The sequence below is a fragment of the Catenulispora sp. MAP12-49 genome (assembly GCF_041262705.1).
GTDB lineage: Bacteria > Actinomycetota > Actinomycetes > Streptomycetales > Catenulisporaceae > Catenulispora.
This window is the reverse complement of record NZ_JBGCCP010000032.1, coordinates 1-55,888: the sequence shown is the minus strand read 5'-3', so window position 1 is coordinate 55,888 and position 55,888 is coordinate 1. Positions and strand designations below refer to the sequence as shown.

Annotated in this window: 54 protein-coding genes, 2 tRNA genes and 1 pseudogene (1 of these 57 cut by a window edge); 35 read left to right on the top strand and 22 right to left on the bottom strand. The window is 68.9% G+C overall.

Features of this window, described 5'->3' with window-relative positions:
• Positions 1-832, top strand: partial view of a hypothetical protein gene (locus ABIA35_RS38300; RefSeq protein WP_370361210.1) — the 3' portion only. It extends 125 nt beyond the left edge of the window; only the last 832 of its 957 coding nucleotides appear in the window; its start codon lies beyond the left edge, outside the window; the stop codon is at positions 830-832.
• 145 nt (positions 833-977) lie between these two features.
• Here the strand turns inward: ABIA35_RS38300 and coaA are convergent, their stop codons facing one another.
• Positions 978-1,964, bottom strand: coding sequence for a type I pantothenate kinase (gene coaA / locus ABIA35_RS38295; protein ID WP_370337397.1), 987 nt, complete (start codon positions 1,962-1,964; stop codon positions 978-980).
• Positions 1,965-2,049: 85 nt separating this feature from the next.
• Between coaA and glmS the strand changes: the two genes are divergently transcribed.
• Together glmS and ABIA35_RS38285 are read left to right on the top strand one after the other, a co-directional pair.
• Positions 2,050-3,939, top strand: coding sequence for a glutamine--fructose-6-phosphate transaminase (isomerizing) (glmS, locus tag ABIA35_RS38290; protein WP_370337399.1), 1,890 nt, complete (start codon positions 2,050-2,052; stop codon positions 3,937-3,939).
• 26 nt (positions 3,940-3,965) lie between these two features.
• The gene (locus tag ABIA35_RS38285; RefSeq protein ID WP_370337401.1) at positions 3,966-4,316 is read left to right on the top strand and encodes a holo-ACP synthase; all 351 of its coding nucleotides are present in this window, start codon (positions 3,966-3,968) and stop codon (positions 4,314-4,316) included.
• 148 nt (positions 4,317-4,464) lie between these two features.
• On the opposite strand, the gene ABIA35_RS38280 is transcribed toward ABIA35_RS38285, so the two are convergent.
• On the bottom strand, positions 4,465-5,106 hold the full coding sequence (locus tag ABIA35_RS38280) for a DUF1707 domain-containing protein (RefSeq protein WP_370337403.1): 642 nt from the start codon (positions 5,104-5,106) through the stop codon (positions 4,465-4,467).
• 46 nt (positions 5,107-5,152) lie between these two features.
• Between ABIA35_RS38280 and ABIA35_RS38275 the strand changes: the two genes are divergently transcribed.
• Positions 5,153-6,688 (top strand): NAD(P)H-hydrate dehydratase, encoded by a 1,536-nt coding sequence (locus tag ABIA35_RS38275; protein WP_370361209.1) that lies wholly within the window; start codon positions 5,153-5,155, stop codon positions 6,686-6,688.
• Here the strand turns inward: ABIA35_RS38275 and ABIA35_RS38270 are convergent.
• The 3 genes from ABIA35_RS38270 to ABIA35_RS38260 form a co-directional block, all read right to left on the bottom strand.
• Positions 6,600-7,865: an MFS transporter gene (locus tag ABIA35_RS38270; RefSeq protein WP_370361208.1), complete on the bottom strand. Its 1,266-nt coding sequence runs from the start codon at positions 7,863-7,865 to the stop codon at positions 6,600-6,602. The two genes, ABIA35_RS38275 and ABIA35_RS38270, sit on opposite strands and share 89 nt — an antisense overlap.
• 29 nt (positions 7,866-7,894) lie before the next feature.
• The gene (locus ABIA35_RS38265) at positions 7,895-8,488 is read right to left on the bottom strand and encodes a helix-turn-helix domain-containing protein (protein WP_370361207.1); all 594 of its coding nucleotides are present in this window, start codon (positions 8,486-8,488) and stop codon (positions 7,895-7,897) included.
• Positions 8,489-8,607: 119 nt separating this feature from the next.
• A complete protein-coding gene (locus tag ABIA35_RS38260; RefSeq protein WP_370337411.1) occupies positions 8,608-9,414 on the bottom strand; it encodes a GNAT family N-acetyltransferase in 807 nt (268 codons plus the stop codon).
• A gap of 104 nt (positions 9,415-9,518) precedes the next feature.
• Between ABIA35_RS38260 and alr the strand changes: the two genes are divergently transcribed.
• The 6 genes from alr (at position 9,519) to ABIA35_RS38230 (ending at position 16,646) form a co-directional block, all read left to right on the top strand.
• Positions 9,519-10,700: an alanine racemase gene (alr, locus tag ABIA35_RS38255; RefSeq protein WP_370337413.1), complete on the top strand. Its 1,182-nt coding sequence runs from the start codon at positions 9,519-9,521 to the stop codon at positions 10,698-10,700.
• Positions 10,701-10,752: 52 nt separating this feature from the next.
• Positions 10,753-11,910, top strand: coding sequence for an alpha/beta fold hydrolase (locus tag ABIA35_RS38250; RefSeq protein ID WP_370337415.1), 1,158 nt, complete (start codon positions 10,753-10,755; stop codon positions 11,908-11,910).
• Positions 11,911-11,984: 74 nt separating this feature from the next.
• Complete coding sequence (locus ABIA35_RS38245) at positions 11,985-12,707, top strand: glycosyltransferase family 2 protein (protein WP_370337417.1); 723 nt, start codon at positions 11,985-11,987, stop codon at positions 12,705-12,707.
• Positions 12,704-13,078, top strand: coding sequence for a DUF2304 domain-containing protein (locus ABIA35_RS38240; RefSeq protein ID WP_370337419.1), 375 nt, complete (start codon positions 12,704-12,706; stop codon positions 13,076-13,078). The genes ABIA35_RS38245 and ABIA35_RS38240 overlap by 4 nt, the downstream gene beginning before the upstream one ends.
• Entirely contained in the window at positions 13,075-14,970 is a 1,896-nt protein-coding gene (locus tag ABIA35_RS38235) for an NAD-dependent epimerase/dehydratase family protein (protein ID WP_370361206.1), read from the top strand. Before ABIA35_RS38240 ends, ABIA35_RS38235 begins: the two co-directional genes overlap by 4 nt.
• Positions 14,971-15,116: 146 nt before the next feature.
• Complete coding sequence (locus tag ABIA35_RS38230; RefSeq protein WP_370337423.1) at positions 15,117-16,646, top strand: DUF2142 domain-containing protein; 1,530 nt, start codon at positions 15,117-15,119, stop codon at positions 16,644-16,646.
• A 62-nt stretch (positions 16,647-16,708) separates the two neighbouring features.
• Here ABIA35_RS38230 and ABIA35_RS38225 read toward each other — a convergent pair whose 3' ends face one another.
• A complete protein-coding gene (locus tag ABIA35_RS38225) occupies positions 16,709-18,304 on the bottom strand; it encodes a hypothetical protein (RefSeq protein WP_370361205.1) in 1,596 nt (531 codons plus the stop codon).
• A 187-nt stretch (positions 18,305-18,491) separates the two neighbouring features.
• Positions 18,492-19,874: a lipopolysaccharide biosynthesis protein gene (locus tag ABIA35_RS38220; RefSeq protein ID WP_370361204.1), complete on the bottom strand. Its 1,383-nt coding sequence runs from the start codon at positions 19,872-19,874 to the stop codon at positions 18,492-18,494.
• A 163-nt stretch (positions 19,875-20,037) separates the two neighbouring features.
• Between ABIA35_RS38220 and tsaE the strand changes: the two genes are divergently transcribed.
• Entirely contained in the window at positions 20,038-20,586 is a 549-nt protein-coding gene (gene tsaE / locus ABIA35_RS38215; RefSeq protein WP_370337429.1) for a tRNA (adenosine(37)-N6)-threonylcarbamoyltransferase complex ATPase subunit type 1 TsaE, read from the top strand.
• 54 nt (positions 20,587-20,640) lie between these two features.
• Here tsaE and ABIA35_RS38210 read toward each other — a convergent pair whose 3' ends face one another.
• The gene (locus ABIA35_RS38210; protein ID WP_370337431.1) at positions 20,641-21,270 is read right to left on the bottom strand and encodes a hypothetical protein; all 630 of its coding nucleotides are present in this window, start codon (positions 21,268-21,270) and stop codon (positions 20,641-20,643) included.
• Positions 21,271-21,304: 34 nt separating this feature from the next.
• Between ABIA35_RS38210 and tsaB the strand changes: the two genes are divergently transcribed.
• From tsaB to groL, 7 genes are all read left to right on the top strand, one after another.
• A complete protein-coding gene (tsaB, locus tag ABIA35_RS38205; RefSeq protein WP_370337433.1) occupies positions 21,305-21,961 on the top strand; it encodes a tRNA (adenosine(37)-N6)-threonylcarbamoyltransferase complex dimerization subunit type 1 TsaB in 657 nt (218 codons plus the stop codon).
• Between the two features lie 16 nt (positions 21,962-21,977).
• Positions 21,978-22,448: a ribosomal protein S18-alanine N-acetyltransferase gene (gene rimI / locus ABIA35_RS38200; RefSeq protein ID WP_370337435.1), complete on the top strand. Its 471-nt coding sequence runs from the start codon at positions 21,978-21,980 to the stop codon at positions 22,446-22,448.
• On the top strand, positions 22,445-23,512 hold the full coding sequence (gene tsaD, locus ABIA35_RS38195; protein WP_370361203.1) for a tRNA (adenosine(37)-N6)-threonylcarbamoyltransferase complex transferase subunit TsaD: 1,068 nt from the start codon (positions 22,445-22,447) through the stop codon (positions 23,510-23,512). Before rimI ends, tsaD begins: the two co-directional genes overlap by 4 nt.
• Complete coding sequence (locus ABIA35_RS38190; RefSeq protein WP_370337439.1) at positions 23,509-23,808, top strand: hypothetical protein; 300 nt, start codon at positions 23,509-23,511, stop codon at positions 23,806-23,808. Before tsaD ends, ABIA35_RS38190 begins: the two co-directional genes overlap by 4 nt.
• A 106-nt stretch (positions 23,809-23,914) precedes the next feature.
• The gene (locus ABIA35_RS38185) at positions 23,915-24,934 is read left to right on the top strand and encodes a polysaccharide deacetylase family protein (RefSeq protein WP_370337441.1); all 1,020 of its coding nucleotides are present in this window, start codon (positions 23,915-23,917) and stop codon (positions 24,932-24,934) included.
• 196 nt (positions 24,935-25,130) lie between these two features.
• Positions 25,131-25,427, top strand: a complete 297-nt coding sequence (gene groES / locus ABIA35_RS38180) for a co-chaperone GroES (protein WP_012785229.1) — start codon at positions 25,131-25,133, stop codon at positions 25,425-25,427.
• Between the two features lie 94 nt (positions 25,428-25,521).
• Positions 25,522-27,150, top strand: coding sequence for a chaperonin GroEL (gene groL / locus ABIA35_RS38175; protein ID WP_370361202.1), 1,629 nt, complete (start codon positions 25,522-25,524; stop codon positions 27,148-27,150).
• Positions 27,151-27,495: 345 nt separating this feature from the next.
• On the opposite strand, the pseudogene ABIA35_RS38170 reads toward groL, so the two are convergent.
• Positions 27,496-27,757: pseudogene (locus ABIA35_RS38170) on the bottom strand (WhiB family transcriptional regulator); the annotation flags it as partial.
• 916 nt (positions 27,758-28,673) lie between these two features.
• On the opposite strand from ABIA35_RS38170, the gene ABIA35_RS38165 reads away from it, so the two are divergent.
• The 11 genes from ABIA35_RS38165 (at position 28,674) to ABIA35_RS38115 (ending at position 39,597) form a co-directional block, all read left to right on the top strand.
• Positions 28,674-29,285 (top strand): response regulator transcription factor, encoded by a 612-nt coding sequence (locus tag ABIA35_RS38165; protein ID WP_012785233.1) that lies wholly within the window; start codon positions 28,674-28,676, stop codon positions 29,283-29,285.
• 167 nt (positions 29,286-29,452) lie between these two features.
• Positions 29,453-30,949, top strand: a complete 1,497-nt coding sequence (gene guaB, locus ABIA35_RS38160) for an IMP dehydrogenase (protein ID WP_370337446.1) — start codon at positions 29,453-29,455, stop codon at positions 30,947-30,949.
• 90 nt (positions 30,950-31,039) lie between these two features.
• Entirely contained in the window at positions 31,040-32,149 is a 1,110-nt protein-coding gene (locus ABIA35_RS38155; protein WP_370337448.1) for a GuaB3 family IMP dehydrogenase-related protein, read from the top strand.
• Positions 32,150-32,235: 86 nt separating this feature from the next.
• Positions 32,236-33,945, top strand: coding sequence for a glycerol-3-phosphate dehydrogenase/oxidase (locus ABIA35_RS38150; RefSeq protein WP_370337450.1), 1,710 nt, complete (start codon positions 32,236-32,238; stop codon positions 33,943-33,945).
• 51 nt (positions 33,946-33,996) lie between these two features.
• Positions 33,997-34,485 (top strand): glutathione peroxidase, encoded by a 489-nt coding sequence (locus ABIA35_RS38145; RefSeq protein ID WP_370337452.1) that lies wholly within the window; start codon positions 33,997-33,999, stop codon positions 34,483-34,485.
• Between the two features lie 44 nt (positions 34,486-34,529).
• Positions 34,530-35,504: an oxidoreductase gene (locus ABIA35_RS38140; protein WP_370337454.1), complete on the top strand. Its 975-nt coding sequence runs from the start codon at positions 34,530-34,532 to the stop codon at positions 35,502-35,504.
• A gap of 97 nt (positions 35,505-35,601) precedes the next feature.
• On the top strand, positions 35,602-36,147 hold the full coding sequence (locus tag ABIA35_RS38135) for a hypothetical protein (RefSeq protein WP_370337456.1): 546 nt from the start codon (positions 35,602-35,604) through the stop codon (positions 36,145-36,147).
• Between the two features lie 130 nt (positions 36,148-36,277).
• Positions 36,278-37,930, top strand: coding sequence for a succinic semialdehyde dehydrogenase (locus ABIA35_RS38130; RefSeq protein WP_370361201.1), 1,653 nt, complete (start codon positions 36,278-36,280; stop codon positions 37,928-37,930).
• Between the two features lie 394 nt (positions 37,931-38,324).
• A complete protein-coding gene (locus ABIA35_RS38125) occupies positions 38,325-38,693 on the top strand; it encodes a WXG100 family type VII secretion target (RefSeq protein ID WP_370337460.1) in 369 nt (122 codons plus the stop codon).
• Positions 38,694-38,707: 14 nt separating this feature from the next.
• Complete coding sequence (locus ABIA35_RS38120) at positions 38,708-39,004, top strand: WXG100 family type VII secretion target (protein WP_370337462.1); 297 nt, start codon at positions 38,708-38,710, stop codon at positions 39,002-39,004.
• Positions 39,005-39,246: 242 nt separating this feature from the next.
• Positions 39,247-39,597 (top strand): chorismate mutase, encoded by a 351-nt coding sequence (locus tag ABIA35_RS38115; protein ID WP_370337464.1) that lies wholly within the window; start codon positions 39,247-39,249, stop codon positions 39,595-39,597.
• A gap of 336 nt (positions 39,598-39,933) precedes the next feature.
• Here the strand turns inward: ABIA35_RS38115 and ABIA35_RS38110 are convergent, their stop codons facing one another.
• Positions 39,934-40,368: a hypothetical protein gene (locus ABIA35_RS38110; RefSeq protein WP_370337466.1), complete on the bottom strand. Its 435-nt coding sequence runs from the start codon at positions 40,366-40,368 to the stop codon at positions 39,934-39,936.
• A 247-nt stretch (positions 40,369-40,615) separates the two neighbouring features.
• Between ABIA35_RS38110 and ABIA35_RS38105 the strand changes: the two genes are divergently transcribed.
• Both ABIA35_RS38105 and ABIA35_RS38100 read left to right on the top strand, forming a co-directional pair.
• Complete coding sequence (locus ABIA35_RS38105) at positions 40,616-41,095, top strand: PaaI family thioesterase (RefSeq protein WP_370337468.1); 480 nt, start codon at positions 40,616-40,618, stop codon at positions 41,093-41,095.
• A 76-nt stretch (positions 41,096-41,171) separates the two neighbouring features.
• Positions 41,172-41,243 (top strand) — tRNA-Arg (locus ABIA35_RS38100).
• 206 nt (positions 41,244-41,449) lie between these two features.
• Here ABIA35_RS38100 and ABIA35_RS38095 read toward each other — a convergent pair.
• The 6 genes from ABIA35_RS38095 to ABIA35_RS38070 form a co-directional block, all read right to left on the bottom strand.
• Positions 41,450-42,865: a tyrosine-type recombinase/integrase gene (locus ABIA35_RS38095; protein ID WP_370361200.1), complete on the bottom strand. Its 1,416-nt coding sequence runs from the start codon at positions 42,863-42,865 to the stop codon at positions 41,450-41,452.
• Complete coding sequence (locus ABIA35_RS38090; RefSeq protein WP_370361199.1) at positions 42,862-43,059, bottom strand: helix-turn-helix transcriptional regulator; 198 nt, start codon at positions 43,057-43,059, stop codon at positions 42,862-42,864. The genes ABIA35_RS38095 and ABIA35_RS38090 overlap by 4 nt, the downstream gene beginning before the upstream one ends.
• Entirely contained in the window at positions 43,056-44,684 is a 1,629-nt protein-coding gene (locus ABIA35_RS38085) for a replication initiator (protein WP_370361198.1), read from the bottom strand. The genes ABIA35_RS38090 and ABIA35_RS38085 overlap by 4 nt, the downstream gene beginning before the upstream one ends.
• Entirely contained in the window at positions 44,681-46,180 is a 1,500-nt protein-coding gene (locus tag ABIA35_RS38080) for an FtsK/SpoIIIE domain-containing protein (RefSeq protein ID WP_370361197.1), read from the bottom strand. Before ABIA35_RS38080 ends, ABIA35_RS38085 begins: the two co-directional genes overlap by 4 nt.
• Positions 46,180-46,455: a hypothetical protein gene (locus ABIA35_RS38075; protein ID WP_370361196.1), complete on the bottom strand. Its 276-nt coding sequence runs from the start codon at positions 46,453-46,455 to the stop codon at positions 46,180-46,182. Before ABIA35_RS38075 ends, ABIA35_RS38080 begins: the two co-directional genes overlap by 1 nt.
• Before the next feature lie 112 nt (positions 46,456-46,567).
• Complete coding sequence (locus tag ABIA35_RS38070; protein ID WP_370361195.1) at positions 46,568-46,987, bottom strand: plasmid replication, integration and excision activator; 420 nt, start codon at positions 46,985-46,987, stop codon at positions 46,568-46,570.
• A gap of 143 nt (positions 46,988-47,130) precedes the next feature.
• Between ABIA35_RS38070 and ABIA35_RS38065 the strand changes: the two genes are divergently transcribed.
• A complete protein-coding gene (locus tag ABIA35_RS38065; RefSeq protein ID WP_370361194.1) occupies positions 47,131-47,418 on the top strand; it encodes a hypothetical protein in 288 nt (95 codons plus the stop codon).
• Between the two features lie 13 nt (positions 47,419-47,431).
• Here the strand turns inward: ABIA35_RS38065 and ABIA35_RS38060 are convergent, their stop codons facing one another.
• The 4 genes from ABIA35_RS38060 to ABIA35_RS38045 all read right to left on the bottom strand — a co-directional run bounded on the left by ABIA35_RS38060 (position 47,432) and on the right by ABIA35_RS38045 (position 49,351).
• Positions 47,432-48,160, bottom strand: coding sequence for a GntR family transcriptional regulator (locus ABIA35_RS38060; protein WP_370361193.1), 729 nt, complete (start codon positions 48,158-48,160; stop codon positions 47,432-47,434).
• Between the two features lie 84 nt (positions 48,161-48,244).
• The gene (locus ABIA35_RS38055; RefSeq protein WP_370361221.1) at positions 48,245-48,790 is read right to left on the bottom strand and encodes a helix-turn-helix domain-containing protein; all 546 of its coding nucleotides are present in this window, start codon (positions 48,788-48,790) and stop codon (positions 48,245-48,247) included.
• Positions 48,791-48,812: 22 nt separating this feature from the next.
• On the bottom strand, positions 48,813-49,073 hold the full coding sequence (locus tag ABIA35_RS38050; protein ID WP_370361192.1) for a hypothetical protein: 261 nt from the start codon (positions 49,071-49,073) through the stop codon (positions 48,813-48,815).
• Complete coding sequence (locus ABIA35_RS38045; RefSeq protein WP_370361191.1) at positions 49,070-49,351, bottom strand: hypothetical protein; 282 nt, start codon at positions 49,349-49,351, stop codon at positions 49,070-49,072. The genes ABIA35_RS38050 and ABIA35_RS38045 overlap by 4 nt, the downstream gene beginning before the upstream one ends.
• A gap of 338 nt (positions 49,352-49,689) precedes the next feature.
• On the opposite strand from ABIA35_RS38045, the gene ABIA35_RS38040 reads away from it, so the two are divergent.
• Positions 49,690-50,913 carry a helix-turn-helix domain-containing protein gene (locus ABIA35_RS38040; protein WP_370361190.1) on the top strand — a complete coding sequence of 408 codons (1,224 nt, stop codon included), beginning with the start codon at positions 49,690-49,692 and terminating at the stop codon, positions 50,911-50,913.
• 30 nt (positions 50,914-50,943) lie between these two features.
• Complete coding sequence (locus ABIA35_RS38035) at positions 50,944-51,432, top strand: NUDIX domain-containing protein (protein WP_370361189.1); 489 nt, start codon at positions 50,944-50,946, stop codon at positions 51,430-51,432.
• Positions 51,433-51,757: 325 nt separating this feature from the next.
• Here the strand turns inward: ABIA35_RS38035 and ABIA35_RS38030 are convergent, their stop codons facing one another.
• Complete coding sequence (locus ABIA35_RS38030; RefSeq protein ID WP_370361188.1) at positions 51,758-53,317, bottom strand: DUF6119 family protein; 1,560 nt, start codon at positions 53,315-53,317, stop codon at positions 51,758-51,760.
• Between the two features lie 626 nt (positions 53,318-53,943).
• Between ABIA35_RS38030 and ABIA35_RS38025 the strand changes: the two genes are divergently transcribed.
• A tRNA-Arg gene (locus ABIA35_RS38025) sits at positions 53,944-54,071 on the top strand.
• 26 nt (positions 54,072-54,097) lie between these two features.
• On the opposite strand, the gene ABIA35_RS38020 is transcribed toward ABIA35_RS38025, so the two are convergent.
• Complete coding sequence (locus ABIA35_RS38020) at positions 54,098-55,165, bottom strand: hypothetical protein (protein ID WP_370361187.1); 1,068 nt, start codon at positions 55,163-55,165, stop codon at positions 54,098-54,100.
• Positions 55,166-55,888 lie beyond the last annotated feature (723 nt).

The window sequence follows — 55,888 nt, the reverse complement described above, 5'->3', positions numbered from 1 at the left end:
CCGGTGGGCGGCTGCCGGGGTGACCGGCGCCGTGGCCGCGGTGGCCGTTGCCGGGGTCGTGGCGCTGCGGCCCGGCGGCGGCGGACCGGGATCGGTCGCGCCGGGCCGGGCCGTGATTTCGAGCTCTTCGAAGCCGGCCGCACCACCGACGACCGCCATCCAGCCTGTGCTGCCCCCGCTGTTCGGGACGATCCGCCAGCGCCAGCAGGAACTGCTGGACTCGCTGGACTCGTATCTCCCGGCCGGAGTCCGGATCGCCTGCCGGCACTTCGGCAACGACGACAACCTTTGCACGAGCCTGATTCTCACCGGTCCGGCCGGGACCAACAACGGACAGTGGGCCCCGGGCAGCCACAACTATCAGCCGCCGCCCGCCGACGCGAAGTACGACCACCCCCACACGGCGACCGCGGCGATCCCCCTGGTCTCCGGAACGGTTCAGGTGCCCGGCGGGGCCGTCCTGGTCACCTCGACCGACACCGAGGCGCAGCAGCCCTTGTCCGACAAGACCATGGTGGCCAACCCCACAGCACTGACTTTCCACACCGCGGTGTACGAGTTCATCCCCTCCGGCATCGCCCCGGCGTTCAGCATGCAGCTGACGGAGTTGGTCCGGGACATGCCCTGGAAGCCCGGCGCCGAGGTTCCCGACTCGCACGCCTTGTGGGGCTTCGACCAGAACGGTCCGCTGTTGAGCCCGCAGCAGTTCGGGACACTGGCGACTTCGCCGACCTTCGGAATGGTCTGCCAGCAGCTCGCGGACCTGAACCTGGAGGCGGAGGCGACGTCGTCCGGGGTGCCGTCGACCCCGCCGTCCACCTCGTCGCGCTGAGTCGCGCTGAGTCGCGCTGAGTCGCGCTGAGTCGCACTGAGGCGCACTGAGAGCCCGATGCGCGGGCCGGAACTCGACTTCGACCCGCGCATCGCTCTGCCCGGCAAGGGGACCGGGGAGGGACCAGGGAGCGATCAGGGAGCGATCAGGGCTTGCGCAGCCGTACCCGCTCGACCCGGTGATCAGCACCCTTCAGCAGCACCAGCCGCGCCCGGCCGCGGGTCGGCAGGATGTTGTCCATCAGGTTCCGCTCGTTGATCGAGGTCCAGATCTCCAGCGCCAGTCCGCGCGCCGCCTCGTCGGACAGCGAGGCGAACTTGTGGAAGTAGGACTGCGGGTCGCTGAACGCCGTCGAGCGCAGCGCCAGGAACCGGTCGGTGTACCAGGTCTTCAGGTCCGAGCGGCGCGCGTCGAGGTAGATCGAGAAGTCCAGGAAGTCCGACACCGCCAGCGAGGTCCGGCCGTCGGCCCGGGTGCGGGCCGGCTGCAGCAGGTTCAGGCCCTCCACGAGCAGGATGTCCGGCCGCTTCACCTCCACGCACTCGCCCGGGACGATGTCGTAGACCAGGTGCGAGTACACCGGCGCCTCCACCGCCTCCTGGCCGGACTTCACCGCCGACAGGAAGCGCAGGAACGCGCGCTGGTCGTAGGACTCCGGGAAGCCCTTGCGCCCCATCAGGCCGCGCCGCTCCAGCTCCGTGTTCGGGTACAGGAAGCCGTCGGTGGTGATGAGGCCCACTTCGGGGTGCTCCGGGCTGCGGGCGAGAAGGTCGCGCAGGGTGCGGGAGAACGTGGACTTGCCCACCGACACCGAGCCGGCGATGCCGATGACGAAGGGCGGCGCGGTCTCCGGCGTCCACTGCCCCTGCCGGTCCCCGCCGCCTGCGCCCGCGGCGAAGGAGGCGATGGTGCCGCGCAGCTCCGACGTGGCGCGTACGTACAGGCTGAGCAGCTGTGTCAGCGGCAGATAGACATCGCGCACCTCGTCGATGTCGGTGACGTCGAGCAGGCCGCGCAGCCGCTCGATCTCGGGCTCGGTCAGCGGCATCGGGGTCAGGTCCCGCAGGGCGGCCCACTCTTCCCGGCTGAACTCCAGGAAGGGACTGGGAGCAGACGGCGCGCTATTGGTCACCCGCCTAACCCTACCGACTGGTAGGCATGCCCCGAGTGGTCTGTACCAATCCAGGTCACCGGGCATACCACTATGCTCTGGACCCATGTGCGGAATCGTGGGTTACGTAGGCTCCCAGCAAGCCCTGGGCATCGTGATAGAGGGTCTGCGTCGGATGGAGTACCGGGGCTACGACTCGGCGGGCATCGCCGTGGTCGACCGGTCCGGCGGCGAGGCCGTGCTGGCCGGGGCCAAGAAGGCCGGGAAGCTGGCGAACCTGGAGAAGGAACTCGACGTCCGCCCCCTCCCGGCGTCGACCACGGGCCTGGGCCACACCCGCTGGGCCACCCACGGCGGACCCACCGACGCCAACGCCCACCCGCACTTCAGCGCGACCGACGGCGCCTACAGCGCCACCACCGGCAAGGTCGCGGTGATCCACAACGGCATCATCGAGAACTTCGCGCGCCTGCGGGCCGAGCTGGCCGGCCAGGGCCTGGAGTTCCTGTCCGAGACCGACACCGAGGTCGTCGCACACCTGCTGGCCCGCGACTTCGACGCGGCCGGCGACGGCGACCTGGGCGCCGCGATGCGCCGGGTCGTGAACCGGCTGCAGGGCGCCTTCACCCTGGTCGCCGTGCACGCCGACGCCCCCGACGTGGTGGTCGGCGCCCGCCGCAACTCCCCGCTGGTGATCGGCGTCGGCGAGGGCGAGGCGTTCCTGGCCTCCGACGTCTCGGCGTTCATCGCGCACACCCGCGAGGCCATCGAGATGGGCCAGGACCAGGTCGCCGAGGTCTTCCGGGACGGCTCGGTGAAGATCACCACCTTCGACGGCGAGGTCGTCGAGGGCAAGCGGTTCCACGTCTCCTGGGACGCCTCGGCCGCCGAGAAGGGCGGCTACGACTGGTTCATGCAGAAGGAGATCGCCGAGCAGCCGCAGGCGGTCGCCGACACCCTGCTGGGCCGGGTCAACGCCGACGGCAAGCTGAAGCTCGACGAGATGCGGCTGTCCGAGGACGAGCTGCGCGCCGTCACGAAGATCATCGTGATCGCCTGCGGCACCGCCTACCACGCCGGCCTGATCGCCAAGTACGCCATCGAGCACTGGACCCGGATCCCGGTCGAGGTCGAGCTGGCCAGCGAGTTCCGCTACCGCGACCCGATCCTGACCAAGGACACGCTGGTGATAGCGATCTCGCAGTCCGGCGAGACCATGGACACCCTGATGGCCATCCGGCACGCCCGCGAGCAGCACTCCCGGGTCCTGGCGATCTGCAACACCAACGGCTCCACGATCCCGCGCGAGTCCGACGGCGTGGTCTACACCCACGGCGGCCCGGAGATCGGCGTGGCCTCCACCAAGGCGTTCCTGACCCAGCTCACCGCCTGCTACCTGGTCGGCCTGTACCTGGCGCAGGTCCGCGGGGTGAAGTTCAACGACGAGGTGGCCGAGGTCCTGACCCAGCTGTCGGACTCCCCGGCGGCGATCGCCGAGACCCTGAACCGCATGGAGCCGGTCCGCAAGCTGGCCCGCTCCATGGTCGGCGCGCGCACGGTGCTGTTCCTGGGCCGCCACGTCGGCTACCCGATGGCCTTGGAGGGCGCGCTCAAGCTGAAGGAGCTGGCCTACATCCACGCCGAGGGCTTCGCCGCCGGCGAGCTCAAGCACGGCCCGATCGCCCTGATCGAGCAGGACCTGCCGGTGGTGGTCGTGGTGCCCTCGCCGAAGCGGCCGCTGCTGCACGACAAGATCGTCTCCAACATCCAGGAGATCCGGGCCCGCGGCGCCAAGACCATCGTCATCGCCGAGGACGGCGATGACGTGGTCGCCCCCTACGCGGACTTCCTGTTCCACGTCCCGGAGCTGCCGATCCTGCTCCAGCCCCTGGTGGCCACCGTGCCGCTGCAGGTGTTCGCCGCCGAGCTGGCGGACGCCCTGGGCTACGACGTGGACCAGCCGCGTAACCTGGCGAAGTCGGTCACGGTGGAGTAGGTCGAGCAGGTCGGATAAGGACGCGCATGATCCTGGGTGTGGGCATCGACGTGGTGGACGTCGAAAGGTTCGCGGCCTCGCTGGCCCGCACCCCGGCTCTGCGGGAGAAGCTGTTCACCCCCGCCGAGCGCGAGCGCGGCACGGCCTCCCTGGCGGCCCGCTTCGCGGCCAAGGAGGCGCTGGCCAAGTCCCTCGGCGCACCCCGAGGCCTGCGCTGGCACGACGGCGAGGTGGTGACCCTGCCCGACGGCCGCCCGGAACTGCGCGTCACCGGGACGGTCGCGGCGCTGGCGGAGTCGCGTGGGATCCGGACGTTCCACGTGTCGCTGTCGCACGACGCCGGGATCGCTTCGGCGGTGGTGATCGCCGAGGGGTGAGCTGGGGCTCTGCACGACACCCGGGATGCCTCACCGCCCCTGCCCGCCGAGCGGCTCTACCGCCCCTGCCCGCCGAGCGGCGCCCCCGGCCGCCCCGCGGGCCGCGTCCCCGACCGTCCGCCGGGCCCGCGCCCGGCCGGCCCCGGCCTCATCGCGGCAGCGACTGCTGACGGGCCCGCTGCGCCAGCCGCTCGCGCCGCCGCTGCGCGAACCGCGAGAGCCGCCGGACCCGCAGGTTCGTGTGCTCGGCCTGGCCGCTGATGGTGAGCCGGATCGCGTCGGGCGCGGCCGGCCCGAAGGCGGGCTGGCCCAGGTTGGCGTGCCGGGTCGCCAGTCCCGTGGTGTCCATCACCGTCCCGGCGGGCACCAGGATGCGCAGGTTCGCGTGCCGCACGTCCAGCACCACCTCGACCTCGCGGGCGCCGCTGAACACCGCCTCGGTGAAGTCCAGCAGGACGTTGCCGTGCCGCACCGTCACGTTCAGCTGCCGGGGCACCAGCCACTCGCCGCGCTTGTGTGTGTTCCCGTGCGAGATGGTGATGTTCTGCGAAGCCTGCGCCTCGGTCCGGCGCGCCGGGCCCGCCTGCTGCGCCGAGGGCGGCAGGTCCTTGGTGAGCCGGTCCAGCTCGCCGTAGGTCCGGGCGCTCATCGCCGCCTCGATGCGCTGGTCGAGCTCGTCGCCGTCGATGCGGCCGTCGCCGGCGGCCACCCGCAGCTGGTCGACGATGATGTCGCGGTCTTCGTGCGAGGCACGCATCTCTGCTCGCGGCAGCTCTTCCTCCCCTGACATGGCGGAGATCCTATCGAGGCCTGCCGGGCCATGACAGGGTGGACGCATGCTGACGGCGCATTCGGTCGACCAGGTCCGGCACGCTGAGGCGGCGCTCATGGCGCGCCTGCCCGACGGCGAGCTGATGCAGCGTGCTGTCTCCGGCCTGACTGCGGAGTGCGTCAGGCTGCTGGGACGGGTGTACGGCGCGCGCGTCGTCGTGGTCGCCGGCAGTGGCGACAACGGCGGCGACGCCCTGTACGCCGCCGCCCGCCTGGCCCGGCGCGGCGCGAAGGTCGAAGCCGTGCTGCTCGACGAGGCGCGGGCCCACGCCGGCGCCCTGGCGGCCGTGCGAGCCGCCGGCGGACGGGTCAGCGCGGCGGGGGAGTGGCGCTACAGCGGAGCGGACCTGGTGCTGGACGGTGTCGTCGGCATCGGCGGACGCGGAGGCCTGCGACCGGACGCGGCAGCCGCCTTCGGCCAGATCCAGGCCGCCGAGAACTCCTTCATCGTCGCCGTCGACCTCCCCAGCGGCATCGACGCCGACACCGGCGAAGTCGCCGGCCCCGCGGTCCACGCCGACGTCACCGTCACCTTCGGCACCTACAAGCCCGGCCTGCTCATCTCTCCGGGCGCCGAACACGTCGGCGACCTCTGCTTCGTCGACATCGGCCTCGCGCCGTACCTGGAAGGCGGAGGCGACCCGGTCCTGGAGGCCCTGGAAGCCGCCGACGTCGAAGCGCTCCTGCCCACGGCCTCCGCCGAGAGCAACAAATACCGCCGCGGCGTCGTGGGCCTGGCCGCCGGCTCGCCCCGCTACCCGGGCGCGGCCGTCCTCGCGACCGGCGCGGCCCTGCGCAGCGGCGCGGGCGCCGTCCGCTTCGTCGGCGAACGCGAGGTCAGCGACGGCGTCCTGGCCCGATACCCGGAAGTGCTGATCGGCCAGGGCCGGGTCCAGGCCTGGGTCGTCGGCCCCGGCATCGGCCCGGACGGCGCCGACCGCGTCGCCGAGGCCCTGGCCGCCGAGGTCCCGGTCCTCGTCGACGCCGACGGCCTGGCCGCGCTGGCCGCTCTCAAGCCCCAGGACCGCGACCGGCCGACGCTGCTCACCCCGCATTCCGGCGAGGCGTCACGCCTGCTCGGCGAGCCCTGGAGCGCCGAGCGCATCGAGGCCAGCCGCCTGGCCGCCGTGCGCGAACTCGCCGACCGCTTCGGCTGCACGGTCCTGTTGAAGGGCTCGACCACGCTCGTCGCCGACCCCGGCAGCCCCACCGTCCGGGTCAACCGCACCGGCACCCCGGCGCTGGCCACCGCGGGCTCCGGCGACGTGCTGTCCGGGCTCGCGGGCGGCCTGCTCGCCTCCGGCCTGGCTGCGCGGGACGCCGCCAGCGTCGGCGCCTACCTGCACGGCGAGGCAGCCCGCGACGTCCAACGCCGGCACCCCGGCCGCCAGCTCATCGCCGGGGACCTGGTCGAAGCGCTCACCGCGGCGCCCGCGGCGCCCGTGGCGCCCGCTACGACCGAGACGTCTGCGGCGCCCGCACCGTCCGGAAACCCCGCGACAGCAGGCACGCCAACCCCAGCACCTCGACGGCCCCGCTGATCCCGAACGCCGCCCGCAGCCCCAGCGCCCCCACCATGAGGCCCATCAAGCCCATGGTCAGCGGCACGATCCCGAGCGTGATCAGCGTCGTGACACTCCCGACCCGCCCCCGGAACGCGTCGTCGCACTCCGCCTGCATGATCACCGTCGTGGGCACTCCCATGGCGCTCGACAGGACCCCGACCACCGCCGCTGCCGCGACCGCCACCCCCAACGCGGGAGCCAGCGCCATCGCCGCCCCCGCAGCACCCTGAGCCGCCCCGGCCCAGGCCAGCCAGACACCGAGCCCGCCGCGCACCCGCACCTTCGCCATCACCACCGCGCCCACGGCCGCCCCGACCCCGAACCCGGTCAGCAACAGCCCGATCCCGGGCGCGCCCCACCCGCGCCGCGTGGCCAGCAAGGCCGCGCCGACGTTCAGCGGCCCGACCATCCCGATGTTGGTCAGTGCCAGCCAGATCACAAACGGCCCCAGCACCGCGTGCCGCCGCAGATACCCGAGCCCTGCGACGAAGCTGCGCCCGAACGGCTCCTTGCGCGTCGCCCGCGCTTCCGTCGCGGCCTCACCGGAGCGCAGTCCCACCAGACTCGCCACCGACACCGCGAAACTCACCGCGTCCACCACCAGCGCCGCCGCCAGCCCCGCCGAGGCCGCGACCACCCCGCCCAACGGCGCCCCGACCGTCAGTGCCAGCCGCCCCGACAACGTCCACAGCACCGCGCCGCCCGAGTACTGATGCGGCTCCAACAGCCGAGGCCGCAGGGCCGTCGACGCCGGCATGAACAACGCGTCCACGATCCCGAACACCACCGCGACCGCCGCCAACAGCCCCAACCCCGGCGACGCCACCGCCGCGAACGACGCGGCCCCCAGACACACCGCCATGCGCAGCGCGTCGCTGCCGATCATCAGCTTCCGCGCGTCGAAGCGGTCGACGATCACCCCGCCGAACAGCACCAGCAGCAGCCGCGGGATCGCAGAGACCGACAACACCAGCCCCGCAGCCGCCGGCGAGGCCGACCGCACCGCCGCGTAGGACAGCGCGACGTACCAGACCTGATCCCCGAGGGCGCTCAGCGTGGCGCCGCCGAGCAACCGCAGGTACCGCGTGTTCCGCACGGCCGGTATCGGTCGCGAGACGGCCGGTGTGGCCGGTGTGGCTATGACAGCAGTCATGATGAATCCCCCTTGAGGCCGTCCGGATATCAGGGCTGTTCCGGGAAGGCGTGCAGGAACAGGAACACCTGTTCCCGCCCGTCCACCGGCTGCTCCTCAGGGCGCAGCGCGGGATCCCGCCGCCCGAGCGCCGCCCACTTGCGCAGCACCGAGTTCAGCTCCTCGCTGAGCCCGCGCACCTCGTCCGGCGTCAGCCGCAGGTTCGTGCTCGTCGAGGTCGCGGCGCCCTGCCACTCCGGCGACCACTCCGCCTTCCGAGTGACATACGCCTCCAGCCGCTCGAACTGGTCCCGCACGGTCTGCGCGAACGCGGCCTCGGCCACGGCCTGCCCCTCCGGCGTCCGGAAATCAGCACTCGACCAGCTGAAGGACCCCTGCGGCACCCGCCACCACCGCTCCCGCCGGTCCCGGGCCAGCTCCGGCACCTCCTCGATGAAGCCGCGCTTGCCCAACTCCCGCAGGTGGTAGCTGATCTGCCCGGGATCGGCGCCGTCCAGGTGCGCGGCCAGGATCGTCGTCGTCGACGGCCCGAGCTGCGTCAGCAGCCGGTACAGCCGCTGGCGCAGCGGGTGCGACAAGCCCTTGAGGACTTCGGGATCGGTGATGCGGCGCGGTTCGGTCACATCCGCCACCGTAGATACAGAAGAACTCTTCTGCAAGCTTTCTTCTGCATCTCGGCGAAGAAGAAGCGGGACCCATCAGAGTGAGATCCCGCTACTCCGAACGACTTACGTCCGCCGCCTCACGGCTTCCAGATGAACAGCATCTCCCCGAGGCTCCGGTACCCGATCGACGCGTACAGCCGCTCCTGCTCAGGACCTGCGGGCGACAGCCACACACAGTCCAGCCCCGCCACCTCCAGCAGATGCCGCGACAGCTCCGCGGTGACCGCGGCCCCGGCCCCGCGCCGCCGGAACGCCGGCCGCGTCCCGATCCCGCCGACCTCGGTCGTCCCGGCGATCGCCGGTCCGCAGCCGCCGGCGGCCATCGGTACGCCGGGGTGCGGGCTGTCGGCGGTACCGCGAGCCAGTACCGTGAACTTCCCGGCGTCCACCATCGTCCGCAGGCCCGCGATCTCGTCGGAGAGGTCGGCGTCGTCCAGCGGCTCGTCGCCGCGTTCCCCGAACGCCTCCTGCTGCGCTATCGCGACGCCGCGCAGCTCCTCGTCCGTCGCCGTTCTGTCCAGCACCTTCACCTCGATGCCGGCCAGCTCGGCCGGTGCGGCCAGCTCGGTGGAGGTCACCACCATGAACGGCAGCCGCTGCTGCACTTCGAACCCGGCCGCCAGTAGCGCCTCCTCGACGCCCGGCGCGCCACCCGGTGCGAACTCCAGCCGCGGAGTCCGCTCCCGCTTCGCGAAAGCCGCGAGCAACGCCTCGACGTCCTCGGACGTCACTACAGCGTTGGCCTCTGGAACCGCGTAGTTCATGAAGGGATGGGGGTTGCCGGCGTCGAAGCCGATGTGGAACGGCCCACACGCCTCGTTCACCGCCCGACTGCGCGCGTTGCCGTGCAGGTAGCCGTTGACCTTCGCTTCCAGCGATTCCAAAATCAAGAACCCCCACTGTTGAGCAGGGCCACGAGGGCCCTGGACCCGGCCCGTGGAGACGGCCGTCACCATCAAGACCGCGACAGCCTGGCAGACTACCGTCGATGACAGACCTGACCGCCACCGATTTTCCGTCCGGCGCCACGTTGCGCGCCGAGGCGCGGATCGACCTGGACGCGATCCGCGCGAACACCCGCCGCGTCGGCCAGATCGTCGCCGGATCCGGGGCCGGGGTCATGGCGGTCGTGAAGGCCGACGCCTACGGCCACGGCGCCGTCCCGTGCGCCCGCGCCGCCAAGCAGGCCGGCGCCGCCTGGCTCGGCACCGCCCTGCCGGAGGAGGCGCTGCAGCTGCGCGCCGCCGGGCTGACCGGCCCGATCCTGGCCTGGCTGCACCCGGCCGGCGGGCCCTGGGACGAGCTGATCGCCCACGAGATCGACGTCACCGCCTACGCCCCCTGGGTGCTGGAGGAGATCACCGCGGCCGCGCAGCGCCTGGGCATCCCGGCGCGCGTGCAGCTCAAGGCCGACACGGGCCTCGGCCGCGGCGGCACCCAGCCGCACGACTGGCTCGAGCTGGTCGAGCTGGCCGCCAAGGCCGAGGCCGCCGGGCACATCCGGGTCACCGGCGTGTGGTCGCACTTCGCCTGCGCCGACGAGCCCGGCCACCCCTCCATCCAGGCCCAGCTGGACGTTTTCCACCAGGCGCTGGCCATTGCGGACCACGCGGGCCTGCGCCCGGAGGTCCGGCACATCGCCAACAGCCCGGCCACCCTGAGCCTGCCGGAGTCGCACTTCGACCTGGTCCGGGTGGGCCTGGCGCTCTACGGCCTGACGCCCCTGCCGGACACCGCCCCCGAGGACTTCGGCCTGCGCCCGGCGATGACGCTGGCGGCGCGCGTCGCGCTGGTCAAGAACGCCCCGGCCGGGCACGGCGTGTCCTACGGCCACATCCACCACACCGCGGCGGCCACGACCCTGGCGCTGGTCCCGCTCGGCTACGCCGACGGCCTGCCCCGCAACTCCTCCAACGCCGGCGAGGTCCTGATCGGCGGCAAGCGCCACCGGGTCGCCGGGCGCATGGCGATGGACCAGTTCGTCGTCGACCTCGAAGACCCCGACGCCGTCCGCGACGTGCACGTCGGGGACGAGGTGGTGGTCTTCGGCCCGGGCGACCGGGGCGAGCCGACCGCCCAGGACTGGGCGCGGGCCACCGGCACGCTGAACTACGAGATCGTCACCCGCATCGGTCCGCGTGTCCCGCGGGTCTACCTCGGGAACTCGTGACGTAAGGGGCCGGGGGGTATCACCGCCGGGACCGTCGAGCGGAAGGGGCGTCATGGCAGCGAGCACCGCGAAGAAGGCGAGCATCGCCGGGGCCGCGGTCGGCGTGATCGCCGCCGGGGCGGCCGCCGGCTTCGCCATCGAGCGCGCCACCATCGGCCGCGCGGTCCGCCGGCTGGCCGAGCCGCGCCGCCTGGCAGAGCCCTACGGCACCCTGCGCGGCAGGCCCCTGACGGTCCGCGCCGAGGACGGCGTCGGGCTCTACGTCGAGGTCGACGGCCCGCAGATGTTCAGCAGCGGCGCCGGCTGGGCCCGCCGCCGCCCGGCCGGCCGCGCCGACGCCGGCCCCACCCTGGTGTTCTGCCACGGCTACGCCCTGCACCAGGACACCTGGCACTACCAGCGCGCGGAGTTCACCGCGACGCACCGCTGCGTGTTCTGGGACCAGCGCGGCCACGGCCGCTCCGAGCGCGGCACGGCCGCCTCGCACACCATCGACCAGATAGGGCGTGACCTGTACACCGTCCTGGAGGCGGTGTGCCCGGACGGCGACGTGGTCCTGGTCGGCCACTCCATGGGCGGTATGACGATCATGGCGCTGGCCGCCGAGCACCCCGAGCTGTTCGGCGGCCCGGAGGCCGGCGAGCACGCCCGGGTGCGCGGCGTCGTGCTGTGCTCCACCACCGACGGCCACTGGAACGAGATGACGCTCGGCCTGCCCGCGCGGGCCGCACAGCTGTTCCAGCGCACCGCCCCCGGCGTGTTCGCGCTGCTGGGGCGCGGCCACACGCTGGTGGACCGGACCCGCCGCGCCGGCACGGACCTGGCGCAGCTGCTGACCCGCCGCTACGCCTTCGCCTCCGACGTGCCTCCGGCCCTGGTCCGCTTCACCGACGAGATGCTCTCCAGCACCCCGATGGACGTCATCGCCGACTTCTTCCCGACCTTCTCCATGCACCAGAAGGACATCTCGCTGCCCACGCTGGGCCGGGTGCCCGTGGAGATCATCGTCGGCGACCACGACCTGCTGACCCCGGCGTTCCACAGCGAGCGGATGGCCGCCGCGATCGACGCCGCCGCGCCGGACGATGCCGGGCATGCCGGCCTGGAGATCGTCCCGGCCGGCGGCCACGTGCTGCCGCTGGAACACCCCGACGCCGTGGACAGCGCGATCCGGCGGGTTCTGGCCCGCGCGGACACATCAAGTCATTAGGCCCATGAGGACCAGTAGGCCCATTAGGCCTAATCACCCTGCGCGTCGTGCGTTGACCGCACAATCTGGGAGCTGTGCAGACAGCGGAGGCCGCCGGCCCGCCCGGGACTTCGGAGTTCGACGACGTCTGGGTCGTCATCCCCGTCTACAACGAGGGCTCGGTGATCGCCGACGTCGTCGCCGGAGTGCTGCCCACGTTCCCGAATGTGGTGTGCGTGGACGACGGTTCGCGCGACAACTCCGCCGAGCACATCGTCGGCACTGCCGCGCACCTGGTCACCCATCCGGTGAACCTGGGCCAGGGTGCCGCGTTGCAGACCGGCCTGGAGTACGCGCTGCTGCAGGACGGCTCGGAGTACTTCGTCACCTTCGACGCCGACGGCCAGCACCGGGTCGAGGACGCCGCCGAACTGGTGCGGGCCGTCCGTGACGGCGGCGCCGACGTGGCCCTGGGCTCCCGCTTCCTCAGCGGCACCGTCCACGTGCCGTGGCTCAAGCGCGCGCTGCTGAAGACCGTCGCCGCGATCAGCCCCGCGGCCCGCCGCCTGCAGCTGACCGACGCGCACAACGGCCTGCGGGTCCTGAACCGGGCCGCCGCCTCGCAGCTGAAGATCACCATGAACGGCATGGCGCACGCCTCGGAGATCGTGGACTACTTGGCACGCTCGGAGCTGGCGGTCACCGAGGTGCCGGTGACCGTGCTCTACACCGACTACTCCAAGGCCAAGGGGCAGTCCCTGATCAACGGCGTCAACATCCTGTTCGACCTGTCCCTGCGGTCCCGGAGGACGCCATGATCATTCAGGCCATCCTGCTGGTGGTCTCGGCGGTCTTCCTGCTGCTGTTCATCCGGAACTGGTACTCGGTGCAGACCAGGGCCCTGAAGCGGCTGGCGTTCCTGATCTTCATCGGCATGATGGTGGTCGCGATCCTGCGGCCCAACTGGGTGAACTCCCTGGCCCACAAGGTCGGCGTGGGCCGCGGTACCGACCTGGTGGTCTACGTGCTGGCGGTGGCCTTCGTCTTCGTCTCGGTGAACACCTACTTCAGGCTGAAGACCCAGGAGGCGCGGTTCACCGAGCTGGCCCGGGCCATCGCGGTGCGGGACGCGACCGAGCTGAACGCGCGGCGGCTCGGCCGCCCTCCGGTGCGCGAGGTGCGGCGATGAGCGCGGCGACGGACGCGGCGATGAGCGGCGCCAATGGGCTGACCGGCGGCGACAAGGTCCTGATCACCGGCGGCGCCGGCTTCCTAGGCTCCGCCGTCGCCTCGGCCTGCCTGGAGGCCGGCCTGGTCCCGGTGGTCCTGGACAACCTGTCCACCGGCCGCCGCGAGCTCACCGAGGGCCGGCTCTTCTACGAGGGCGACATCGCCGACCCCGCCCTGCTCGACCAGGTCTTCGCCGAGCACCCGGACATCACCGCGGCCGTGCACTGCGCCGCGCTGACGATCGTGCCGGAGTCGGTCGCCAACCCGATCCGGCACTACCGCGAGAACGTCACCAAGACCCTGGAACTGATCGAGGGCCTGGTCCGCAACGGTTGCCGCCGCCTGCTGTTCTCCTCCTCCGCCTCCGTTTACGCCGCCGGATCGGCGAGTCCCTACGCGCGCACCAAGGCCATCACCGAGTGGGTCCTGGAGGACGTGGCGCGCACCGGGGACCTGCACGCCATCGCGCTGCGCTACTTCAACCCGATCGGCACCGATCCCGAACCGCCGCACGACCTGGGAAAGGCGGGCACCGCCTACCGGAGCGACGCGCCCTTCCACCTCGCCGGCGTGGACTGGCTGAACCGCGACACGGTTCCCGTCCGCGACGCCATCCGGGTGGGGGAGCTGGCCGAGGTGCACGTCGCGGCATTGGTGGACTTCGATGCGATCGTGGCGCGCCACGAGTCCGGCACGGTCCCCTACGAGGTGATCAACTTCGGCGCCGGCGACGGTACGACAGTCAACTCCGCCAAAGACCGACGGCTCCTCGGCTGGACGCCGAAGTACACCGTCGGCGTGGGCATCCGCGACGCGCTCACCTGGGCCCGCGTGCGTGCCGGCCTGCCCGCGCCGACCCGGTCGGCCGCCGCCCGGCCTGCTTCGATCGTCGACGTCCTGATGCCCTACTACGGCGACGTCGCCATGATGCAGGAGGCCGTGCGCAGCGTCCTGGCCCAGCGCGACCCGCACTGGCGCCTGACCGTGGTCGACGACGGCACCGAGCCCGGCGTCCCGGAGTGGTTCGCCGGCCTGATCGCCGAACACGGCCCCGACAAGATCCGCTACCAGCGCAACGAGGCCAACCTCGGCATCACCGGGAACTTCCAGAAATGCCTGAGTCTGGTCACCCATCCGCTGGTCACCATGATCGGCTGCGACGACCGCATGCTCCCGGACTACATCGGCACGGTCCGGGCCCTGATGCGCGACTACCCCCGCGTCTCGCTGGCCCAGCCCGGCGTCGAGGTCATCGACGGCGACGGGCAGGTCGTCGAACCCTGGGTCGACAAGGTCAAGCGCCGGGTCTACGCCCCGCGCGTGCACGGCGCCCTCGTGCTGGGCGGCGAATCCCTGGCCGTGAGCCTGCTGCGCGGCAACTGGATGTACTTCCCGGCCATCTGCTGGCGCGCCGAGGTCATCACCGAGGTCGGGTTCAACCCGGACCTGCGCGTGGTCCAGGACCTCGCGCTCACCCTGGAGTGGGTGCGTGCCGGCGCGCAGATCGTGGTCAGCGACACCGTCTGCTTCCAGTACCGGCGACACGCCGTCAGCGTCTCCAGCGAACGGGCCTTCAGCGGCGAACGCTTCGCCGAGGAGCGCGACTTCTTCCTCGACGAGGCCGTCCGGATGGAGGGCCTGGGCTGGCGGCACGCGGCGCGCGCGGCCCGGGTGCACCTGTCCTCGCGGCTGCACGCGGCGACGCTGCTGCCCGGCGCGGTGCGGCGGGGCAGCCGCGACGGAGTGCGGGCGCTGGCCGGCTACGCGTTCGGGCCGAACCGGCGCGGTGGGCCGCCCGGAGGACCGGCTGGGGGGACAGCTGGGGGCCCGGCCGGGGGAGCGGCCCGGTGAGCGGACCTGGAGCGCTGGAGCCGCCGTTGCCGCCCCTGCCTCCACCTTCCCTGCCTCCGCCCCCGCCGCCTCCCCCTCCGCCGCCGTCAGGACCGGAGCCGGCGCCGATCCTTCCTGCCGAGCCGCCTCAGCGCCGCGGAGCGAAGGTGCGGCGGCGCCTCGCCTCTGTCCTCGGCCGTCCCTGGCTGCTGGCGCTGGTCGGCTTCTTCATGGTCTCCGCCGGCTGGGCCTTCGCCTCGCCGATGTCCACCTCGCCGGACGAGCCGTCGCACATGGTGAAGGCGGTCGCGACCGCGCGCGGCGAGTTCGTGAACTCCACCACGCGCCACGAGATCACCAACGGATTCGAGAAGACCTGGCTCGGCTATCCGTTGCCGGCCAAGTACGGGACCCTCGACGCGATGTCGGGCTGTTTCCGCTTCCAGCTGCTGTCCGCGGCTTGTGGACAGAAGTTCGGGACCGACAACTCCACCGCGATCGTGGAGACCTCCGCGGGTAACTACAACCCTCTGTACTACTTCCCTGTAGGACTGCCCAGCTTGTTCCTCCCGGGAGTCTCAGCGCTATATGGAATGCGCCTGGCCTCGGCGCTACTGAACTCGGCACTGCTCGCCGCGGCGGTGGGCCTGGCCGCCGGTTGGCGCCGTCCCGGCTGGCCGGTGCTCGGCGTCGTGGCGTGCGGTACCCCGATGGCGCTCTTCCTGAGCGGCACGGTGAACCCCAACGGGATGGAGGCCAGCGCCGCCGTCCTGGCCTGGACCGCCGCCATGTCCCTGGCGCTGGACGACGACCCGAAACCTGGCCAGGTGACGCGGCGCGCGATCGGGCTGGCCGTCGGCGGCGCGCTGCTGGCGAACACCAGGAGTCTGGGCATCGCCTTCGTGGCCTCCGTGCTGATCGCGCTGGTGATCATCGCCGGCCCGCGCAAGCTGGTCTGGCTGGCGCGGTTCCGCGCGGTGCAGGCCATGATGGCGGTGCTGGTGCTGGGAGGCGTCGCGGCGTTCCTGTGGAACCGCTACGCCGACACCCTCACGCCCTCGAGCCTGTCCTTCCCGGACCTGAAGGCCGGGACGGTGTTCAACGAGGTGTTCTGGAGCTCGGGGACCTACATCATCCAGGTGGTCGGCACCCTCGGCTGGCTCGATGTGGCGCTGCCGCCGGGCACCACGATCGCCTGGTTCGCCGTGGCCGGGCTGCTCGTCCTGTGCGCCTTCGGCGTCGCCCGATGGCGGGAGGCGGTGGTGATCGCGCTCCTGATCATCGGCACCGTGGCGATCCCGCTGGTCGCGCAGGTCCTGGAGGCCAAGCGCTTCGGCATCGGCTGGCAGGGCCGCTACATCCTGGCCTGGGTGCTCGGCCTGCCGGTGCTGGCCGGACTGCTCATGGCCCGCCGGATCGGGGCCGACCTGCCGAACGCGCTGGAGCGGCGGGCCCCTGTCGTGGCCACGGTCGTGCTGGGACTGGCCGGCCTCGGCGCCTTCTACTGGTCGATGACGCGGTACGCCCACGGCGGCTGGCGGAAGTACGCGATCGCGCCGATCGAGTGGAGCCCGCCCGGCGGGTGGGTCCTGTGGTGGATCGTCTACGCGGCCGGACTCGCGGCGCTGGTCGCCGCTGTCGCGGTCCGTCGGCGGGACGCGCTGTGGCGTCCGCCGCCGGCCCCACCGGCTCCCTGAGTGCGGGTTTCGCTTAGCGTTCCCGCAGTGCGATTCCCTTAGCAGCTACTTCGGCGGATCCCTCAGTGGTTCCGCGGCCCGGCGAAGTTATTCATCCAGGACTGGTCCCCGGTGGCCGAGCACTCGTGGTCCGGCGCGTACTTCGGGCAGCTGCCGTCGGGCTTGCGCATCGTCTGCGCCACATAGGCGAGGATCTTGTAGCTGTTCGTCTTAGCGGGCATCCAGTAGTCGGACACCGACGACGCGGCGCTCCCCAGCACCAGCAGCACCGCCGCCAGCACCCCGACATGCGCCCCGAGCCGTGACGGAAGCGGCGGCCAGGCCCCCAGCCGCGACGCGGCGAAGGCCGTCGCCGCCGCGCCCAGCACGAGGATGCAGTACAGCAGCTGGTTTCCGGTCCGCGGCCACAGCTGCACGGTCCCGGTCGCCCACATCCGCGAGGCGACCTCCATCCGCCACAGCCAGGTCCCGGCGAACACGCACGCCACCGTCACCGCCAACGGCCGCCGCCACCCCAGCCACAGCGCCACGCCGAGCCCGGCGAACGTCAAGACGCTGAACAGCCCCACCCCGGCCAACTCGCCCGGCGGTGGCCACTGCCCCACATCCCCGGGCATGTCGGTCCGCCACATGGAGAAGAACGCCGGGTCCGTATAAGCGTCGAAGCCATAAGCGCGGTCCACGTTCCCGGACCCTGTGAGGTCCTTGACGTACCAGCCGCATAGCACCCCGAACACCGCCACGGTCACCCCGACGAACGCCAGCAGCTTCCAGACCCGCTCCTTCGCCCAGGGGAACAGCAGGAGCACAGCGGCGACCAACCCCGGCGCGCTCCACAAGGAGGACCCCGGGTAGATCAGGAACAGGACGGAGTACAGCAACCCGAACAGCACCGCGCTGACCAACACGCGGCGCCACGCCATGTCCCCTACCCGCATGGTGTGCCGCACCGAGACCACGAACACCGGCAAAAGCACGATCATCACAATGGCGCCGTACGGCTTGTAGGGATCGATGATCGCGTAGGCGGGCACCACCCCCACCACCAGAGCCCACACCGGACTGAGCACGAAGCGCCACGCCACATAAGCCGCCGGCCCGGTGGCCGCGGCACCCCCGATCTCCATGTCCCGGAACGCCGAAGCGGTGTCGCCGTGATGGAACAGCTGAGCCCACCACGCCAGCGCATGCAGCGTCAGCGGCGGATACGTCGGATTCGGATTGCCGCGCCCATGCACGATCGACGCCGACCACTCCACCAACCGCCCGGTATCCCCGGACAAACCGAACAGCGGCCACGGCGTCCCCTTCAACGCCACCACAATCCCCCCGGCCAGGAACCCCGACGCCAACCCCGCCAAAGCGGCGCACACCACATGCTTCACCGCCCGATACCGCCGCCCCCCACGCCACCGATGCGCACCCATGAGCACCGCCAACAGCACCACCCCCAGCACGGTGAACCGCACCTGCAACGCCGCCAACGCACTGACCTGCCCAGTCCGCGCCAGCGGATCCACGTCGATGAAGCGCGCCAGCACCGGCATCACCGCCGCACCGGCCAACGCGGCGACGACCTCGCCGACCGGCACCGCCGCACGCCGCAGGGTCGGGCGGACCGCCGACCAGCGCCCCGCTGTTCCTGGCCCGCCGGTCATCCTGCTCTGCCCTCGCCAGCCAGGACCGGGGCAAGCCGCACCGCCGAGCGCCCCGCCGCCCGCCGCCCCGCCATTCCTGTCCCGCCGGTCATCCCGCTCCACTCTTCCGCGCCCGCTCGGCCCCGCTGCCGGGGGAACGACCGAGATCGCCGCCGGTCACGGCCGGATCGATCATCGAACCCTGTCTTCATCGAACCCGGCCCTTGCGCACGTGCCGCGCCGCCCCGCCGCCCCACCGGCCGCCCATGGCCCGCACCGGCTCCGGCACGCCCTCCGGCGCCCCCTCCGTCGGCCCCTCGGGCGCCCCCTCCACCGTCCGCAGCGCGTGCGCCAGCCCCCACGCCATGACCAGCACCACCGTCACCGGCCCCCCGACCCCGCCGGCGGCGGCCGCGTGCAGCGGATCCACCGGCAGCTCCACCAGGACCGCCAGGACCGCCGCCCCCGCGCCCCAGGCGATCGGCACCAGTCGGTGCCGGTCCATCGCCACCAGCGTCGGCTGCAGGATCGCCGCCGCCATCAGGAAGACCGTCCCGATCCCCAGGACCGCCAGCAGCTCGTGCGACAGCACCGCCTTCGTCCCGAAGAACACCCGCAGCAACCACGGTCCGGCCAGCGCGAGTACCGCCGTGCCGGCCACCCCCAGCGCCGCCACCGCTCCCAGCGCCACCCGCACCCGGGCGCGCAGTGCCGCGTGGTTCCCGCGTGCCGCCGAACGGGTGAGGTCGGGCAGCAGCATCGCCTGGATCGGCGAGATCAGCAGCAGCGGGATCCGCACCAGCACGAACGCCTGCCCGAACGCCGCCGCGACCGCGTCGGAGTGCGTCAGCCGCGTACTGGCGACCAGCGGCGGCAGGTTCGCCACCAGCTGGGTCAGCAGACTGCCGGCCACCAGCAGCGCCAGCCCGCCGGCCGCCGAACGCTCCCCGGTCTCGAACGAGGAGACCTCGACGTCCATCCGGTCCCGCGCGCCGTCCTCGAACCCCTCGCGCAGCCACCACAGTCCGGCCAGCGTCGCGAACCCCTGCGCCGCGGCGAACGCCAGCGCGTACGCCCACGCCGGCCCGCTCCGCGCGGTGAGCACGAACACCGCCACGCACGGCACCAGCCGCCCCAGCCCCTCGGTCGCGAGCGTCGCCGCGTACCCGTGGAATTCCTGCCGCCCGCCCAGGATCCCGCGCACCCAATAACAGGCCGATCCCACCCCCGTCGCGAGGACGAGCGCGCCGAACAGGTCCCACTGCCCCCGCAGCGGACCGGACACCAGTACCGGAGACAGCGCCAGGAGCGCCACCAGCGTCACAGCGAACAGACACGCCGCGTGCAGCCGCGCCGTCCGCGCCACCGGCGCCACCGGCCGCCGCTCCGCGATCGCCCGGCTCGTCGCCCGGCTGGTCTCCTGCTCCAGCCCGACGAACACCCCGAGCGTCACCAGCCCGGCCAGGAAGTACAGCGAGGACAGTGCGGCGGCTTCGGAGGGCGTCGAGGAGTGCCCGGTGACCGCCAGGAACACATACCCTGACAAACCCACCAGCAGCAGCCCCGCCGCCATGCCGACGGAGGCCCTCATGCTCACCTCCGGTGCGGGAGTCCTCGGCGCCGATCATGCCCTGTCCGGAACATGGGTAATCAGAGCTGAAAGCGGTATATGTCCGCAACGCTAAGAGTTGCCACCCTGTGGCACCGCGACCTGCGCGACTCCTGAGATCCGCACGGCCCGGTACGGTGGACCCATGTCGGTGATCCCTGACCAAGTCGGACCCGGGCTGCCCGGACCCGTCCTGGAGACCCCGGTCGCGACCGCGGGCGAGATGAAGGACCTCGGCCGCCGCCTCGGCGCGCGGCTGCGCCGCGGCGACCTCGTGGTGCTCACCGGCGGCCTCGGGGCCGGCAAGACGACCTTCACCCAGGGGCTCGGCGAGGGCCTGGGCGTCCGCGGCCCGATCACCTCGCCGACGTTCGTCATCGCCCGCGTGCACCCCTCGGCCGCCGGCGGCGGGATCCCGCTGGTGCACGTCGACGCCTACCGGCTCGGCTCCCTGGACGAGCTCGACGACCTGGACCTGGACGCCTCGGTCGAGCAGTCGGTGACCGTCGTGGAGTGGGGCGAGGGCAAGGCCGAGGTCCTGACCGACGACCGGCTCGACATCGTCATCTCGCGGGAGTTCGCCGAGGAGCTCGACGAGCCCGGCGACTCCGACGTGCGCTGGGTCGTGATGCGCGGCATCGGGGAGCGGTGGACCGACCGCGACCTGGCCGCGCTCGAGGACGCGGCCGGCTGACCGGAGGAGCGTGCAGAGCTCTTAGAGGTCTGCCCTACGCCACCGAGGTCTGCCCTACGCCACCACGACCACCTGCGTCTGCAGCTGCGCGAACTGCCACACCGCCAGTGCGTCGTTCTGCGTCAGCCGCACCCCGCCGGTCTTCGCCTCCGGCTTCGGCGGCAGCTGGTCGCCGCCCAGCGAGGCGACCGCCTCCATGGCGAACTTCGTGGTGTCGCTCTTCGGGCCCCACAGCACCTCGTACTGCACGGCGACCCGGTCGGCGGACTGGTTGTTGGAGATCCGCTTCGACACCGCGTAGGTGCCCGCCGGCGGCGTCACCGTGCCCGGCACCACCTGCGCCGTCATCTGGACCTTCTCATCGGCGCCGACCAGCCAGATCCGCGCCTTGGACAGGCTGTACACCATGCGCTTGCCGGTGCCGCTCGAAGCCGGCAGCGCCAGCGCCGGGTCCGGAGCCGGGGTCACCGTCTGGCCGGCCGAGTTCGTCGAGGCCGGCGCCTGCGGCTGGGCGGCGGCCGCCACCGGGGGCTTCGCCGGCGCCGAACCATTCGCCTGCATGGCCAGCACGCCCACCCCGACCAGGGCCGCGGCCGTGATCAAGACGACCGAGGCCATCGGGTTCACGCGGCCGCGCGTCGCCCGCGCAGGTGAGCGCGGGGCGTTCTGCTGCTGGCTGGTCATGGGTCGTATGGTGCCAGAAAGATAGGCTGTGCGGGTGCTCCTGCTCGCGTTCGACACCGCAACCCCGGCCATCACCGTCGCCCTGCACGACGGCGCGGACGTCCTCGCCGAATCCACCACCGTGGACGCGCGGCGTACCGGAGAACTGCTGGCCCCCGGCATCTCCGCGGTCCTGACCGCCGCTGGGCGCAAACCGGGCGAGCTCACCGGAATCTCCGTCGGAGTCGGGCCCGGCCCGTTCACCGGACTGCGCGTGGGATTGGTCACGGCGCGCGCCCTCGGCGACGCCCTCGGCATCCCGGTACACGGCGTCTGCACCCTCGACGTGGTCGCTTATCAGTCCGGCAGCACGGAGCCCTTCGCCGTCGCCACCGACGCGCGCCGCAAAGAGGTCTACTGGGCGCAGTACACGGACCACCTGACCCGCTCCACAGAGCCGGACGTGGCGCACCCCGCCCTCATCGCCGAACGCCTCACCGGACTCCCGGTCGCGGGGGAGGGCGCGCGCCTCTACCCGGACGCGTTCCCCACAGCGATCGAGCCCCGCCACCCCTCTGCCGCGGCTCTGGCAGAACTCACTATCAAGCGTCTGCAAAGCGATCCCGGCTCCCTGCTCTTCCCCGAGCCGCTCTACCTGCGCCGCCCGGACGCCGTCGAACCAGGCACCCGCAAGCGTGTCTCCACAGGCTGACGGCACTATGTCCACGATGGCGCCGACGCTGCGTCCGTTCCGCTGGTGGGACATCGAGGCGGTTCGGCGGATGGAGCAGGACCTGTTCCCCGAGGACCCCTGGTCCGTGGAGATGTTCTGGTCCGAGCTCGCGGACGTCCCGCACTCCCGCTACTACGTCATCGCGGATGCCGACGGGGACATCGCCGGCTACGCGGGCCTGATGTCCCAACCCGGCGCCGCACAGGGCACGGTCGAGGGCTGGGTCCAGAACATCGCGGTGGCCCGCGCGCACCAGGGCCGGGGACTCGGGACGGTCCTCCTGGAGGCGCTTCTGGAGGAGGCACTGCGCAGGAAGTGCGTAGACGTCTGGCTGGAAGTGCGCACAGACAACGACTCCGCGAAGCGCCTGTACACCCGCCACGGCTTCGAGTCCGTGGGCATCCGCCGCGGCTACTACCAGCCCGGCAACCACGACGCGCTGATCATGAGGAAGGCACTGGCGTGACGGCACTGCACCGATCGAAGAACCCGACCGACGAACCGTTGGTCCTCGGCTTCGAGACCTCCTGCGACGAGACCGGCGTCGGCATCGTGCGGGGCAACACCCTGCTCGCCGACGCGGTGGCCTCCAGCGTGGACGAGCACGCGCGCTTCGGCGGCGTCGTGCCCGAGGTCGCCAGCCGGGCGCACTTGGAGGCCATGGTGCCCACCGTGCAGCGCGCGCTGAGCGAGGCCGGCGTGACCCTGGCCGACATCGACGCCATCGCCGTCACCGCCGGCCCGGGCCTGGCCGGCGCCCTGCTGGTCGGCGCGGCCGCGGCCAAGGGCTACGCGCTGGCGCTGGACAAGCCCATCTACGGCGTCAACCACCTCGCCGCGCACATCTGCGTGGACCAGCTCGAACACGGCCCCCTGCCCGAGGGCTGCGTCGCCATGCTCGTCTCCGGCGGCCACTCCTCGCTCCTGTTCGTCCCCGACGTCACCGGCGACGTCCAGCCCCTGGGCCAGACCATCGACGACGCGGCCGGCGAGGCCTTCGACAAGGTGGCGCGCGTCCTGGGCCTCGGCTTCCCCGGCGGCCCGCTGATCGACAAGGCGGCCCGCGACGGCGACCCGGACGCGATCGCCTTCCCCCGCGGCCTCACCGGTCCCCGCGACGCGCCCCTGGACTTCTCCTTCTCCGGGCTGAAGACCTCGGTCGCCCGCTGGGTCGAGAAGCGCGAACGCGCCGGGGAGAAGGTCCCGATCGCCGACGTCGCCGCCTCCTTCCAGGAAGCGGTCGTGGACGTCCTCACCCGCAAGGCCATCCTGGCCTGCAAGGAGCGGGGCGCGGACCACCTGCTCATCGGAGGCGGCGTCGCCGCCAACTCCCGCCTGCGCGTCCTGGCCGAGGAACGCGCCGCCAAGGCCGGCATCCGCGTCCGCGTCCCGCGCCCCGGGCTGTGCACCGACAACGGCGCCATGGTCGCCGCGCTCGGTTCCGAACTGGTCCGCCGCGGCCGCACGCCTTCCGAGCTCGACTTCCCCGCAGACTCCTCCCAGCCAGTAGTGGAAGTGATCGCCCGATGACCGGTCCCGGCGGCAAGACCGCGAAGAACCAGACCCTGATGTGGGAAGTCCGCTGCGAGCCGGGTAAAGCGCCGGCCGTGGAGGAGTGGGTCCGCGCGATCATCGTCCCCCCGCTATGGGAGGACGAAGAGGTCGCCTCCTACAACGCGTACAGCGCAGTGGGGCAGGACGGAGAACGGGTCGTGGTGGTCATCGACTACCTCGGCGCGGCCCCCGCCACCCTGGCGGCCGACCCGCCGGAGCGGCTGATCGCCCGCCCTCCCCATGCCTGGGTCTTCCAACGCCTCGACGTGTGAATGTCCCTGGATTGGCTCTCTTAAGCAACTCTTCAGGTTCTGAAAACGTCCTTCCTCGGTAGTGAAACGAGGTGGGCTCCGGGGGCCCGCCGGACTGAACCGAGGCATGAGCGTGACGTACGAGGACCAGGACCTTCCCATAGGCTGCGGCTGCGAAGACCACGATCTGACCCCGTCCCCAGGCGGGGCGTTCGCCAACGCCTCCCGTCGGCGCTTCCTGCGAAGCGCCGCAGGCCTGGCGGTGGCCGCGCCCGCCCTCCTGGCCGCCGCCTGCGGTTCGAACAGTTCCTCCGCGTCAGGCGCGAAGCAGAACAGCGGAGGCGGCGCGCCAGCCACCACCGGCAGCAGCAGCGGGTCCCCGGGCGCCCCCTCGCAGCCCTCCACCGGCTCCTCCAGCAACAGCTCGGGCCTGCCGGGCCCCGAGACCGCAGACGCGGCCCTGCTGGCCTCCCGCTACGACGGCCTCAAGCCCTTCGCGCCGGCCCCGCCGCCCCCGGCGACCAAGCCGGTGAACACCAACGTGGACCTCCCGCCGGTGATCAGCCGCATCCCGACGGACCAGAAAATCTGCTTCCTCACCATCGACGACGGGGCGGAGAAGGATCCTGCCTTCCTCCAGATGGTCAAGGACTTCCGCGTACCCATCACGATGTTCCTGGCCGACTGCTTCATCCAGGACGACTACAGCTACTTCACCCAGCTCCGCGACACCGGGTACTGCACCATCCAGAACCACACCCTCCACCACCCCGACATGACGACCCTCAGCGCTCAGCGCCAACTGGCGGAGGTCACCGGGCAGCAGCAGAAGCTCGTCAAGAACTACGACGCGCACCCCTACCTCTTCCGGGCGCCCTTCGGGAACTCCAACAAGGCCACCCAGCAAGCCTGCAAGCAGAACGGCCTCAAAGCCATCTGCTACTGGCGGGCCACCTTTCAGAAGCAGGGCTTCCAGTGGCAGGCGGCCGACAAGAAGCTCCGCCCCGGCGACATCCTGCTGGCGCACTTCCGCGGCCCCAAGGCCAACGGCAAGGGCTGGCCGGAGATGCACGAACTGATGACCAACCTCTTCCGCATCGTCCAGGAGCAGGGCTACACCTTCGCCCGCCTGGAGGACTACGTCTGAGGCGGTGCTCGGCGCCGCCCCGACGCGCCCCCTGGCACTCCACTTGACCGAGTGCTAAACGCGCGCCTAGTCTCGCTTTGGCACCCTCGCACCGAGAGTGCCAGCGCGATACGGCCGGACCCTGGCACCCGCGACGACAGGTTCCGCAACCAGTTCACCATCGCCGATCCGTCACGCGAACGAAAGGTCACACATCGTGGCTACCGTTGCCATCAAGCCGCTCGAGGACCGCGTCGTCGTCAAGCCGCTCGACGCCGAGCAGACCACCGCCTCCGGCCTCGTCATCCCGGACACCGCCAAGGAGAAGCCGCAGGAGGGCGTCGTCCTGGCCGTGGGCCCGGGCCGCTGGGAGGACGGCAAGCGCGTCGAGCTCGACGTCAAGGAGGGCGACATCGTCCTCTACAGCAAGTACGGCGGCACCGAGGTCAAGTACAACAACGAGGAGTACCTCGTCCTGTCGGCGCGCGACCTGCTCGCGATCGTCAACAAGTAAGACTCTCAAGCTGCGTTTCCGCCCCGGGCGGCCGGGGTCCCGGCCTTCATGCCGGGGCGGATTTTTCTCTTAAAGACAAGGAACGTACTCGCTCATGGCGAAGATGCTCGAATTCGACGAGGACGCCCGCCGCGCGCTCGAGCGCGGCGTCAACGCGCTCGCCGACGCGGTCAAGGTGACCATCGGCCCCAAGGGCCGCAACGTCGTCATCGACAAGAAGTTCGGCGCCCCGACCATCACCAACGACGGCGTGACCATCGCCCGCGAGGTGGAGCTCGAGGACCCGTACGAGAACCTCGGCGCGCAGCTGGCGAAGGAAGTCGCCACCAAGACCAACGACATCGCGGGCGACGGCACCACCACCGCCACCGTGCTGGCCCAGGCGATGGTCCGCGAGGGCCTGCGCAACGTCGCGGCCGGCGCCCAGCCGATCGCGCTCAAGCGCGGTATCGACAAGGCCGTGGCGGCCGTGGCCGAGCAGCTGCTGTCCACCGCCAAGCAGGTGGAGAGCAAGGAGTCGATCGCCCAGGTCGGCGCGATCTCCGCGCAGGACAAGGCGATCGGCGACCTGATCGCCGAGGCCATGGACAAGGTCGGCAAGGACGGCGTCATCACCGTCGAAGAGTCGAACACCATGGGCCTGGAGCTCGAGTTCACCGAGGGCATGCAGTTCGACAAGGGTTACCTGTCGCCCTACATGGTGACCGACCAGGAGCGCATGGAGGCGATCCTGGAGGACCCCTACATCCTGATCAACCAGGGCAAGATCAGCTCCCTGAACGAGCTGCTGCCGCTGCTGGAGAAGGTCGCGCAGTCCCGCAAGCCGCTGCTGATCATCGCCGAGGACGTCGACGGCGAGGCGCTGTCCACGCTGGTCGTGAACAAGATCCGCGGCACCTTCACCTCGGTCGCGATCAAGGCCCCGGCCTTCGGCGACCGCCGCAAGGCGATCCTGGAGGACCTGGCGATCCTCACCGGCGCGCAGGTCGTGGCGCCCGAGGTCGGCCTGAAGCTGGACCAGGTCGGCGTCGAGGTGCTGGGCACCGCCCGCCGCGTGACCGTCACCAAGGACGACACCACCGTCGTCGACGGTGCCGGCGACACGGCGGCCGTGAGCGACCGCGTGAAGCAGATCAAGGCCGCGATCGAGACCACCGACTCGGACTGGGACCGCGAGAAGCTGCAGGAGCGCCTGGCCAAGCTGGCCGGCGGCGTCTGCGTCATCCGCGTCGGCGCGGCCACCGAGGTCGAGCTGAAGGAGAAGAAGCACCGTCTGGAGGACGCCATCTCCGCGACCCGCGCCGCGGTCGAGGAGGGCATCGTCTCCGGCGGCGGCTCCGCGCTGGTGCACGCCGTGTCGGTGCTGGACGGCGACCTGGGCCTGACCGGCGACGAGGCGACCGGCGTGCGCGTCGTGCGCAAGGCCGCGGTCGAGCCGCTGCGCTGGATCGCCGAGAACGCGGGCCTCGAGGGCTACGTCGTGACCGACAAGGTCTCGAACCTGCCCGTCGGCTCCGGCCTGAACGCCGCCACCGGCGAGTACGTCGACCTGGTCGCGGCCGGCGTCATCGACCCGGTCAAGGTCACCCGCTCCGCGCTGGCCAACGCCGCCTCCATCGCCTCGATGCTGCTCACGACCGAGACCCTGGTCGTCGAGAAGCCGGAGTCCAAGGACGACGAGGGCCACGGCCACTCGCACGGCGGCCACGGCCACTCTCACTAAGGGCTCGCCCGCGCTATAGCGGACGCCTATAAGAGAGCGCGCTTAAAGAGAGCGCAGCGGGCGGCACTGTACGGAATCCGTACAGTGCCGCCCGCTGTTCAATGCCCGGCTCGCGTGCAGCCGCCTACGGCTTCGTCTTCGCCTTGGCGTGCATCCCGGCCGAGACGGTGTTCGCCGGCCGCGTCATCGTCATCCCGTTGCTCGGTGCGGTGGCCGGCGCGCCCGAGGGCTTGGCCTGCAGCTTCACCGGCACCTTCGTCGGCGGCTTGCGCGTCGGCTTGGTGTTCTTCGCCGACGCCAGCGCGGCGAGCTTCGCAGCCCGCGCAGCCGACTTCTCCCGTGCGTAGTACTCGTCGCGCTCTTCCTCGGTCATGCCGCCCCACACCCCGTAGGGCTCGTGGACCCGCAGGGCGTGTTCCCGGCACGGCTTGCATACCGGGCAGTGCAGACACACCTCTTTCGCGGCCTCTTCCCGTGAGGTCCGCGCCTGGCCCCGCTCGCCTTCCGGGTGGAAGAACAGGTCGCTGTCGGTACCGCGGCACGAGCCGCGCAGCTGCCAGTCCCAGAAGTCCGCGTTCGGACCCGGGAGACGGGAGACGTCGGCCATGGCAAACCCTTCCTTCCGCCGACCTTCCCCACCGGTGAACCCGCAGGTCAGTCGTCCTGTTGTCGGACGACCGACGGCGAGTCGCTGGATGGAGTGGTCTTCGGCTGCATCGTGTTGGCCGCAGCCGCAGCGGGTGCATGATCCCGGTGAGAGTGAGTCGGGACATGCATCGGTGCCGCGGCGGCGGCCCTACCTCGTGGTGAACCAGGTGTCAGTTGTCCAATACCTGATCCGGCGAGCGGTCATACCGATCATGCCCCGAACCGTGCTCGATTGTCACTGAGTTGTCGCAATCGACTACGGACTGTGAGCAACGGTGAGCGGGTGGACCGCTCACCGGAACGAGAGGCGCGGCGACGTGAGCGGGCTCCCCGTGGATGACGGTGGCTGGGAAGGCTGGGACGGTTGGGACAGCAGGGGCGGCAGAGACGGTAGAGACGGCAGGGACGAAGACGGGTGGGTGCGGGCCTTGGACGCCGGCCGGCTCCCCGAGAGCGGTGGCGGTGGCGGTGGCGGACGCGGCGGACGCGGCGACAGCAGGGGCAGCCGGGGCGCACGGGACGACGGTGACAGCCGGGACAAGGTGGACGAGACCCCCGCGGGGGCCCCGGAGGACCGGCCCTGGACCCCGATCCCGCGTCAGGCGAAGGCGGCCGAGCCGGGCCTGATCCCGAAGCAACGCCGTCTGAAAAAAACATCGCGGAGCGCGTAACGCTTTCGGGTGAAGCTCGTTTTCCATCTCGGAGTGACGATGGCCCGCGCTTCAGCCCGCCGCCCGGCGGCCTCCCACGGAGGCGCTTCGCGCAGCGGTCCGCACTTGGGCGGGTGGCGAAGCGGTGCGAACCATCGACTACGGGGACCTGTCCGCCATAAGCTCAATAGGTGTCACAACCTCACGAATGTGGAGGCTTGACCAATGACGTCCATCCTAGTCTGCGACGACTCCCCGCTGGCCCGGGAGACGCTGCGACGCGCCGTGGCGACCGTGCCCGGCGTCGACAAGGTCACCACCGCCAACAGCGGCGAGGAAGTGCTGCGCCGGTGGACGGCCGACCGCTCCGACCTGGTCCTGATGGACGTGCGGATGCCGGGCCTGGGCGGCGTGGAGACCGTGCGCCGGCTGCTGTCCAACGACCCCAACGCCCGGGTGATCATGCTCACCATGGCCGAGGACCTGGACGGCGTGGCGCTCGCGGTGGCCACCGGGGCCCGCGGCTACCTGCACAAGGACGCCTCGCGCGCCGAGCTGCGGGCCACCGTCAGCCAGGCCCTGGCCGACCCGACCTGGCGGCTGGCCCCGCGCCGGCTGCGCCCGGCCGAGATCGGCGCCGTCCCCACCCTGACCGCCCGGGAGATCCAGGTGCTGGAGGGCATGAGCCACGGCCGCTCCAACGCCGAGATCGGCCGGGACCTGTTCCTCTCGGAAGACACGGTGAAGACCCATGCGCGCAGGCTGTTCAAGAAGCTCGGCGCCTCCGACCGGGCGCACGCCGTGGCGCTCGGGTTCCGCTGGGGCCTGGTCCGCTGAGGGCGGACCGGCCGGCCCGGCCCCGGCCGGACCGGGGAGCGGGTACGGCGCGCTGTGCCGGTGTGATTCCGAGCACGCCGGAGGCGATCATCCGTTGATCGGTTTGGTCGGGCCGGATTCCTGGGGGAAGATTGCTTATCGGTCCCCCTTGACATTCGGATGGTGACATGTCTGACGCCGGCCTGCCCGCCAAGTTCGCGACTCTCGGCCTGACCTACGACGACGTCCTGCTGGTCCCGGCCTACTCCGAAGTGGTGCCGACCGAGCTGAACACCGGGACCCGGCTGTCGCGCAACATCACCTTGAACGTGCCGCTGATCTCGGCGGCCATGGACACCGTCACCGAGGCGCGCATGGCCATCGCCATGGCCCGCCAGGGCGGCGTCGGCGTCCTGCACCGCAACCTGTCGATCGAGGCCCAGGCCGCGCAGGTGGACCTGGTCAAGCGCTCGGAGTCGGGCATGGTCACCCAGCCGGTGACCGTCGCGCCGGACGCCACCTTGGCCGAGGTGGACGCGCTGTGCGCCAAGTACCGCATCTCCGGCCTGCCGGTGACCGCCCCCGACGGCACCCTGCTGGGCATCATCACCAACCGCGACCTGCGCTTCGAGGTGGACAAGTCGCGCCGGGTGGACGATGTCATGACGCGCATGCCGCTGGTCACGGGCCCCGCCGGGATAAGCGGCGAGGACGCGATGAAGCTGCTGGCCCAGCACAAGATCGAGAAGCTCCCGCTGGTCACCGGCGATGGCAAGCTGTCCGGCCTGATCACCGTCAAGGACTTCGACAAGAGCGAGAAGTACCCGCTGGCCACCAAGGACGACAACGGCCGGCTGCGGGTCGGCGCCGCGATCGGCTTCCTCGGCGACTCCTTCGAGCGCGCCCAGGCCCTGGTGCACGCCGGCGTGGACTTCCTGGTCATCGACAGCGCGCACGGCCACTCCAAGGTCGAGCTGGACATGATCGCCAAGGTCAAGGCCGAGGCCCCGCACATCGACGTGATCGCCGGCAACGTGGTCACCGGCGCGGGCGGCCGGGCGCTGATCGAGGCCGGCGCGGACGCGATCAAGGTCGGCGTGGGCCCGGGCTCCATCTGCACCACCCGCGTGGTGGCCGGCGTCGGCATGCCGCAGGTGACCGCGGTCTACGAGGTCGCCGAGGCGGCCAGGGAGCACGGCGTCCCGGTGATCGCCGACGGCGGCCTGCAGTACTCCGGCGACATCGGCAAGGCGATCGCCGCCGGCGCCGACTCGGTGATGCTCGGCTCGCTGCTGGCCGGCTGCGAGGAGTCCCCCGGCGAGCTGCTGTTCATCAACGGCAAGCAGTTCAAGTCCTACCGCGGCATGGGGTCGCTGGCCGCCATGCAGTCCCGCGGGGAGAGCAAGTCCTACTCCAAGGACCGCTACTTCCAGGGCGACGTGGAGTCCGACGAGAAGCTGATCGCCGAGGGCATCGAGGGCCAGGTCCCCTACCGCGGCCCGCTGGCCTCCGTGGTGCTGCAGCTGATCGGCGGCCTGCGCCAGTCGATGCTCTACTGCGGCGCGCACACCATCCCGCAGCTGCAGGACGCGCAGCTGGTCCGGATCACCGCCGCGGGCCTGCGCGAGAGCCACCCCCACGACATCCAGATGACGGTCGAGGCGCCGAACTACTCCAAGCGCTGACCACATAGAGCACCGCACGGCCCGACGCTGTAGCGTCGGGCCGTAAGTACGTCCGCAGGACGTCCGAAGGAAAGAGTTGAGGTACTCCAGGTGACCGAGGTCGAGATCGGCCGGGCCAAGCGTGGCCGCCGCGCCTACGGGTTCGACGATGTGGCAGTCGTTCCGTCGCGTCGCACCCGGGACCCCGAAGAGGTCTCCATCGCCTGGCAGATCGACGCCTACCGCTTCGACACGCCCTTCATGGCCGCGCCGATGGACAGCGTCGTGTCCCCGGCGACCGCCATCCAGATCGGCAAGCTCGGCGGCGTGGGAGTCCTCAACCTGGAAGGTCTGTGGACCCGCTACGAGAACCCTGAGCCGCTGCTCCAGGAGATCGCGGACCTTCCGGCCGACGCTTTCACCAAGCGCATGCAAGAGATCTACAGTGCGCCGGTCCAGGCCGAGCTGATCTCCGCGCGCATCAAGGAGATCCGCGCCGCCGGCGTCACTGTGGCGGGAGCACTGTCGCCGCAACTCACAGCGGAGTTCCACTCCGTGGCCGTGGCCGCGGGTCTGGACCTGCTGGTCATCCGCGGGACCACGGTGTCCGCCGAGCACGTGTCGGCCAACGCCGAGCCGCTGAACCTCAAGCAGTTCATCTACGAGCTCGAGATCCCCGTCGTGGTCGGCGGCTGCGCGACCTACCAGGCGGCGCTGCACCTGATGCGCGCCGGCGCCGCGGGCATCCTGGTCGGCTTCGGCGGCGGCTCGACCCAGACCACCCGCGACGTCCTGGGCATCGCGGTGCCGATGGCCTCCGCGGTCTCCGACGTCGCCGCCGCGCGCCGCGACTACCTGGACGAGTCCGGCGGCCGCTATGTGCACGTCATCGCGGACGGCGCCATGGGCGTCTCCGGCGACGTCACCAAGGCGATCGCCTGCGGTGCCGACGGGGTGATGATCGGCTCGCCGCTGGCCCGCGCCGCCGAGGCGCCGGGGCGCGGCTTCCACTGGGGCGCGGAGGCGTACCACGGTTCGGTCCCGCGCGGGCACCGTACAGCGGTCGGCACTGTGGGGACGCTGGAGGAGATCCTCGTTGGTCCCTCCTACTCCCCGGACGGCACCATGAACCTGGCCGGCGCGTTGCGCCGGGCGATGGGGACGTGCGGCTACACCGAGCTCAAGGGCTTCCAGCGCGTCGAGGTCACCATCGCCACCTGAGTCGTTCCGCACCTTGTGATCGGCTTCACGGGTGATGTGGCACAACTGATCGCGTGTAGTGCCCTGTTCTGGGGCACGCTTGTAGCGTGCGTAGTTTGCGGTTGGGTCCAGTAGAGCGGGAGGCGGCGCTGACCGCCATGGCCGAGCGCGAGCTCGACGTCGTGGTGATCGGCGGCGGCGTGGTCGGAACCGGCACGGCGTTGGACGCCGCGACCCGGGGTCTGAGTGTGGGTCTGTTGGAGGCGCGGGACTGGGCGTCGGGAACGTCCTCCCGCTCCTCCAAACTCATCCACGGCGGGCTCCGCTATCTGGAGATGCTTGACTTCGGCTTGGTGCGCGAAGCGCTGACCGAGCGCGGTCTCCTGTTGGAACGGCTGGCTCCGCACCTGGTGCGCCCTGTGCCGTTCCTGTATCCCTTGACGGGCCGTATGTGGGAACGCCTTTACGCCGGCTCCGGTGTGGCTCTGTACGACGGGATGGCTACGTCGTCGAGCCACGGCAGAGGTCTGCCTCTGCACCGCCAGCTGACGCGCCGCAGTGCCTTGCGCATCGCGCCCGCGCTTAAGCGTTCCTCGCTTGTGGGGGCGATCCAGTACTACGACGCACAGGTCGACGACGCGCGCTACGTCACCTTCCTGGCGCGTACCGCGGCGAGCTACGGCGCGCACGTGGCGTCCCGGGCTCGCGTCACCGGCTTCTTGCGCGAAGGGGAACGCGTCACCGGCGTCATCGTCAAGGACCTGGAGACTGGCAGGACGCTGGAGATCCGCGCCAAGCAGGTCGTGAACGCCACCGGTGTGTGGACCGACGAGACGCAGGCATTGGTGGGGGAGCGCGGACGCTTCCATGTGCGCGCCTCCAAGGGCATCCACCTGGTTGTCCCCAAAGACCGCATCCACTCCTCGACCGGACTCATCCTGCGCACGGAGAAGTCCGTGCTCTTCGTCATCCCGTGGGGCCGGCACTGGATCATCGGGACCACCGACACCGACTGGACCCTCGACAAAGCGCACCCGGCTGCTTCGCAGACCGACATCCAGTACCTGCTGGACCATGTGAACGCGGTGCTTAACGTTCCTCTGTCTCGGGCCGACGTGGAGGGTGTGTACGCCGGGCTCCGTCCGTTGCTCGCGGGGGAGTCGGATGAGACCTCGCAGCTGTCCCGGGAGCACGTCGTCGCGCACGTCGTCCCCGGCTTGGTGGTGGTCGCCGGCGGCAAGTACACGACCTACCGCGTGATGGCCCAGGACGCCGTCGACGCGGCCGTCCACGGCCTCGGAGGCGGCGTGCCGGCCTCCATCACCGAGAACGTCCCGCTGCTCGGAGCGGACGGCTACAAGGCCGTGTGGAACAACCGCGGACGCATCGCCGAGCGCAGCGGACTGCACGTGGCACGCGTGGAGCACCTCCTGCGCCGCTACGGCTCGCTGATCGACGAGGTCCTGGAGCTGATGACCGAGAAGCCCGAGCTGGCCGAGCCGCTTCCCGGCGCCGAGGACTACCTGAAGGCGGAGGTCGTGTACGCGGCCGCGGCCGAGGGCGCGCTGCACCTGGACGACGTCCTGGCGCGCCGCTTACGGGTCTCCATCGAGACCTTCGACCGGGGCGTCGGCGCCGCCGAGCCCACCGCGCGTCTCATCGCGCCGGTCTTGGGCTGGACCGAGGAGCAGGTCAAGCGCGAGGTGGAGCACTACGTGACGCGAGTGGCCGCGGAGCGGGAGTCGCAGGAGCAGCCGGACGACGCCACCGCGGACGCCGCGCGGCTCGGCGCCCCGGACATCGTGCCGGTGCAGTAATCGGGGCACGCGCGCGGGAATCCGTTCAAGCTCGCGTGCTTTGATACCGGCATGAGCCTTTACGACATCCCGATCAACACCCTCGACGGCAAGCCGGCCTCTCTGAAGGACTACGAGGGCAAGGCCGTCCTGCTCGTCAACGTCGCCTCGCGCTGCGGCCTCACGCCGCAGTACGAGGGTCTGGAGCGCATCCACGAGCGCTACGCCGACCGCGGCTTCACGGTCCTCGGCGTCCCCTGCAACCAGTTCGGCGGGCAGGAGCCGGGCACCTCCGAGGAGATCCAGGAGTTCTGCTCCGCGACCTACGGCGTGACCTTCCCGCTCACGGAGAAGATCGAAGTCAACGGCGACGCCCGGCACCCCCTTTACACCGAGCTCACCCAGACGACCGACGCCGAGGGCAACAACGGCGACATCCAGTGGAACTTTGAAAAGTTCCTGATCGGTTCGGACGGGACGGTCCTCAAGCGCTTCCGTCCGCGCACCGAGCCGGAGGCGCCGGAAGTGACCGAGGCCATCGAAGCCGCGCTCCCGGCGTAGTTACAGGTAGTGACATACGCGGCTGATCACGCCAGGATGGCGCTATGCCGCATTGGACTCCGGAGGAAATGCCGGATCTGACGGGGCGAGTCGCCATGGTCACGGGGGCCAGCAGCGGTATCGGGTTCCACACGGCCTTGGAACTCGCGCGTCACGGAGCCCGGACCCTGCTCGCCGTCCGTGATCCGGGCAGGGGAGAGTACGCGCGCGAGCGGATCACCGCGGTGATCCCCTCCGCGCGCGGACTCGTCGAGGTCGTCCACGTCGACCTGGCGAGCCTGGACTCGATCGAGGACGCGGCCGCGGACCTGGCCGACCGCACGGCGGCGGTGGACGTCCTGGTGAACAACGCCGGCGTGATGGTCCCGGACGGCCGCACCACCTCCGACGGTTTCGAGCTCCAGTTCGGGACCAACCACCTGGGCCACTTCGCGCTCACCGGCCGGGTGCTGCCGCTGCTGCTGGCCGCCGAGTCCCCGCGGGTCGTCACCGTCTCCAGCCTCACGCACCGCCGCGCCCGGCCGGTCTGGGATTTCGAGCCCGCGGCGGAGAACGCTAAGGAGTCCTACAGCGAGGCCGAGTGGCACCGCCACCGGGTCTCCGCTTATGGCCGCTCCAAGCTCGCCAACCTCCTCTTCGCACGAGAGCTGGACCGGAGAGCCAAAGGCGCGCGGTTCAGCTTGGCCAGCGTCGCCGCGCACCCCGGCTATACGGCTACCGGCCTGTTCACCAAGACCTCCTTCAGCCGGCACCACCGCGTCGTGTCCGGACTGTCGCATTTGGTGACCTGGGCGACCGGCCAGAGCTCTGCCACCGGCGCGTGGCCCTCGCTGTACGCCGCGACTCATGTGGACCTCTTCGGCGGCGAGTACATAGGACCGCGCGGGCCTGGGGAGATGCGCGGGGCGCCCGCACAGGCGGTCATGAGCGCGATAGCTCAGGACGAGACTGTGGCCGCCGCCTTGTGGGACCAGTCCGTGGCCGCGACCGGCGTGGGATACGAGGAACTGTCCCGCTGAGCGGCCCCGAAAGATCCGCGAAGAAGCGGGGAACCGGCGCGACAGTCGCTGCGTCCAAATGCCAGTGACAATGTCGTCGGCTAGGAGATGGAGCGAAATGAAGCCCCTGGTGAAGTCCGTGGCGACCACCGCCGTCGTGCTCGCGGCGCTGGCCGGGTGCGCATCCCGCAGCTCGGGAGGTACCGACGCGTCCGGCCCCGGTGCGGGTGGCGGGTCCACCTCCTCGGCGTCGTCGCCGGTGTCGCCGCCCTCGTCGTCGTCCGCCAACCCGAGCGCCCCGTCGAGCACCGGCGCCGGCCAGACCGGCGGCTCGAGCTCGTCCGGCTCCTCGAACCCGTCCAACCCCTCGGACCCCGGCACGGTGAAGTACGTCCCGCTGCAGGGCCTGTCCCTGGACAAGGACGGCGTCACCCTGGTCACCGAGGTGAGCTGGGGCGGCTGCAACGACCAGCCGCAGCTGGTGATCAAGAGCCAGGACGCGTCCAAGGTCGTGGTCGAGCTGAAGACCGTCTCTCACTACCGCGTCGGGATCATGTGCCCGGACTTCTCCCGCGACGGCCAGTCCACCGTGAAGCTGGACGCCCCCCTGGGCTCCCGCCAGGTGATCGACGGCGTCAAGAACGCGGCCATCAGCGTCAGCTGACGTCCGCCCCGATAACGTCGGGCCCCTTCCGTAGTGCCTGGGACGACGGAAGGGGCCCGACGTCATGCCGGTCTCCACGTGTTGCCATCGATGGCTGACACCGGCGGGTTTTTCTGGGAGGCTCGTCGCCATGACCGCCGACACCATCGATCCCGGCAACGGCATATCCGAGGACGCTCAGGACGTGCCGGCCGGCGCTGGTCCCCAGGAGGCCACCCGCCTCGACAGCATCCACACCCGACTGTCCGCCGACCTGGTCGAGCGGCTCATCGGGAAAGTGGCCATCCACGGGGCGGTGGGCGGTCGGACGCAGTCCTACAGTCCGCTCACCGGTGAACTCATCGCCGACTTCCCCGCCAGCGCGCCGCAGGACGTCCGCGCCGCCTACGCCAAGGCCCGCGCCGCACAGCTGGAGTGGGGCCGCACCGCCATCACGCACCGGACCAAGGTCGCCGCCCGCCTGCACGACCTGATCCTGGAGCGCTCCGACCAGCTGCTGGACCTCGTCCAGATAGAAACCGGCAAGGCCCGCAAGCACGCCCTGGACGAGATCCTCTCGGCCGCCGCCGCGACACGCCACTATGCGTACGCCTCCCGCGGCTACATCCGCAGCAAGCGCCGCCGCGGCGTCCTCCCGGTCCTGACGAAGGTCACCGAGAACCGCGTCCCCAAGGGCGTCATCGGCATCATCACGCCGTGGAACTATCCGCTGGCGCTCGCCGTCTCCGACGTCATACCGGCGCTCATCGCGGGCAACGCCGTGGTGCACAAGCCGGACACCCAGACCGCGCTCACCGGTCTGCGGCTGCGCGAACTGGCCGTGCAGGCCGGGCTGCCGGAGGACCTGTGGCAGGTGGTCGTCGGCGACGGACCGGTCGTCGGTCCCGCGGTCGTCGCGGACGCCGACTACGTCGCCTTCACCGGTTCCACCGCCACCGGGCGCACTGTGGCCCAGGCCGCCGCTTCCCGGCTGATCGGCTGCTCGCTGGAGCTCGGCGGCAAGAACGCCATGCTGGTGCTCGACGACGCCGACATAGAGAAGGCGGTGTCCGGCGCGGTGCGTGGCTGCTTCTCCTCCGCCGGACAGCTCTGCATATCCATAGAGCGCATATACGTGCACTACACCAAGTACGACGAGTTCCTGTCGCGGTTCCTTACAGAGGTCCGCGCTATGCGTTTGGGCTCCGGCCTCGACTACTCCGCGGACATGGGTTCTCTGACGAACACCAAGCAGCTCGAGAACGTGACGCTGCATGTGGAGGACGCCAAGGCGAAGGGCGCGAAGGTGCTCTCCGGTGGCCGACGCCGTGCGGAGATCGGTCCGCTGTTCTACGAGCCGACAGTGCTCGGAGACGTCAAGACCACCATGCGCGTCTACGGCGAGGAGACCTTCGGACCGGTGGTGTCCGTGTACTCCTTCAAGAGCGAGGGCGAGGCGGTGGCGGACGCGAACAACACGCCGTACGGCCTGAACGCCTCGATGTGGACCCGCGACCATAAGCGCGCCCGCGAGATCGCCCGCCAGCTGCACGCCGGCACCGTGAACGTCAACGAGGCGTACGCCGCGGCCTGGGGCTCGGTCGACTCTCCGATGGGCGGCATGGGCCAGTCCGGGCTCGGGCGGCGCCACGGCGCCGAGGGCATCCTGCGCTTCACCGAGGCCCAGACCGCGGCCCGGCAGCGACTGCTGCCGATCGCGCCCTGGTTCGGGATGCCGGAGGAGCGCTGGGGCGCCCTGATGCTGCGCTCGCTGAAGATTCTCAAGGTCTTGCGGATGAAGTAAGAGCGTGCGCGGGTCGGTGGCCGGGCGGAAAATCGTCGGAGCTCCGAGCCTGGCCGCACCGGTGCCTTGCCGTGCGCTGCGCTTACGGCAAGCCCATCGCCCACGACGCTCGTGCCAAAAGCGCCTTCGGCGCGGGCCGGGTCGAGGGCGATGGTCCGGCGCGCCCAGCCTCGTTCCCGACGAGTTTTCCGTTCGCTACGGCGGCGCTGCCGCCTCGCCAGACCGGCCACCGACCCGCGCACGCTCTTCCCGTTCCGCAGAACGGGTGACGCCACGGCCGATCGGTTCCGCTCGTCGGCGCCGGACGCTACGGTGGTGATCCGGCGTCACCCAAGGTCACCGACCGCCTCCTCTGTGACGTCACCGCATCGCACCAGAGGGGATGGTGATCCGCATGACGGAACCCGCCTCGTCCGCGTTCGTCCCCGCGCCCGGCGGCGCGGCGTCCACCGGGCCGGCCCAGTTCGGCGCGACCCTGGACGTGATGGCGCAGGCCGCCGCGCACGTCGCCACGGTCAACGAGGAGATCGCGGCCCTGCTGGCCACCCTGCTGGCCCAGCTGGAACCGATCGCCTCCACCTGGAAGGGCGCCGCCTCGGGCGCCTTCCAGAACCTGCACCAGCGCTGGAACGCCGACGCCCGCAAGCTCAACGCCGCGCTCGGCGGCATCGCCGAGTCCCTGTCCGGCACCCATCGCCGCTACTCGGCGGCCGAGGAGTCGAACACCACCGCCGTCAACCGCGTCGCCGGCCTGATCGGCTGAGGGAGGAACCGCCCATGGGCTACGGAGGCGAACTGCTCGTCCACGCCGAGACGCTGTCCTCGGCGTCGCAGAATGTGGCGTCGGCGCACAACGAGCTGAACAGCAAGCTGCACGACCTGCGCACCCTGCTGCAGCCGCTGACCCAGACCTGGAGCGGCCAGGCGGCCGCGGACTACCAGGAGCGGCAGCGGCAGTGGGACCAGGCGCAGGCGGACCTGAACGAGGTCCTGCAGCAGATCGGGAAGGTCCTGGAGGTCGCCCAGCAGCAGTACGGCGACGCCGAGCGGGCGAACATCGACGTGTGGGGCTGAGCCGGCCGGTCCGCATCGCGGGACCGGCTGGACCGCGCGCCGGACACCGTGGCACCATGACGGCATGCTCGCCAACCGCCGATTTTTCTATGGCTACGGACCAGGGTCCCTAGCCATCGTCGGCTGCTGAGCAGAACAAGCCAACGAGCGCCTCGGACCCCTTCCGGTCCGGGGCGCTCGCTTTTTGGCGGGGGCCGCCGGGCCGGTCGGAGCCCGGGTGCGAGCCCCGAGGAGCCCCGCCCATGACTGCCAGCGCCAGCGCCACCGCCGAACCGACCTCCCCCGACGCCGCCTCCGACTCTGTCCCGCCCGGCTCTGTCCAGCCCGATTCTGTCTCGCCGGGCCAGCCGACCCCGGCCGGCGTCCGCACCGGCCGCGCCCAGATCGACGACCTGGACGCCCGGATCCTGGCCCTGATCACCGAACGCGTCAGCACCGCCGCCGACATCCAGGCCGCGCGCATCGCCGAGGGCGGCCGCCGCCTGGACCTCAAGCGCGAGACGGAGATCATCGCCCGCTACCGGACCGCGCTGGGCCGTCCCGGCGTGACCGTCGCGATGGCGGTCCTGGAGCTGTGCCGGGGGCGCGTCTGAGGCATGTGAGGCCTGTCCGAGCCGCCGCGGGGTGCCTGCCGGTCACCTCCCGGGCGCTTTCCCCCAGACCCCCACGAACCTCGCGCGCGGGCCTTGCACGAACCTTGCTCGCGGGCCGTAACCGCCGGGTCCCCGGCTCGTTGAACCGCTCGAATCACCGGTGCGGATCGCGGAGCCCGGTCGGCGCTCCACGCTCATGCGCCCGGCCGGTGAAGGCGATGTGGGACACCTCGCCGGTGCCAGTGGTCCAACCGCAGGGGACAGCGGGCCGGCCACCAGGGAAAAAGCGGCGGCTGCCCCGGGGACGCCCGGGACAGCCGCCGCGGCACCGCACAATCAGGCGGTGTACTTCTCGACGATCTTGCCCAGCTTCGGCAGCGCCTTCTCGATGTTGTCCTGCCCCTTGGGCCGAACCTGCTCGTAGGCCTTGCGCAGCGTGGCACGGTCGGACTGAGCAGCCCGCTCGTCCGTCACCCCGAGCAGCGCGTTCGACACCTCCGGCCCCCTCCCGGCCAGGTAGTCGCCGAACGAACCGCCACCGGCGGAAACGAAGTCCGCGTGGAACGGCTCCAGCCGCGCCACGAAGTCGTCGACCAGAGTGTCCACGGCATCCGGCACGATGTCGGACTTGAACGCGGTGACGACCTTGTAAGCGCCCTTCACCATCAGCCCCGAGTCCTTGACCTGCTCTTCGACCAGCTGCGCGCAGTCATTGACGACCTGCGGCCGGTTGGTCGGATTGAGGAGGCTCTCCTGCAGAGTCTGTCCCATTGTTTATGTCCTCGAACGCGGTAGAGGGTAGACCGCACCGGACCGGACACACAGCCCGGGGCCCGACATACGGCCGAGTAGTGAGCGCTTAGGTTACCGTAACCAGCCCGGCCGCCAAGACGCCTTCCACCACCTCGCCCTCAGACATCTGACAGCACCACCCCGCCCAGGCATAGCAACAGAAATTCCCACCAGAACACCCCCAAGCCCTCCACCCCACCCCCACGCCCCGCCCTAAGGTGTGAAGGTGAGCAACCCCCACACCCCACCACCCCTCACCGAAGCCGAAGCCGCCAAAATCCTGGCCGAAAACTTCGCCCCCTGGATCCAAACCCTCAACCTCACCGTCGAGAAAACAACCCCCACCACAACAACCCTCCGCCTCCCCTGGAACAAAGCCCTAGCCCGCGAAGGCGGCACCCTCTGCGGCCAAGCCCTCATGGCAGCGGCAGACACAGCAACAGTCATCGCCATCAGCGCAGCCCGAGGCACCTTCTGCCCCATGACCACGGTCCAGCAGAACACGACCTTCCAACGCCCAATCAAGGACGCAGACGTCCTGATCACGGCCCAGGTCACAAAGCTCGGCCGCAGCCTGGCCTTCGCAGACATCACAATGACGGCGGCAGCGAAGGAGGCGGGAGCGGGAACGACCGCGGAGCCGACGGGCGCACCCCCAGCCCCACCAGCAGCACACGCCACAACCGTCTACGCACTCCTCACCTGACACCCCAGCCCCGCCGCACCCACCGAAACAATGGCGCAACCCCCACCGCGGACCTGATATCGTTTCTACGTCCCGAGCCCCCGTAGCTCAGGGGATAGAGCACCGCCCTCCGGAGGCGGGTGCGTAGGTTCGAATCCTACCGGGGGCACCCTGTTTCACCAGCCGCAGCGCATCTGAGCTGCGGCTTTCTGATTTCCGCTATCGAGCACGTGTGCGACCGTGTGTCGCCGAAAGCGGCTCTGTGTCGGTACTCCCGGTCTATTTGCGGTCTGAAGATCGGAACGTTTTCCGAGGTCGGCCCCGACAGCAGAGAACCCCCGACCGAAGCCGGGGGCTGCCAGACCGGAGTCACTTTCAGACGTGCGGATCGCCGCCCAATGCATCTTCGATCGCCTTGTTAGCGATCTTGTCCTGGTCGTCGAGGACCCATGCGTACGTCGACATCATGACCTCGACGCTGTGTCCCGCGCGCTCAGCGATAAGCGCTGGATCGCGGGTGCTCCGCAGGCCGAGCGAGACGCCGGCGTGTCGGAGGTCGTAGGGAACGGCCGCCATCAGCGAGTCGACGCGATCGGGTGTCATCGCGAACGACCGCGCCTCACGCCACACGCGCGAGTAGGTAGACGCCACGATTCGCCCGCCGCGTTCGTTGCCGAACACCCGACCGCCGGTGTTCTTTGCCGAGAACTCGCGGATGTGTTGTTTCAGGTACACGACCAGAACCGGCGGGATCGGAACCGGCCGGATCTCGTCTTCAGCGCGTTGCTTAAGCCCCTTCTCGTCGTGCAGCTTCCCCGAGTCAGTCCATGCCTTCCCAGCGGTCGGAGTGGCCTTCTCCAGCGTTAGCAGACCCCATCCCTTGTCAGGCAGATGACAGTCCGAAACACGGAGCGCTATGACCTCCTCCGGCCGCATCATCGCGTAGTACATGCACGCGAAGAACGCGACCAAGCGCCGGCCTCGCCCACGCTCCCATGACCCGACGTACGAGACTGCTGTCAGCAGCTCCGTGATCTGCGCTGGATTCGGAACTCGTCTCCGGTCGAGCCGCTTGGAAGCCTTCGGCGGCGTCCACGTGATCCGCTTGAACGGGTCGTCGTCGAGGTGCCCCACCTCGATCGCGTACTTCATCACGTTCCCGACGACGCGACGACGCCGCAATACGGTGTTGGCCTTCCCGGGCGTGCCATCCATCGTCAGCAACATTGCGTCCAGGACTGCGCGAGCAGTCGCCGCGTCTTTGATGGCGGTCACCGGCAGCGAAGCTCGCCGCAGCCAATGAAGCGCCTTCCAGTTGACCGGCGGAGGCTCCGGAGCGTCCGACTTACGGGCAGCCGGCGGGAGGTACCAGCGCCGCAACGTCTGACGCATTGTGCGCATGTCCGGCTGCCCCGGAAGGTCGTCGACGAGCGCGGGAAGCATTGCCGCCAGGCTCTCAACCGTCGTCTCGCGCGATCGTGCTGCGAGGCCCTTCCACTTCATGTCGACGTAGTCGGCCGCGAACTCAAGCCACGTCGCCACTTTCTCTGGCTCCGCTTCAACCATCGATGCTGGCAGGCCGGACTTCGTGTCGAAGCCTTCCCCGTCTCTTGCGGCCTTGAGCAGGCTTGATCGGAAGGAATCGGCGAGGGCAGTGGTCGTGAACGTCTTCGTGAATTCCTCGCCCTCGACCCTCCACCGCACCTGGTACGAATAACGGGCCTTCCCGTTCTTGTCCTTGGACAGTTCGCGCTTACGGATCGTCTGAATCCGCACGTTGTAACTGATCACGCCGCACGCTCCTGCAATCCGTCGAGCCACCGCTCGAAGTCCCGACGCCGGAAGCGCAGCTCACCGTTGGGGAGCTTGTACGCCTTCGGCCCGTTTCCCAGTTCCCGCCAGCGGTAGAACGTCCGCCGGGAGACGCCGCCGAGCTCTTCGAGGACTTGCGGGACCGTCAGCCATTCCTCGCCGCGCCCACTCATGACGTCCTCCCCGCGGTTGCCGAAATTGCGTGGCTACTTGGCCCATGGCGTGCAGCGTCGAGCTGTCTGCGCCACTCGATCCGCTCCGCGATGCGATGCATGAGCCGCACGGTTAGAGGCTTGAGTCGCGCGTCATCACGCGAGACGTACTCGAACGAGTACCGGCCGGTCGCCGGCTGCGAGGGCTCGACGCCCAGGACTTCGGTCACCCAGTTCTTGCGGTCCGTCTTGTGGTCCCTGAGCGTCTTTCCGGACCACTTGCGGGAGACCAGGACACGACGGCCGCCGTAGCCCAGGTGCGTCGCCTTGTGCGCCTTGCCACGACATGCGCCCGGATACAGGCCCGGACGAGCGTTCTTCGGCTGAACGCCGTAGCGGAGCCAGTTCGCGCATGTTGGAGAGCAAGGCTCGTAGCGCAGTGCTTCCACCAGGCGAGAGGCATGCTCTCGCTGATCGTCCGTCGCCGCCTCATGACACTGGTCGACGCTCTTCGTCAGGTACTTGGCGAGGTAGCCGATCGCGCGGTTCGCATCCTTCGTACCAGCCAACACGCCTTGCGCGTCGAATTGCCTCCCGAACCGGGCCACGTGCGACGGCTCGTCGTCCGGGCCGATCGCGTCGAGTGCCTGATCCCAGGTGGGCAGGATCTCGCCGGTATTCGCGTCGACGTAGGCGCCGATGCCGTCGTGCCACTCGGGCAGCTGGTCGACGTATGCCGGCTCGTCGGTCGACGGCCACCACACCTGGTGATAGGTCGCGGCGATGACTTCGCGGAGTTCGGCGCGTGAGATCGTGCCGCGGATTGCCATGTGCAGGTGCGGGGCTAACCGGCGCTGCGGTTCGACGGCCGCGAAGTACTGCACATCAAAGCCGACGAACCGGCGCAGGTTCTGAACGAATCGGTCGACGAGCCGAGCGAAGTGGATCGCGTCGCGGGCAGCTCGTTGGTAGTCGTAGGTGGCCGGCTGGATGGGTGTCCCGTCCTTGCTCACTCGGCCGTAGCTGTCGAGCGTGAGGGTCAGGAACATCGACGGACGGAACTTCTTCCCGCCTGTCGCCTCGTAGACCTTGCCGATAGTTCGCGCGCTCACGGGTCGCTTTGGGAGCTCCGATGCGTCCTGTCGACGGCGTGTGGTGCGGACCCGCCGGGCCGCTTTCTCAACTCCCAATCGGCCGCGGACGCCGGTCGCTGCCAGTTCCGCGTTGATCTCGGAGATGGTCTCTTCCCACTCGGACACCTCCGAGTCGTCCGAGTCGTCGAGGGACTTCTGAGCTTGCGACCGCAGTTGGACGAGAAGCTTCTGATCCTCGGTCGCCGGATCGGGGGTGAAGTCAGGTTCCTGTTCCAGGTGCCAGCCGGTACGGCACTGGTCGATCCGGAGCTGTCGCTTGGCCTCCGCACACGGCGGGCAGACACTCGAAAGCGTTGCACCGCAAGGGATGTCTATGATCTTTTCCTCGCCGGTCGCGAGGTCGTAGCGCCGCAGCGGAATTGGTCGGATGCAGACGCCATGTTGGATGGCCGACTCTTCCAGGACCTTGCGAGCCAGCGGCATCCGGGCACGTTCGGCACGGCTTCCCGTGATTCCGGACGGCGCTACTGGCTTGAGCTGTTCCGAAGTCACAGTGTGTCGACCTCCATCTCATCGGAGTCGTGCGAGCGCTGCGCCGGAATCTCGTCATGGACGCGTGGCTTGAACCGCTCGACCATCGCGGCGATGTCCTGGTCACTGTGGTAGGTCGCTCGGACTCGAACCGGCTCGCGGACGCCGGCAACGGTCACGAAGCCAACGCCGGCAAGCGTCGGGTCGATCAGATCGCACGTCGCACCCCGGTCCCTGGCGCCGTCGCCGAGCACCATGTCCACGTGAGACGCCTCAGTCACCCGGAGGCAGATGCGGATGGGGAACAGATCGCGGAACGGAAGTACGTCTTTGCGCGGGTCTTGCAGTGCTGCGACCACATGCACCGCCGCCGCGCGTCCCTTGGACAGCAGGCGCGACAACGCCGAGGCGATGCGCTGACGGATGGCGCGGTCAGGGCAGTACGCCGTCAGGTCAGCCATTTCGTCGACGACCACCAGGACCAAGGGCTCATCGGGCGTCGGGATGTGCTGACGTGCGACGCCGCGGAGCCGACGCGTCCGAACGTCCATGAGGTCGGCCGCGTCTTCGAGCATGCACGCCATGCCTTCGTACGAGTCCGCCTCAAAGCGCCGGAACAGCGGCTCGCCGAAGGAGAGCTCCATCCCGCCTTTGGGGTCGAGGACCCAAGGTGCGACGTAGCCGGCCTGTATCGCCGGTCCCAGCGCACGCAGCAATGCCCAAACGACCGAGCCCTTGCCAGCCTCCGATGCGCCAGCAACCAGGACATGCGTAGTCAGTCGCAGCGTCCAGGGCTCGCCGTCAGCGCGGACGCCGAGCGGGAGCGCGGACAGGTTCACCGGCATGCGATCCGCCGCATGCGGCTCGTCGTCGGAGTCGAGCCGATCCGGCTTCACAGTCGCCGCGAGCGGATCGGCGTGCATGAACTCCAGCGCGATCCGCCGAGGCTTCACCGCGCGCACCCGACAGGACAGGGCCCCGAAGGTGTGCGCGAGCGCGGGAGCCTGGTTCTCCCACTGCTCAGGGACCTGGCCCGAGACCATGTCGACGATCACGCGATCGATGAAGCGGGTTGAACGGACCTGGCGGAGGGTCGGGACGTACTCCAGGTCCCCGTACAGGATCGCCAGGCCGCAGACAGCCATGGTTGCGTGCCAGCGCCGCTCATAGACGAACCAACGCCGCCAAGCGCTCACCGCCGGGAAGCGAATCGCACGCTCGAAGCTGGTCCAGTGCAGAACGGCCCAGGCGCACATCGCTACCAGCACGCCGACCATGAGCCACCCGAACGCCGACGACCCGAGGGCGATGCGCAGCCACACGGCGAGCGCGACCAGGCCCGAGAGGACCGGGTGCTTGGCCGCCTTGTGACCGAGCAGCCCGAAGAACCCGAAGAAGCGCCGGATCGCGAGCCACCACACCGGCACCTCGAACACCGGCTCACGAACGTAGACGCCGCCGACCTTGCGCGTCGCCTTGTCAGTCGAGGAAGCATCCCCATGCACCGTGCGGAACATCAGCGGGACCCCCGCTCGGCCATCGCATGCAGGTGGTCGACCTGGGCCCGCGCCGACTTCGCGACTTCCTGCCGATCGGCGTTTTCCGGTTCCTCGGCCGCCAGCGCTTCGAACAGCCGGGCCTTGCGTTCGTGGAACGCGAGCAGCGCCGACGCCGGAGCGGCGTTCGTGTGGATCAGGTAGGTAGCTTCCTCGATCAGCTGACTGACCTGGGATATTTCGACCGGCACCGGGACCGGTTCGGGGTTGTGCTGACGATCGCTCGTCGTGGCCATTAGCCTGGACTCCTCTTCTCGGATCGCACCCTGGAGAGACACAAGGGGAGGCCGGGGCCTAATCCGGCCTCCCCTGCTATGTGGTGGCGCTGTGCTTCAGAAGGGCTGTCGGTTAGCCCGCGTTCTTGGACCCGTTCACGGCTGCCGCCGGCTTCCCGCCCGCGTTCGGTCCGCGCATCGCGGAGGCGTTGAACGAGTACGCCAACCGCCCCTGACCGTTGACGTACGGCCGCACCCGCAGTCCCTCGAACTCGACCGGACGGAACGGCGTCCCCGCCATCAGGTCCGGCATCACCGGCTCCTGATCCGCCGCGATCTTCACCTTCACCGACCGCTCCGCCGCCCGAGCCTCCGGGTCCGCGTCGAGCACTTCGACCGCCCACACCAGCACGCCGGACTCCTTGTCCCGCGCCTGCACGGGACGCTCCCGCGTGGACTTGTCGAAGTCCCGCACGGCCTCCACCGCCACGGCGAACGCGCCATGCGGGAAGACGTCGCCGAACTGGACCCGGATCGCACCCTGGATCGCCATCTCATACCTCTCGTTTACTTATCGTGCTAAGTCGCATCACTTAGCCCTACAAGTTTGACTATGGATGCGTCGCAGAGGACTGTCAAGTTGATTGGGATCGTGGCTGGTCAGTGCCGAGGCGAGGTCGTTGCTAGCCTTCGGCCATGAATGATCCTTATGGCGTCAACGACATAGAGGCAACCACCATCGACTCACGCGAGAAGCTGGCCGCCTTCATCAAGTTGCTTGCACGTGACTTCGACGTCAACGCCGAAACGTGGGAGAACGCTTCGGTCGGTTCCTTCTTGGACGCACTGGCTAGATGGCTTGAGTCTGCCGAGAGCTGGGCGAACAACATGAAGACGTACCGCCCGGATCTGTGGACAGACGTCAACACCCCTTCGTGGCCACTCGTAGCCCGCGCTCTTCGGGTGGCCCGGACCTACCAGTAGCCGCGACGACGAATCAGACGAGGGGGTAGGTGTCTTCGAGCTCGTGACGATCGCCGGGCAAGACGAGCTCGGCGAGCTGAACGGGTCGGCCGGATGCTTCGAAAGCCGTCACTGTCACCGTGAGCACGGGCGTGCGCTTGCTCGGCAGGCCGAGCAGCAACGCCTCCTCGCCGGACGGGAGCCGTGCGGCAATCCGTTCGATGACGTGGTCGTACCGGATCTTGTTCCGTGACTCGATCAGTTGCCGGGCGCCTTCGCTCATCAGGGCCTCGTTACCAAGCGCCGTACCGTGCGCGAGGTCCAGCGGAAAATACGCGGTGACGAGTTCGTCTGGCTCGTCGTCGCGGACGACCAGGCGCCGGCGCATGAGCACTGCTTCGTTCTTCTTCAAGTTCAATGCCGCTGCCACGGTATTGGGAGCGATGACGTGGCCGACGTCGACCAGCCGGCTACCGCTGGTCTCGCTCTGCTCCAAGGCGTTCCGGCTGGGTCGGAACCGCTGATCCATCGCAGCGGGCCGGCCGCGGACGAACCGGCCCCTTCCCTGCTGCGATTCGATCCAGCCATCGCGACTCAAAATTTGTAGAGCCCTGATGACCGTCGTTCGGGACATGCCCCACTCGTTGACGAGCTGGTCCTCACTGGGCAGCATCGAGCCGGCTGGGTACGTGCCGTCCAGGATCCGCTCTTGGAGTCCCGCGACAACCTGCGCGTACTTCGGTGGCGCTGACTCGAAAGGCATCACTTACCGCCTTAACCCGACATGACTTGACCCATCAACAGGACCTATCTCTTTGGGCAGCGTAGCGTCTGACACGACGTGTCGCTACGCCCGAGGTGGGAGTCCCATCGTTCGGGTGACCTGCCGGGGCGCCAGCAAGATGGGCACCCTGACCGCGTCACGGCGTGGTCTCCTGTCCGACATGGCGATCGGCCGTAGCGCAATTGAGTACCCCAGACTCTGAGCCCAAACAACGTGCGCGATGGGCCGCGGGGCCACGCGCGCCAGCTCCCATCGCTGTATTGAGTCACGTGTGACGCCGACGAGTTCACAGAGCTTCCCTTGGGACATGCCCAAGGCTTGGCGACGATTTCTCAGCGGCGAAGCCAGCCGCCGCCGCTCAAAGATCTCAAGTGCTTCGCCGGGACGCTGGCGCTGCGGACCGTAACGCAGTTCGCCGTCCGAGCCGACGATCACCAGTCGTAGACTCAGCTCGCGTGACCACAGGATCAGATGCCCGAGGGTGGGTTCGATTGCGCCTGTCTCCCACTCGGAGATAGCCCTTCCCCGGACCGGAAGACCCTCCGACACAGCGTTCTGGGTGAGCTCGGCATTCAGGCGTGCGGACCGCAGCGCACCGATGATCCGCATGAGCGTCCGTTCCGCCGTGTAGTCAACATGCAGCGGCATCGGTGCCCCTGTTTCCATCCACGACGGCGGCAGTCAGGTCCTTCAGCTCAACCCATCGGAGGATCCCGATGCCCACTGGGGTGCGCACCAGAGCGACCGGCGCGCAGCAGATGAGCAGTTCCGGCAGATCGTCGCTTGGGAGCTCGCACTTGCGTGTGGCCGGCAAGACGACCTCGCTCAGCATGGTTTCTGCCTTCACCCGCACCACCGCGCCCGGCTCGAAGTCCGGGTTCGCGGCGCTCATCGCTCGTCACCATTGCCGGCCGAGGAGCGGCGACGAGTCCCGCGGTAGGGCTTGCGTTCCGTCATCGCCGCCAGGGCGAAGGGCCGCACCGGTGACACGGGGACCGATTCGAGCCGGCGATATGAAGCAGTCGGCAGTGGGACACCAGCCGGACGGTAGGTCGTAGAGCTGACCGGGTGGTAGGACTTCGTGCCCGCGTCGTACTCGATCACGGTGATGGTGATCCCGATGGTGCCGGGCATCAGCCCGTTCTTTCTGTTGGCGGCCCAGGTGGCCATTGCACGCATCCCTTCCGCGAGGGGGCAGGCCGACTAAGCAGCGAAGCCGGTTCCAGAGCACAGGCCGCACGGCTGCTTGTCGGAGATGTCAGCGGCGTCGTCGATGACCTCATGCACGATCGCGAGTCGCGACGTGACGTGCTTCCAACCGCGCCCGCGACAGGATTCGCAGGGCTCGTTGTTGGGTCCGATTGTTTCCCGCGGGTCCTTGGTGTGCTGGTGTTCGTTGCGGGGCACTGACGACATGGTGTGAACGTAAGGTCACTGCTGAAAGGGAACCCGGAAAAACCTTCCGGGGTCCGGCGGGGGAGTGCGGTGAGGCTAGGGCCATGAGAGGAATGACTGAGACCCTGAGCATCGGTGAGCGCGTCGCTTGGTACAGGCGGCGGCGTGGCATGTCGCAAGAGGTGCTGGCTGGCCTGGTCGGCCGAACGGCCGATTGGCTGGGCAAGGTCGAGAACAACCGCATCGATCTCGACCGGCTGTCGGTCATCAAGGCGCTAGCCGATGCCCTGGACGTGCAGTTCGGTGACCTGTTGGCGGAGCCATCGTTGCTCGACTGGACCCACGACGTTAAGGGCCGCACGGTGTTCGCGCTGCGCGAAGCGCTGATGGACTACCGGCAGTTGTCGCCGTTGTTGAGCGGCGACGCGAACGGCTTCCGCCCGGATCTTGAAGTACTCCGGCAGGAAGTCGGGGAGGCATGGACGGCGTACCAGGAGGGGCGGTTCGCTCGCGCGGCCCACGTGGTCCCGTCGCTGCTCTCTCTTGCGCAGGCCGCCACACGTTCTTACAGCGGCGATCAGCAGCTACAGGCGTACGCGCTACTCGCCATGGCCTATCAGAGCGCGGCGCAGGTGCTCACAAAGATCGGGGAGACCGAGCTTGCTTGGATTGCCGCTGACCGTGGACTGACCGCCGCGCAGGTCTCGGGAGATCCGATCATCATCGGATCGCTATTCCGATCTGTCACGCACTGCCTACTGGCCAACGGTCGGTTCGACGCGGCGAAGCACCTCACTGCGGACGCTGCCGGCTTCCTTCAGCCGCACGTGGCTAATGCCTCGCCTGAGTTCCTGTCGATCTACGGGACGCTGTTCCTTACTGGCTCGGTCGCCGCGTCTCGATCTGACGACCGTGCGACCACGCGGACGTTTCTCGCCGAAGCTGAGGAATCGGCCCGCCGTCTCGGCCAGGACGCAAACCACATGTGGACCGCGTTCGGGCCCACCAACGTCACCATTCACCGGGTCGGCGCGGCTATGGAGCTCGGCGACGTACAGCTTGCCCTTGACCAAGGGCCGCAGCTCGACACGTCGCAGATGCCGACCGAGCGCCGTGTCCGCCACGCCCTTGAGGTCGCCCGCGCCTTCGCTGCGCGGAACCAGATCGACGAGGCTCTGTCGTTGATCCTCGACGCTGAGAAACTCGCACCCGAGCAAGTCCGCTACCACTTCATCTCGCGTCAGCTGGTCACTGCATGGGTTCGGCGCCAGCACGGTAAGCCGAGCCTGGCTCTTTCGGATCTCGCCCAGCGGATTCACGTGATCGAGTCCCGCTGACCTGTTCCCGGCTCGGGCTAGAGTCGACTCATGACCGAGCCGAACCCAGCCGAGTCGTTCGCAAATGCCCGTGCCGCCTCAGGCGTCCTCTTCTTCGACGCCGAGGGCCGCATCCTGCTAGTTCGGCCGTCGTACAAGCCCGGTTGGGATCTGCCAGGTGGGTACGTCGAGTCTGGCGAGACCCCCACCGAAGCCGCGGTGCGCGAGGTCCAGGAGGAACTAGGCATCAAGCCGCCGATCGGCGCGCTGTTGGTGGCCGACTGGGCGCCGGCCGAAAGCGAGGGCGACAAGATGCTGTTCGTCTTTGACGGCGGCGAGCTCGCCGCCGAGTACCGCGACCGCATCGAACTCGAAGCTGCCGAAATCGCCGGCTACGCCTTTCACGATCCTGAGCTCGTCGACACGCTGCTGATCCCGCGTCTCGCACGTCGCGTCAAAGCGGCCATTGAGGCCCGCTCGCAGTCCGCCGCCCTGTACCTGGAACACGGCGAGACGTACCGCGGCGCATTGCCGAATTGAGCTGTATCAGATCAAGGCGGCGCTACCGCGCCGCCGCCGGCTCGCCGCATCCCGGGCGTGCGGCCTGGCGGCCGGTCCCGGGTGCGGCGGCCGGCTCGGTGTGAAGGCCGTCTTCTGGTCGCTCTTGGTCTGTCGGGTCGACGCCGGACCTGTTGGCGTACCCCACTCGTGAGGTCGTCTTGCGCTCCGTACAGACTGGAAGCGTGGTCACCCTTGTCGGAGCTCACCTTGCTGTCCCCCAGCCCGAGCGCCCGCGTGCGAGCGGCGTATGCCTCGCTCGCGTGTTGTCGCCTGCCGTAGACGGACGGCATATCGGCGGCAGACTTCAGGGCACGATCTGAATCTTTGCTATGGCAACACCTAGTCCGCGTCGCCGAACCTCGCGAGCCTGTGCAACGAGATTGACCTTGCTAAAGAAGAACAACGAGTCGTGCGCTGAACCTGGCAGGTCCGTGCCAATTGCGTAAACGATGACTGGCGTATCTGGCTCTGGGGTTCCAGGTGGAAGTGCGGGCGCCTTAGCGTGTACCCGCTCACGATAGATCGGCTCACCGCGGTAAAGGTCGGCGGAGACGGCTCCTTGCGCGAAGAGGTGAGATAGGGTCGCTGACTTCGTCCTCTTCTTAACGCAAATCATCTCCAGGCGTGGGGTAAGCAGATCACAGATCTCGTTTCTTTGGTTAGGGCCCCCGATGCGGAATTGTTCTTTCTCTGTGTCTAGTAGGGTCCAGTGCCTCGCCTTGGCTACCCGCTCATTGTAGGTGCCCTCATCTTCCGTCTTGCGCCAGTCAGGAAGCGCGATAACTGAGGTAATGTCGTCGATGAGTCGAACGTCGGCGTTTATTTTCTCTACGTAGTCACGGTTTACTTCGAACCAGTTTCCAAGCGATAGTACGAAGACTTTTCGGCTCAGCTCCAGTTCGCATACTAAGAACGCGTCAAGAGCTTGCCGTTTTCCAACCGCGTCGCCAGAGTCGTTGATGGGAACGATCTGAACTTGCTTCAGTGGGTTAGGAACAGGACGCTCACCCAGGATCTGATATAGGCCGTCGAGCGAAAGGTCGTCTAGATCGACGACATGGTTTCGTACTGAGAAGCGAACGTAGGCCAGATCTTCGTCGTCGATGATCTCGGGAAAAGCGAGAGCAATCTTGTCGCGATCACCGTCGACAAGCTTTTGCGTCAACTTCTCGTTAAGGGTCCGCGTGAGCGGGTCATCTTTCCTGAGCGGATGGTAGTTATCGATGAAACTGAACTCTTTCTTGTATGAGCCATCCGCGTGAAGTTCGAGGATCTTCGTCAGAACCTCGGGGAGATCTTCTAGTTTCAAGTCAAGGTTGATCGAGAGTGAGTCTGAGCCCGACATGCTACGAGCCAGGCCCATGTCTGATGACTTGCCGGAAAGCCGCCTCACCCATTCCTGGTCTAGATCGAGCTCGAACGCTACGAGCTTGCTGCCGACGCTGACTTGTGTCCGCTGTTGACGTGTCACAGTGTCTAGATTTCGAGTATCAATCGTCTTAAGACTTTCGCTGTCCAACGCATTTGCTACTACGCGAAGGCCGAAGTTTGGCTCGAACAGGCTTCTCTCGATCGTGTGAAAGCCTTGTCCAAACGTAAGGGAAAAGATCCGATTCTTGATCGTCGCGAGCAGCACAAAAGCGGTGTGCGAGTTGACCATCTGATCGACGTCGAAGTACGCGCGCAGGAATGCGATCCACTTTGGCTCCGTTTCCTTAGAGCGCTGAACGTACGCACGGAGAGGGAAGCCAAGCGGTTCGCGCGGCTCTATGCTTTCGAAGCTGTCTTGGCTGAGATACTTTTCTCTGATTAGGGCGTCGAAGTCAGTGATCTCCTGCCGGGCCAAGTTGACTGTCAGCTTCATCGCAGCTCCCTCATGCCTTGAGCAGGTTCTGTTCGCTGGCTGTAGCGCCTTGCCTGTTACCCGGCGTGCGTAGCCGTGCTGCCAGTGCCGAGTGATATCCGTAGTATCAGCGGTTAAGCGTTGTGGCAACTGAATGAAGGTTGGCAACTGCTAGAGATCAACGCTCGTGGTGGGTGGATGAAAGAAGCCAATCCTATCCACGTGATCCAAGTTGTTGATGTTTAAGTGTCGGCGTGGATCAGCAGGAGATCGTGCTGTATGGCGGGCGACGTGAAGGCTCGTGTACCGTTGTCGAACTTTTGCACGAATGGTTTGCTCGATAAAGCCGACTGAGGACCATGGGCGACTACCACAAGAGCGAGCGGCCGTGAGCGTGCGAGGCGCCTGTCTGACAAGCGCGATCCTTGCCACCTTTGATCTGCCCAAAGGCGGTTGGGTGTGGGTTGCGCGACCGTGCCCGTTGCGTGCCCGTACGGAGCCGATCTCGCGGTCACTGGCGGATACTCACGGGCATCAGGACGTCAGCGGGTAGGTCAGAAGCCTTCATGCTCAGCCAAAGGATCTACTTCGGCATAGTCAGGGCTTTGCAAGCAGGGGGTCACTCGCGGTAGATGCGACCATCTGCGGCCGTGGCATATTTGTGGCCTAGTCTACGCCGGCTATGTGCGTCGAAACTCTCTGAAATGCGGAGATGCTCCGAACCTTTGATCCGTTTCCGGAGGCGGGTGCGCAGGTTCGAATCCTGCCGGAGGTGCCTAGTTTGACCAGCGGCGGAGCATCTCAGGATGTTCCGCCGCTAGCGTTCTGCCCATTACGTTGCTCACGAGTGGATCGGTGGCGACGTAGCTGTCGCCGACCTCCTGTGGTGCCGTTGAAGGGTTCCGCCACTAATTCTTGCACTAGCCCAGCGCGTTGGGCATCTCTAAGGTCCGAGGAGTCGATCTTCTCGATCAGATCTACTGCGAAGTTCAGACGCTCCTGATGGAGGATCGCGTACCGCTTCTCTCGTGTCACTTCACGTAGCTGTTCTACCTGGGTTGCCATCATTCTCTGCGCCAGATTGGACTGTCGGAAGAGCAGGAGGGCCAAGACGTTTGGGACAACGCCGGCAGCGCTTGTGACGATGGCGGCGTATCTCTGTCCAGAGGTATTCGCGTGGAAGACTGCCAGGCTGATCCCGGTGAGCAGGATGACGGATCCGATGAAGCCGAAGAAGACAGAGCAGATGAACCACGTTCGCGCTTGCCCGAGACGCTCGCTGTACATCTGAATCAAGAGCTTCTGCTCCGCGTCGTCGTGTAGGGCTTCCTGCTGGCCACTACTCAAGCGCCCGCTGGTATCTAGTTGATCGTCTTTCTGGTCGAAATTAAAAGTTGGGCGTGCCGCGTTTCCATGAAAGTGGATAACGTACCCCGGCTCACTGCCAAGCGCGTGGGTTAGCTGGTTCCTGGTCTTGGTGCTCGCCCGTTCACTTGTGCGACGCAGCTGCCAGTAAGCGGCGCCGAAGGCGGTCAGCGCCAGAGCGCCGGTATAAAACCATTGCTCCCATGGGTAGTCAAAGACCTCCGTGCCCATTACTTCGACGATCAAGGCCTGAGTAATGATGTATGCAAGCCAGCCTGCGATGCCGATACGTAGCAATATCGGCCGCAGCTTGCGTGTCGCCTGCCGAACCCAGTTGCCAGCCTGTTTCGGTTCGGGCGAGCCTTGAACGGGTTCGGAGTTGACGGGCTCCGTTCCGACGTCTTCAGCGCCGCTCTGCATGTGGTCGGCAGAGTGATTGGTGGACTGGTCGGCATCAGCTTGCTTGTCTCCAGGCTCCTGGGCAAAGGTGCTTGGCCCAACCACGGATCCCCCTGAGGTTGCGTGCGGTGACTACTATGTGTATACGAATACTGGCAGAATCGAGACGAGCGCGGTAGCCCAGGATTGCAGCAGATGCTTCCCAAATTGGCTCGCGGTAGCGGAGCTCCATGTCGCGTTGTAACAAGCAAGTACGTTCTGGGCTTGCGCTGGCGAATAGGCGCGGGTACTTCGTCGGTCGGTTGCCATCTGAAAAACTCTCAGGATCTTGTGGGTAGGGGTATCTCGGGTGGCGCGACGCCTGTGTGCTGAGGTCTATTCACGGTCTGGCTCACGGCGGCTGGGAAGATCGAAGCTCGCTGTGATGCGCAGACACCTCGAACCTCTAATCCACTCCGGAGGCGGGTGCGTAGGTTCGAATCCTACCGGGGGCACATACCTTTCATGCATTTCTACAGGTCATGGCCTGTATGGGCCCAAAGTTCATCTCGATTGTGCGTTCGAATTGTTGGGTTTCGCCTGGTAGGGGTCTGCGTAGGTGGGTGCCCTCCTAGGGTTCTGTCTAGATGGGCACGCTCACGAGGTAGACCTGACCAAGAATCACCTCTCCTTGGCTGACCAGCTCCGGCCGCTCGGCGAGCTGGACTCGCGCGGCGATGCTCGCGTATCTCGCAATCGGGTAGGCGGGTCGGTCACCCGACCCGCCTCCCACACCACCGGACATGCGGGCCACGCATCCGGCGGTTCGTCAGGCTGATCTCAACTTCT

Excerpts from the sequence above, each read along its gene's own strand:
- ABIA35_RS38275 (WP_370361209.1), top strand. The coding sequence starts at position 5,153 with ATGCTGACGGCGCATTCGGTCGACCAGGTCCGGCACGCTGAGGCGGCG.
- ABIA35_RS38285 (WP_370337401.1), top strand. The coding sequence starts at position 3,966 with ATGATCCTGGGTGTGGGCATCGACGTGGTGGACGTCGAAAGGTTCGCG.
- ABIA35_RS38035 (WP_370361189.1), top strand. The coding sequence starts at position 50,944 with ATGACCGAGCCGAACCCAGCCGAGTCGTTCGCAAATGCCCGTGCCGCC.
- ABIA35_RS38045 (WP_370361191.1), bottom strand. The coding sequence starts at position 49,351 with ATGGCCACCTGGGCCGCCAACAGAAAGAACGGGCTGATGCCCGGCACC.
- ABIA35_RS38145 (WP_370337452.1), top strand. The coding sequence starts at position 33,997 with ATGAGCCTTTACGACATCCCGATCAACACCCTCGACGGCAAGCCGGCC.
- alr (WP_370337413.1), top strand. The coding sequence starts at position 9,519 with ATGACAGACCTGACCGCCACCGATTTTCCGTCCGGCGCCACGTTGCGC.
- ABIA35_RS38220 (WP_370361204.1), bottom strand. The coding sequence starts at position 19,874 with ATGAGGGCCTCCGTCGGCATGGCGGCGGGGCTGCTGCTGGTGGGTTTG.
- ABIA35_RS38030 (WP_370361188.1), bottom strand. The coding sequence starts at position 53,317 with ATGAAGCTGACAGTCAACTTGGCCCGGCAGGAGATCACTGACTTCGAC.
- ABIA35_RS38115 (WP_370337464.1), top strand. The coding sequence starts at position 39,247 with ATGACTGCCAGCGCCAGCGCCACCGCCGAACCGACCTCCCCCGACGCC.
- ABIA35_RS38110 (WP_370337466.1), bottom strand. The coding sequence starts at position 40,368 with ATGGGACAGACTCTGCAGGAGAGCCTCCTCAATCCGACCAACCGGCCG.
- ABIA35_RS38080 (WP_370361197.1), bottom strand. The coding sequence starts at position 46,180 with ATGTTCCGCACGGTGCATGGGGATGCTTCCTCGACTGACAAGGCGACG.
- ABIA35_RS38125 (WP_370337460.1), top strand. The coding sequence starts at position 38,325 with ATGACGGAACCCGCCTCGTCCGCGTTCGTCCCCGCGCCCGGCGGCGCG.
- ABIA35_RS38235 (WP_370361206.1), top strand. The coding sequence starts at position 13,075 with ATGAGCGCGGCGACGGACGCGGCGATGAGCGGCGCCAATGGGCTGACC.
- ABIA35_RS38130 (WP_370361201.1), top strand. The coding sequence starts at position 36,278 with ATGACCGCCGACACCATCGATCCCGGCAACGGCATATCCGAGGACGCT.
- ABIA35_RS38165 (WP_012785233.1), top strand. The coding sequence starts at position 28,674 with ATGACGTCCATCCTAGTCTGCGACGACTCCCCGCTGGCCCGGGAGACG.
- ABIA35_RS38225 (WP_370361205.1), bottom strand. The coding sequence starts at position 18,304 with ATGACCGGCGGGCCAGGAACAGCGGGGCGCTGGTCGGCGGTCCGCCCG.
- tsaE (WP_370337429.1), top strand. The coding sequence starts at position 20,038 with ATGTCGGTGATCCCTGACCAAGTCGGACCCGGGCTGCCCGGACCCGTC.
- ABIA35_RS38055 (WP_370361221.1), bottom strand. The coding sequence starts at position 48,790 with ATGCGGATCATCGGTGCGCTGCGGTCCGCACGCCTGAATGCCGAGCTC.
- ABIA35_RS38040 (WP_370361190.1), top strand. The coding sequence starts at position 49,690 with ATGACTGAGACCCTGAGCATCGGTGAGCGCGTCGCTTGGTACAGGCGG.
- ABIA35_RS38135 (WP_370337456.1), top strand. The coding sequence starts at position 35,602 with ATGAAGCCCCTGGTGAAGTCCGTGGCGACCACCGCCGTCGTGCTCGCG.
- ABIA35_RS38210 (WP_370337431.1), bottom strand. The coding sequence starts at position 21,270 with ATGACCAGCCAGCAGCAGAACGCCCCGCGCTCACCTGCGCGGGCGACG.
- groL (WP_370361202.1), top strand. The coding sequence starts at position 25,522 with ATGGCGAAGATGCTCGAATTCGACGAGGACGCCCGCCGCGCGCTCGAG.
- ABIA35_RS38140 (WP_370337454.1), top strand. The coding sequence starts at position 34,530 with ATGCCGCATTGGACTCCGGAGGAAATGCCGGATCTGACGGGGCGAGTC.
- ABIA35_RS38050 (WP_370361192.1), bottom strand. The coding sequence starts at position 49,073 with ATGAGCGCCGCGAACCCGGACTTCGAGCCGGGCGCGGTGGTGCGGGTG.
- ABIA35_RS38185 (WP_370337441.1), top strand. The coding sequence starts at position 23,915 with ATGAGCGTGACGTACGAGGACCAGGACCTTCCCATAGGCTGCGGCTGC.
- ABIA35_RS38250 (WP_370337415.1), top strand. The coding sequence starts at position 10,753 with ATGGCAGCGAGCACCGCGAAGAAGGCGAGCATCGCCGGGGCCGCGGTC.
- rimI (WP_370337435.1), top strand. The coding sequence starts at position 21,978 with ATGGCGCCGACGCTGCGTCCGTTCCGCTGGTGGGACATCGAGGCGGTT.
- ABIA35_RS38270 (WP_370361208.1), bottom strand. The coding sequence starts at position 7,865 with ATGACTGCTGTCATAGCCACACCGGCCACACCGGCCGTCTCGCGACCG.
- glmS (WP_370337399.1), top strand. The coding sequence starts at position 2,050 with ATGTGCGGAATCGTGGGTTACGTAGGCTCCCAGCAAGCCCTGGGCATC.
- ABIA35_RS38120 (WP_370337462.1), top strand. The coding sequence starts at position 38,708 with ATGGGCTACGGAGGCGAACTGCTCGTCCACGCCGAGACGCTGTCCTCG.
- ABIA35_RS38090 (WP_370361199.1), bottom strand. The coding sequence starts at position 43,059 with ATGAGTGGGCGCGGCGAGGAATGGCTGACGGTCCCGCAAGTCCTCGAA.
- ABIA35_RS38240 (WP_370337419.1), top strand. The coding sequence starts at position 12,704 with ATGATCATTCAGGCCATCCTGCTGGTGGTCTCGGCGGTCTTCCTGCTG.
- ABIA35_RS38065 (WP_370361194.1), top strand. The coding sequence starts at position 47,131 with ATGAATGATCCTTATGGCGTCAACGACATAGAGGCAACCACCATCGAC.
- ABIA35_RS38280 (WP_370337403.1), bottom strand. The coding sequence starts at position 5,106 with ATGTCAGGGGAGGAAGAGCTGCCGCGAGCAGAGATGCGTGCCTCGCAC.
- guaB (WP_370337446.1), top strand. The coding sequence starts at position 29,453 with ATGTCTGACGCCGGCCTGCCCGCCAAGTTCGCGACTCTCGGCCTGACC.
- ABIA35_RS38060 (WP_370361193.1), bottom strand. The coding sequence starts at position 48,160 with ATGCCTTTCGAGTCAGCGCCACCGAAGTACGCGCAGGTTGTCGCGGGA.
- ABIA35_RS38070 (WP_370361195.1), bottom strand. The coding sequence starts at position 46,987 with ATGGCGATCCAGGGTGCGATCCGGGTCCAGTTCGGCGACGTCTTCCCG.
- ABIA35_RS38190 (WP_370337439.1), top strand. The coding sequence starts at position 23,509 with ATGACCGGTCCCGGCGGCAAGACCGCGAAGAACCAGACCCTGATGTGG.
- ABIA35_RS38075 (WP_370361196.1), bottom strand. The coding sequence starts at position 46,455 with ATGGCCACGACGAGCGATCGTCAGCACAACCCCGAACCGGTCCCGGTG.